Annotated in this window: 54 protein-coding genes (2 of these 54 cut by a window edge); 16 read left to right on the top strand and 38 right to left on the bottom strand. The window is 42.1% G+C overall.

Translation table 11 applies throughout. The annotated features are described in order from the left end of the window. From ACQCT8_RS10990 to ACQCT8_RS10975, 4 genes are all read right to left on the bottom strand, one after another. On the bottom strand, positions 1-386 hold the 5' portion of the coding sequence (locus ACQCT8_RS10990) for a DUF4003 family protein (protein ID WP_426871048.1). Its footprint begins 592 nt before the window's first position; only the first 386 of its 978 coding nucleotides appear in the window; the start codon lies at positions 384-386; its stop codon lies beyond the left edge, outside the window. A gap of 52 nt (positions 387-438) precedes the next feature. After that, positions 439-1,083, bottom strand: a complete 645-nt coding sequence (locus tag ACQCT8_RS10985; protein WP_426871046.1) for a FusB/FusC family EF-G-binding protein — start codon at positions 1,081-1,083, stop codon at positions 439-441. A 5-nt stretch (positions 1,084-1,088) separates the two neighbouring features. Continuing rightward, the gene (locus tag ACQCT8_RS10980) at positions 1,089-1,520 is read right to left on the bottom strand and encodes a GNAT family N-acetyltransferase (RefSeq protein WP_426871044.1); all 432 of its coding nucleotides are present in this window, start codon (positions 1,518-1,520) and stop codon (positions 1,089-1,091) included. Positions 1,521-1,596: 76 nt separating this feature from the next. After that, positions 1,597-2,517: a bile acid:sodium symporter family protein gene (locus ACQCT8_RS10975; protein WP_426871237.1), complete on the bottom strand. Its 921-nt coding sequence runs from the start codon at positions 2,515-2,517 to the stop codon at positions 1,597-1,599. A 168-nt stretch (positions 2,518-2,685) separates the two neighbouring features. On the opposite strand from ACQCT8_RS10975, the gene ACQCT8_RS10970 reads away from it, so the two are divergent. The 3 genes from ACQCT8_RS10970 to ACQCT8_RS10960 all read left to right on the top strand — a co-directional run bounded on the left by ACQCT8_RS10970 (position 2,686) and on the right by ACQCT8_RS10960 (position 6,011). After that, positions 2,686-3,669: a Gfo/Idh/MocA family protein gene (locus ACQCT8_RS10970; protein ID WP_426871041.1), complete on the top strand. Its 984-nt coding sequence runs from the start codon at positions 2,686-2,688 to the stop codon at positions 3,667-3,669. Positions 3,670-4,487: 818 nt separating this feature from the next. Then, positions 4,488-5,291 carry a transporter substrate-binding domain-containing protein gene (locus ACQCT8_RS10965; protein ID WP_426871235.1) on the top strand — a complete coding sequence of 268 codons (804 nt, stop codon included), beginning with the start codon at positions 4,488-4,490 and terminating at the stop codon, positions 5,289-5,291. A gap of 42 nt (positions 5,292-5,333) precedes the next feature. Beyond that, entirely contained in the window at positions 5,334-6,011 is a 678-nt protein-coding gene (locus tag ACQCT8_RS10960) for an amino acid ABC transporter permease (protein ID WP_426871039.1), read from the top strand. 298 nt (positions 6,012-6,309) lie between these two features. Here the strand turns inward: ACQCT8_RS10960 and ACQCT8_RS10955 are convergent, their stop codons facing one another. Together ACQCT8_RS10955 and ACQCT8_RS10950 are read right to left on the bottom strand one after the other, a co-directional pair. After that, complete coding sequence (locus tag ACQCT8_RS10955) at positions 6,310-7,308, bottom strand: sodium:calcium antiporter (protein WP_426871037.1); 999 nt, start codon at positions 7,306-7,308, stop codon at positions 6,310-6,312. Positions 7,309-7,618: 310 nt separating this feature from the next. Beyond that, entirely contained in the window at positions 7,619-8,326 is a 708-nt protein-coding gene (locus ACQCT8_RS10950) for a DNA alkylation repair protein (RefSeq protein ID WP_426871035.1), read from the bottom strand. Between the two features lie 176 nt (positions 8,327-8,502). On the opposite strand from ACQCT8_RS10950, the gene ACQCT8_RS10945 reads away from it, so the two are divergent. From ACQCT8_RS10945 to ACQCT8_RS10935, 3 genes are read left to right on the top strand one after another with little or no spacing between them, the layout of a single operon-like run. After that, positions 8,503-9,048 carry an RNA polymerase sigma factor gene (locus ACQCT8_RS10945; RefSeq protein WP_426871033.1) on the top strand — a complete coding sequence of 182 codons (546 nt, stop codon included), beginning with the start codon at positions 8,503-8,505 and terminating at the stop codon, positions 9,046-9,048. After that, entirely contained in the window at positions 9,045-9,488 is a 444-nt protein-coding gene (locus ACQCT8_RS10940) for a hypothetical protein (protein WP_426871031.1), read from the top strand. Before ACQCT8_RS10945 ends, ACQCT8_RS10940 begins: the two co-directional genes overlap by 4 nt. Then, positions 9,485-10,561, top strand: a complete 1,077-nt coding sequence (locus ACQCT8_RS10935; RefSeq protein WP_426871029.1) for a hypothetical protein — start codon at positions 9,485-9,487, stop codon at positions 10,559-10,561. Before ACQCT8_RS10940 ends, ACQCT8_RS10935 begins: the two co-directional genes overlap by 4 nt. Before the next feature lie 41 nt (positions 10,562-10,602). Here ACQCT8_RS10935 and ACQCT8_RS10930 read toward each other — a convergent pair whose 3' ends face one another. Continuing rightward, positions 10,603-10,743, bottom strand: a complete 141-nt coding sequence (locus ACQCT8_RS10930; protein WP_426871027.1) for a hypothetical protein — start codon at positions 10,741-10,743, stop codon at positions 10,603-10,605. A 290-nt stretch (positions 10,744-11,033) separates the two neighbouring features. On the opposite strand from ACQCT8_RS10930, the gene ACQCT8_RS10925 reads away from it, so the two are divergent. Continuing rightward, complete coding sequence (locus ACQCT8_RS10925; RefSeq protein WP_426871025.1) at positions 11,034-12,227, top strand: CapA family protein; 1,194 nt, start codon at positions 11,034-11,036, stop codon at positions 12,225-12,227. A 65-nt stretch (positions 12,228-12,292) separates the two neighbouring features. Here ACQCT8_RS10925 and ACQCT8_RS10920 read toward each other — a convergent pair whose 3' ends face one another. Together ACQCT8_RS10920 and ACQCT8_RS10915 are read right to left on the bottom strand one after the other, a co-directional pair. After that, the gene (locus ACQCT8_RS10920; protein ID WP_426871023.1) at positions 12,293-12,937 is read right to left on the bottom strand and encodes a uracil-DNA glycosylase; all 645 of its coding nucleotides are present in this window, start codon (positions 12,935-12,937) and stop codon (positions 12,293-12,295) included. Positions 12,938-13,244: 307 nt separating this feature from the next. Beyond that, complete coding sequence (locus ACQCT8_RS10915; protein WP_426871021.1) at positions 13,245-14,177, bottom strand: manganese-dependent inorganic pyrophosphatase; 933 nt, start codon at positions 14,175-14,177, stop codon at positions 13,245-13,247. A gap of 242 nt (positions 14,178-14,419) precedes the next feature. Between ACQCT8_RS10915 and ACQCT8_RS10910 the strand changes: the two genes are divergently transcribed. Beyond that, entirely contained in the window at positions 14,420-15,808 is a 1,389-nt protein-coding gene (locus ACQCT8_RS10910; RefSeq protein ID WP_426871019.1) for an L-cystine transporter, read from the top strand. Positions 15,809-15,953: 145 nt separating this feature from the next. Here the strand turns inward: ACQCT8_RS10910 and ACQCT8_RS10905 are convergent, their stop codons facing one another. After that, positions 15,954-16,334 (bottom strand): hypothetical protein, encoded by a 381-nt coding sequence (locus ACQCT8_RS10905; protein ID WP_278240548.1) that lies wholly within the window; start codon positions 16,332-16,334, stop codon positions 15,954-15,956. A gap of 459 nt (positions 16,335-16,793) precedes the next feature. On the opposite strand from ACQCT8_RS10905, the gene ACQCT8_RS10900 reads away from it, so the two are divergent. Further along, on the top strand, positions 16,794-17,996 hold the full coding sequence (locus ACQCT8_RS10900; protein WP_426871017.1) for an MFS transporter: 1,203 nt from the start codon (positions 16,794-16,796) through the stop codon (positions 17,994-17,996). Positions 17,997-18,109: 113 nt separating this feature from the next. Here the strand turns inward: ACQCT8_RS10900 and ACQCT8_RS10895 are convergent, their stop codons facing one another. Further along, positions 18,110-19,150 (bottom strand): lactonase family protein, encoded by a 1,041-nt coding sequence (locus ACQCT8_RS10895; RefSeq protein WP_426871015.1) that lies wholly within the window; start codon positions 19,148-19,150, stop codon positions 18,110-18,112. 69 nt (positions 19,151-19,219) lie between these two features. Then, positions 19,220-20,146 carry an AEC family transporter gene (locus tag ACQCT8_RS10890; protein ID WP_426871013.1) on the bottom strand — a complete coding sequence of 309 codons (927 nt, stop codon included), beginning with the start codon at positions 20,144-20,146 and terminating at the stop codon, positions 19,220-19,222. Positions 20,147-20,375: 229 nt separating this feature from the next. Between ACQCT8_RS10890 and ACQCT8_RS10885 the strand changes: the two genes are divergently transcribed. Continuing rightward, a complete protein-coding gene (locus ACQCT8_RS10885) occupies positions 20,376-20,855 on the top strand; it encodes a hypothetical protein (protein WP_426871012.1) in 480 nt (159 codons plus the stop codon). Between the two features lie 293 nt (positions 20,856-21,148). Continuing rightward, positions 21,149-21,667, top strand: a complete 519-nt coding sequence (locus tag ACQCT8_RS10880) for a M15 family metallopeptidase (RefSeq protein ID WP_426871011.1) — start codon at positions 21,149-21,151, stop codon at positions 21,665-21,667. Between the two features lie 129 nt (positions 21,668-21,796). Here ACQCT8_RS10880 and ACQCT8_RS10875 read toward each other — a convergent pair whose 3' ends face one another. The 5 genes from ACQCT8_RS10875 to ACQCT8_RS10855 form a co-directional block, all read right to left on the bottom strand. Then, the gene (locus ACQCT8_RS10875) at positions 21,797-22,453 is read right to left on the bottom strand and encodes a diphthine--ammonia ligase (RefSeq protein WP_426871009.1); all 657 of its coding nucleotides are present in this window, start codon (positions 22,451-22,453) and stop codon (positions 21,797-21,799) included. A gap of 20 nt (positions 22,454-22,473) precedes the next feature. Then, positions 22,474-23,106, bottom strand: a complete 633-nt coding sequence (locus tag ACQCT8_RS10870; protein ID WP_426871007.1) for an HAD family hydrolase — start codon at positions 23,104-23,106, stop codon at positions 22,474-22,476. 228 nt (positions 23,107-23,334) lie between these two features. Further along, positions 23,335-24,849, bottom strand: coding sequence for a xylulokinase (xylB, locus tag ACQCT8_RS10865; protein ID WP_426871005.1), 1,515 nt, complete (start codon positions 24,847-24,849; stop codon positions 23,335-23,337). A 29-nt stretch (positions 24,850-24,878) separates the two neighbouring features. Continuing rightward, positions 24,879-26,204 (bottom strand): xylose isomerase, encoded by a 1,326-nt coding sequence (xylA, locus tag ACQCT8_RS10860; protein ID WP_426871003.1) that lies wholly within the window; start codon positions 26,202-26,204, stop codon positions 24,879-24,881. 55 nt (positions 26,205-26,259) lie between these two features. After that, positions 26,260-28,413: a glycoside hydrolase family 52 protein gene (locus tag ACQCT8_RS10855; RefSeq protein WP_426871001.1), complete on the bottom strand. Its 2,154-nt coding sequence runs from the start codon at positions 28,411-28,413 to the stop codon at positions 26,260-26,262. A gap of 169 nt (positions 28,414-28,582) precedes the next feature. On the opposite strand from ACQCT8_RS10855, the gene ACQCT8_RS10850 reads away from it, so the two are divergent. Further along, positions 28,583-29,749: an ROK family transcriptional regulator gene (locus ACQCT8_RS10850; protein ID WP_426870999.1), complete on the top strand. Its 1,167-nt coding sequence runs from the start codon at positions 28,583-28,585 to the stop codon at positions 29,747-29,749. Positions 29,750-29,838: 89 nt separating this feature from the next. On the opposite strand, the gene uxuA is transcribed toward ACQCT8_RS10850, so the two are convergent. From uxuA to ACQCT8_RS10820, 6 genes are all read right to left on the bottom strand, one after another. Next, positions 29,839-30,978, bottom strand: coding sequence for a mannonate dehydratase (gene uxuA, locus ACQCT8_RS10845; RefSeq protein ID WP_426870997.1), 1,140 nt, complete (start codon positions 30,976-30,978; stop codon positions 29,839-29,841). A 301-nt stretch (positions 30,979-31,279) separates the two neighbouring features. Continuing rightward, on the bottom strand, positions 31,280-32,794 hold the full coding sequence (locus ACQCT8_RS10840; RefSeq protein WP_426870995.1) for a GH39 family glycosyl hydrolase: 1,515 nt from the start codon (positions 32,792-32,794) through the stop codon (positions 31,280-31,282). Positions 32,795-32,891: 97 nt separating this feature from the next. Continuing rightward, entirely contained in the window at positions 32,892-33,746 is an 855-nt protein-coding gene (locus tag ACQCT8_RS10835; RefSeq protein WP_426870993.1) for an SDR family oxidoreductase, read from the bottom strand. 17 nt (positions 33,747-33,763) lie between these two features. Continuing rightward, entirely contained in the window at positions 33,764-35,188 is a 1,425-nt protein-coding gene (gene uxaC, locus ACQCT8_RS10830; RefSeq protein ID WP_426870991.1) for a glucuronate isomerase, read from the bottom strand. Positions 35,189-35,330: 142 nt separating this feature from the next. After that, entirely contained in the window at positions 35,331-36,440 is a 1,110-nt protein-coding gene (locus tag ACQCT8_RS10825; RefSeq protein ID WP_426870989.1) for a Gfo/Idh/MocA family protein, read from the bottom strand. Positions 36,441-36,467: 27 nt separating this feature from the next. Next, the gene (locus tag ACQCT8_RS10820; RefSeq protein ID WP_426870987.1) at positions 36,468-37,625 is read right to left on the bottom strand and encodes a Gfo/Idh/MocA family protein; all 1,158 of its coding nucleotides are present in this window, start codon (positions 37,623-37,625) and stop codon (positions 36,468-36,470) included. 436 nt (positions 37,626-38,061) lie between these two features. Between ACQCT8_RS10820 and ACQCT8_RS10815 the strand changes: the two genes are divergently transcribed. Next, the gene (locus tag ACQCT8_RS10815) at positions 38,062-39,048 is read left to right on the top strand and encodes an LLM class flavin-dependent oxidoreductase (RefSeq protein ID WP_426870985.1); all 987 of its coding nucleotides are present in this window, start codon (positions 38,062-38,064) and stop codon (positions 39,046-39,048) included. A 107-nt stretch (positions 39,049-39,155) separates the two neighbouring features. On the opposite strand, the gene ACQCT8_RS10810 is transcribed toward ACQCT8_RS10815, so the two are convergent. Further along, positions 39,156-40,676 carry a UDP-N-acetylmuramoyl-L-alanyl-D-glutamate--2,6-diaminopimelate ligase gene (locus ACQCT8_RS10810; protein ID WP_426870983.1) on the bottom strand — a complete coding sequence of 507 codons (1,521 nt, stop codon included), beginning with the start codon at positions 40,674-40,676 and terminating at the stop codon, positions 39,156-39,158. 296 nt (positions 40,677-40,972) lie between these two features. Between ACQCT8_RS10810 and ACQCT8_RS10805 the strand changes: the two genes are divergently transcribed. Beyond that, positions 40,973-41,467, top strand: coding sequence for an N-acetyltransferase family protein (locus ACQCT8_RS10805; protein WP_426870981.1), 495 nt, complete (start codon positions 40,973-40,975; stop codon positions 41,465-41,467). A 59-nt stretch (positions 41,468-41,526) separates the two neighbouring features. On the opposite strand, the gene ACQCT8_RS10800 is transcribed toward ACQCT8_RS10805, so the two are convergent. From ACQCT8_RS10800 to ACQCT8_RS10745, 12 genes are all read right to left on the bottom strand, one after another. Then, positions 41,527-41,985 carry a GNAT family N-acetyltransferase gene (locus tag ACQCT8_RS10800; protein WP_426870979.1) on the bottom strand — a complete coding sequence of 153 codons (459 nt, stop codon included), beginning with the start codon at positions 41,983-41,985 and terminating at the stop codon, positions 41,527-41,529. A gap of 146 nt (positions 41,986-42,131) precedes the next feature. Beyond that, complete coding sequence (gene asnB / locus ACQCT8_RS10795; protein WP_426870977.1) at positions 42,132-43,976, bottom strand: asparagine synthase (glutamine-hydrolyzing); 1,845 nt, start codon at positions 43,974-43,976, stop codon at positions 42,132-42,134. A 202-nt stretch (positions 43,977-44,178) separates the two neighbouring features. Then, positions 44,179-44,565 (bottom strand): DUF302 domain-containing protein, encoded by a 387-nt coding sequence (locus ACQCT8_RS10790; RefSeq protein WP_426870975.1) that lies wholly within the window; start codon positions 44,563-44,565, stop codon positions 44,179-44,181. A gap of 72 nt (positions 44,566-44,637) precedes the next feature. After that, the gene (locus ACQCT8_RS10785) at positions 44,638-45,081 is read right to left on the bottom strand and encodes a GNAT family N-acetyltransferase (protein WP_426870973.1); all 444 of its coding nucleotides are present in this window, start codon (positions 45,079-45,081) and stop codon (positions 44,638-44,640) included. Between the two features lie 49 nt (positions 45,082-45,130). Continuing rightward, positions 45,131-46,693: a ribosomal protection-like ABC-F family protein gene (gene abc-f / locus ACQCT8_RS10780; protein WP_426870971.1), complete on the bottom strand. Its 1,563-nt coding sequence runs from the start codon at positions 46,691-46,693 to the stop codon at positions 45,131-45,133. A 376-nt stretch (positions 46,694-47,069) separates the two neighbouring features. Next, positions 47,070-47,696: a GGDEF domain-containing protein gene (locus tag ACQCT8_RS10775; RefSeq protein WP_426870969.1), complete on the bottom strand. Its 627-nt coding sequence runs from the start codon at positions 47,694-47,696 to the stop codon at positions 47,070-47,072. 43 nt (positions 47,697-47,739) lie between these two features. Then, entirely contained in the window at positions 47,740-50,043 is a 2,304-nt protein-coding gene (locus tag ACQCT8_RS10770; RefSeq protein WP_426870967.1) for an EAL domain-containing protein, read from the bottom strand. Between the two features lie 416 nt (positions 50,044-50,459). Next, entirely contained in the window at positions 50,460-51,476 is a 1,017-nt protein-coding gene (locus ACQCT8_RS10765) for a GTPase (RefSeq protein ID WP_426870965.1), read from the bottom strand. Positions 51,477-51,503: 27 nt separating this feature from the next. Then, a complete protein-coding gene (locus tag ACQCT8_RS10760) occupies positions 51,504-51,980 on the bottom strand; it encodes a GyrI-like domain-containing protein (RefSeq protein ID WP_426870963.1) in 477 nt (158 codons plus the stop codon). Continuing rightward, positions 51,973-52,545 carry a GNAT family N-acetyltransferase gene (locus ACQCT8_RS10755; RefSeq protein WP_426870961.1) on the bottom strand — a complete coding sequence of 191 codons (573 nt, stop codon included), beginning with the start codon at positions 52,543-52,545 and terminating at the stop codon, positions 51,973-51,975. Before ACQCT8_RS10755 ends, ACQCT8_RS10760 begins: the two co-directional genes overlap by 8 nt. Positions 52,546-52,714: 169 nt before the next feature. Continuing rightward, positions 52,715-53,551 (bottom strand): STAS domain-containing protein, encoded by an 837-nt coding sequence (locus tag ACQCT8_RS10750; protein ID WP_426870959.1) that lies wholly within the window; start codon positions 53,549-53,551, stop codon positions 52,715-52,717. 133 nt (positions 53,552-53,684) lie between these two features. Beyond that, positions 53,685-54,527: an STAS domain-containing protein gene (locus ACQCT8_RS10745; RefSeq protein WP_426870957.1), complete on the bottom strand. Its 843-nt coding sequence runs from the start codon at positions 54,525-54,527 to the stop codon at positions 53,685-53,687. 211 nt (positions 54,528-54,738) lie between these two features. On the opposite strand from ACQCT8_RS10745, the gene ACQCT8_RS10740 reads away from it, so the two are divergent. Together ACQCT8_RS10740 and ACQCT8_RS10735 are read left to right on the top strand one after the other, a co-directional pair. Beyond that, complete coding sequence (locus ACQCT8_RS10740) at positions 54,739-55,959, top strand: MFS transporter (RefSeq protein WP_426870955.1); 1,221 nt, start codon at positions 54,739-54,741, stop codon at positions 55,957-55,959. Between the two features lie 90 nt (positions 55,960-56,049). Then, positions 56,050-56,451: a sporulation protein gene (locus ACQCT8_RS10735; protein WP_426870953.1), complete on the top strand. Its 402-nt coding sequence runs from the start codon at positions 56,050-56,052 to the stop codon at positions 56,449-56,451. 120 nt (positions 56,452-56,571) lie between these two features. Here ACQCT8_RS10735 and fdhD read toward each other — a convergent pair whose 3' ends face one another. Together fdhD and ACQCT8_RS10725 are read right to left on the bottom strand one after the other, a co-directional pair. Beyond that, a complete protein-coding gene (fdhD, locus tag ACQCT8_RS10730; RefSeq protein ID WP_426870951.1) occupies positions 56,572-57,369 on the bottom strand; it encodes a formate dehydrogenase accessory sulfurtransferase FdhD in 798 nt (265 codons plus the stop codon). 242 nt (positions 57,370-57,611) lie between these two features. Beyond that, on the bottom strand, positions 57,612-57,671 hold the 3' end of the coding sequence (locus ACQCT8_RS10725; RefSeq protein ID WP_426870949.1) for an L-lactate MFS transporter. The gene runs 1,206 nt beyond the window's last position; only the last 60 of its 1,266 coding nucleotides appear in the window; its start codon lies off the right edge, out of view; the stop codon is at positions 57,612-57,614.

The raw sequence follows: 57,671 nt of genomic DNA, 5'->3' as shown, positions 1-57,671 counted from the left end.
TCCGAAAGCTCTTCCCCCTCTTTCACTGATAAAGAAAGAACATAGGCTGCAATGTAACTATGGGCACTTCGCTGGAAGCCCGCTTCAATCAGCAGATCATAACACTGCTGAACTTGTTTGTAGTCTTCTTCAGGGTGATCAGACCGACTCAATAGAAGCCCCGCCAGTGAATATCTCAGCGTGGATTGAATGTAGGAAATCGGACTGGACTCCTGCTTGATAAAGTCAACTAATTCAATATAGCGGTTTAAATTAAAGGGCTTGCTGCTGCTGGTAAAAAGAGAAGCAATCATCATGAGTGCCCCATTATCCACACGCCACTTATACTTTTTCCGGAGTGACTCGTAAATGGTTATATACTCTTTCAGCTCTTCGCTCTGTTTCATCCATATCCTCCGCTCTGATTTTTAATACCGGACTCCCTGCTGCCAAAATTATTTAGTTTTCCTTAACGGCCAGCTTGATAAAAGAAGTGAGATTGGCCGGATCCTGAATAAATTGATTACAGTCTTTACTGTCGTAGCATATGTATTTCCCAAATGCCTTGTCATTTTCCCCTGCATACCCCCGTTTAGCAATAGAGGTAAACGCCATATCCCCGTACCTGCTGCACAGCTCGCAAATCCCCTTCTTCGACGATATCACGTACCTGCCTTCTACTCCTGTCAGGCGCTGATCAATTAAAGAAATGATATACTGTCTGCTTGCTGCTATATCCTTCCACCCAACATAGGTAACGCTGGACCAATCAACCTCGCTTAAGACAGGCAGCTTCAATTTTTTTGTTTTTGGAAATAAATCCTTCACCTCTTTTTGCGTGAGGCTCGGAAAAGAAATCCGAAAAGGCTGAAGATCCTTTAAAAAAGCCGTTCTTTCTTCTTCCGTTTTAAGATGAGGAAGTTTTTCAAGCACCGCTCTTTGTCCGTCAGATAACTGATCAAAGGCTTCATATATCTTGGTTTCCGCTTGTAAGCGGACAGCCATCTCCACTTCCCTGTCAATTGTGCCGTGCACCTGTTTTTGCATCAGAGCTGCCTGATGTTTGATCACATTAAATTGATGGTTTTGGATAAATGGTTCCATCACGATCACCTTTCCTGTGTCAGATCTTTTTTAAATACGCAGCTTACTTTATCGTACATTCCTTTTTCTTCATAAAACCGATGTGCGTCCTGCCGCTGCAGTCCTGATGATAAAGCAACCTTTTGAAAATCGTGGTCTTTTGCATATTGTTCCACAAAGTCGAGAAGAATTATCCCATATCCCCTGGATCTTTCCCGGTGGTCCGTCACAAGGTCGCATATCCAAATAAACCTTCCATAATAGAGCGTCGTCATGGGCATAAAACCAACTAATGCTTTTAACTCATTGTTTTTCCATACCCCAAATAACCGGTAGTGATTCTCTTTTACTGCTTCTTCCATAATGGAAAGATACTCTTCTTCAGATACGTGTGTTCGAAGCTGACTCATCAAAGGATAGGCTTCCACCCATTGATGCCTTGTGATTTCTGCAATCATCCTCTTCTCTCCTATCATTCTATCAATTCAGTCTTTCCTTTAGCTGCTTGAAAGATTCCTTATACTTTTAACCCGTTCATTTCCGATTCCAAAGGGTAGCTGCAAGCGGTCCTGATACATTGTGCCAGAGGCTGAATAATGCACTTGGTACAGCTGCTGCCGGATTAAAATGAGCAATAGCAAGGGCAGCTCCAAGACCTGAGTTCTGCATACCCACCTCTATAGATATGGCTTTTTGACTTGAAAAATCAAGCTTCAATGCTTTAGCGAGACCAAAGCCAATGACTAAACCAAGGCCATTATGCAACACAACGATTGTAAAAATAAGGACACCAGAGGTTATGATTGCCTCTTTATTACCTCCTACTACCGCACCAACAATGACAACAATTGCTATAACTGACACAAGAGGCATAGCGGGAACCGCTTTTTTCACCTTTTCCTTAAAAATCGACCGGGCGGCAATCCCCAGAATGACAGGTACAAGCACTACCTGAACAACGGAAAGAAATAAACTGGAAAAAGAAACGTCGAGCCACTCGCTGGCAAACAGATAAATTAGAGCGGGAGTTAAAATAGGTGCCAATAAAGTCGATACGGACGTAATAGCGACAGAAAGGGCCGTATTCCCTTTTGCCAAATATGTAATAACGTTTGAAGCAGTTCCGCCAGGACAGCAGCCCACCAGAATGACACCTACGGCGATTTCAGGTGAAAGCTGAAATGCTTTAGCCAATCCAAACGCAAGCAAGGGCATAATAGTAAATTGAGCTGCAACGCCGACTGCTACACTTTTTGGCTGTTTTGCTACCCGTTTAAAATCCTCTACGGTAAGTGTCATCCCCATACCAAACATGATCACGCCGAGCAGTAAGCTGATATACGGAGTAACCCATACAAAGCCTGAAGGGACAAAAAAAGCAATGACACCAATTAATACGACCCACAAGGCAAATGTTTTTCCTGCAAAATGACTGACCTTCGCAATTGAATTCAATGACCTCACCTCTTCTGCTAGAATTTCCCCATTATAGATCGAACTATCTGTAAATTCAATCATCTTTAAAGATCGTCTTCAATTAAATTTTTTTCTCACGGCTCTTTCCTATTTGAATCATTAGCGATACACTTTCTGTAGAAGAACAGTTGAGAGGATGTACATACAATGAAAATCGGTGTGCTAGGAACAAACTGGATTACAGATTCACTGATTGAAGCTTCAAAGGACGTTGAAAATATCTCTATTGAAGCAGTATGCTCCCGCAGTCAGGAAAAGGGAACAGCCTTTGCTGCTAAACACGGCATAAACCATGTTTTCACTTCCGTTGAAGAAATGTGCTCAAGCGGAAAGATTGAAGGCGTATATATCGCGACTCCAAATGCGGTGCATCACGAACAAACCATCCAATGCTTAGAAGCGGGAATCGCAGTTTTATGCGAGAAGCCGCTGACGGCCACTTATACAATGGCTGAAAAAATGGTACAGACTTCGAGAAAAAATGGCGTATTGCTGATGGAAGCAATGAAATCAACTGTCATGCCTAATTTTGAGAGAATACAAGAGCTGCTTCCTTCACTCGGTCCGATCCGCCAGTACAGCGCCCATTACGGCCAATACTCGTCCCGCTACGATAAGTTTAAAGAGGGAATCATTGAAAATGCATTTAAGCCTGAATATGCAAATGGATCTTTAATGGATCTCGGCGTATACACCCTATACCCTCTGGTCGCCCTTTTTGGAATGCCGGAAGAGGTGAAAGCCATCAGCACCAACCTCCATACAGGTGTAGACGGACAAGGAATGGTTCTCTTAAGCTACGGAGAAATGGACGCGGTCATTACATTTTCCAAAATCACCAACAGCTACCTGCCAAGTGAAATCGCAGGTGAAAAAGCCGCACTTCATATTTCTCAAATCAGTTCTCCCGACTCGGTTAAGCGCATAACAAAAGGAGGCGGGCAAGAAGATGTTTCCGTCTCACAGACAAAGGCTCCTATGGCTTACGAACTCGAAGAATTTGCACGAGCGTTTGAGAATGGGCAAATTGAATCAACAGTGAACACACATGAGCTTTCATTAAATGTAGTGGCACTTATGCAGACTATTCGCCAGCAGCTCGGAATCGTGTATCCGATCGATCAAAAATAATCCCAGTGTATTCTTATAAGGCGATTGAGGCTGAGACAAAATTGTGTCTCAGCCTCTTTGACGTTTCGCTGCGACGGCGCTGAGTCTTTATGTGTGCTGCCATCCGAAGACTCTATCAACTGTTATATCCTGGCAGCCCCAGCCTTCCACTCCGTTCACCTCTTCTTACAATTCAAACACCATTTACAGGTATGCTCCAAACTCATTCCTTCGTTTTATCTTTGCTGCCTTCCATTTCTATTGCATGGAATCCCTCTAAAGAATAGGTTTATTGGAGCGGAAGCCGGGGACTCCTGCGTGATGCAGCGGGAAGGGTGAGACACTGCAGATGCGTAACCATCAAAGAAGCTCACCTCCCGCCACGCGGAAAGCCTCCGGGCGAAGCGGAAATGAACCGGTCCCCCTTCCCTTTTTCAAAAATGAGTTCTTGCGAAAAGATGACCAATAGTTGATCCGTACTTCTATTTTACGAGTGAACTTTTAAAGAATAGGTTTATTGGAGCGGAGGCCGGGGACTCCTGCGTGATGCAGCGGGAAGGGTGAGACTCTGCAGATGCGTAAGCATCAAAGAGGCTCACCTCCCGCCACGCGGAAAGCCTCCGGGCGGAGCGGAAATAAACCGGTCCCCTTTTAGCAAAATAATGAAATATTCTATCTTTTTCGACTGCTTTCAACAATTCCAACTGCCAAAATTAAGTGCTTGCCCTAAGCCCGAGCGAAATGCTATGTTTTAAAAGTATCTAAATATAGAGGGGGATTTTTTTGTGAAATTATTCGTTGCCAAAAAGTACCGGGCATTGACTGCTGGCGTATTGTCAATGGCTCTTTTAGCTGCGTGCGGAAGCGGCAGTTCAGATAATAGCGGGGAAGAAAGTAATTCAGTTTGGGATAAAATTCAAGAGGAAGGCGTTATAACTGTCGCCACTTCCGGAACTCTTTATCCGACTTCCTATTACGACTCAGAAACAGAAGAACTGACAGGATTCGAGGTCGAGGTTGTGCTTGAAATGGCAGAACGTTTGGACTTGGAGGTTGATTTTGAAGAAATCGGCTTTGACGGAATGCTCACAGCCGTTAATTCAGGTCAGGTTGATCTTGCCGCCAATGACATTGAAATAACGGACGAACGTAAAGATAAATTTGCTTTTTCTACTCCTATAAAACACTCATACGGCACAGCGATTGTTCGGGAAGATGATTTATCCGGCATCGAGACCTTCGAGGATTTGGAAGGAAAACAGGCTGCAGGTGCAGCGACATCTGTTTATATGGAGCTGGCAAGAAAATATGGAGCGATAGAGAAAATCTATGATAACGCAACGAACGAAGAATACCTTCGTGATGTACATGTTGGAAACTCAGATGTCATTTTAAATGACTACTATCTGCAGACACTTGCGCTCGAAGCTTTTCCTGAGCTGGACATTACCATTCATCCCGATTTAAAATACAGCCCTTCTGAAGCTGGGATGGTGATGAATCGAGAAAATACAGAGTTAATCGAAAATGTTAACCAGACGTTGGACGAAATGCTTGAAGACGGAACGATTGCTGAAATCTCTGCCGAATTTTTCGCAGGAGCAGACGTAACACAGAAGCCGGATATCGATTTTGAAGAATAAGAATAAACCTTTCGTCCAAGTTTGGGGAAGAAGGTGACGTGATTGACGGACATTAAATGGGAATATCTTTTTGACCCTCAACTGGCTATTGATTCTTTCCCTTATGTTATAGAAGGAATCGGCTATACCATCCTGATTTCACTTGCAAGCATGGCTGCCGGTCTTATCATCGGCTTTTTTCTGGCGCTTGCCAGAACGTCAAAATATGCAGTTCTCAGATGGCCGACCCGAACCTATATTTCTTTTATGCGCGGTGTACCTATTCTGGTTATCTTGTTTATGCTTTATTTTGGATTGCCGATCATTGGTTTGCAGCTTTCTCCACTTCAGGCTGCTTTAATTGCGTTTAGCGTAAACAGTGCGGCCTATATTGCTGAAATCATCCGTTCTGCCCTTTCTTCTGTCGATAAGGGACAGTGGGAGTCAGCTAAAGCACTGGGTTTAACCTATTGGCAGACGATGTACGGCATTATTTTGCCGCAGTCCATCCGCATTGCAACTCCGCCCCTTGCGAATGTTCAGCTTGATATAATCAAAGCCTCTTCTCTTGCTGCGATGATTACAGTACCTGAAATTTTTCAAAAAGCCAGAATTGTTGGCGGCAGAGAGTTTGATTTTATGACGATGTACATTGTAGTGGCACTAATTTATTGGGCGCTCTGTTCTGCTATGACGGTTCTGCAAAACTACTTGGAAAAGCGATATGAAGAGTACCTTTGAAAAAAAGCTGCAAATGAGTCTGCATACTTTTTATAAGAGAAAAGAGCTTGGGACAAGGGTGTCCCAAGCTCTTTAATCGGTTCGATTCGCTTCAGGCGACGCTATCCGCAGAAACCCGGGCTTGAGCCTTTGGGTGCCCTGCAAAGGCTTAGTTTGCCGTCATCACCTGCTGGAGCCGCCACCTTCCGCTTCGCTCTCCTCTTACTATTGATAAGCACTTCCTCACTTTAAAAGCTGTTTCTAGATTTGTCCCGCCCTTTTTTCATTTAAATGTATAGACAGACCTTACAGGCTCTGCTTATCCAATAAAAATTAAATAGCTAGACACGAAATAACCTAGAACAATGATCAAAGATGGCCAGATATAACGAAAAGTGGAGGCAGCCTGTTTTTGTTTTATGGACAAAATGATCACTACCGACAAAATTGAAACCGCTATACTGGTCACAATGTGAGAATCAGATACATCTGCCAGAATAGACCCTTCACGATAGAAAACATCAGAGCCTGCAATGATCAGCATATTAAAGATATTGCTCCCGAGAATAGAGCCGAGTGCAAGATTTACATTTTTTAGCTGCAAGGCAACAAAGACTGCCACAGCCTCTGGCAAAGAGGTCGTTGCAGCAATCAGAAAGCTTCCAACAAAACTGGAGCCAAGTCCTGTTACAACCGCGATTTCGTCCCCCATAATAGATAGCACCGTACCTGCCCCCATAATGACTAAAGCCGCAAATGCAAAACGAACGCTTGCCTGTTTAACTGTAAGAGAAGATGCAGCAGCTGTTTCTGCCGTTCCATCATCCGGCTCCTGCACTTCCGCTTCAATTCCGGATTTAGGCAGACGCCCAATAACAAACATACCCACACCATAGAGAAGAGCGATAATAAACGCATCTATTCCTATGCCAAGGATCGTGTAGTCTACTTTAATCAAAAGAGCGACCAAGGTTAAAAGAGTTAATAGAAGTCCGAGTCCTGCAGTGTAGATATGATCGTTGCCCGCCCATTGAAATAACTTTTTTCGTCTGTAATACAAATCAAAAGCAGCGATAATGAATAGATTAAATAGATTTGAACCAAGCATGTTTCCAATTGCAATATCCGGATTGCCGATTATAACTGCCGAAAGACTGGTCGTCACTTCCGGAAGCGAGGTAGCGCCTGCCAGAAGAAGTGTTCCTACTAGAAGACCCCCCATAGCTGATTTTGCAGAGATAACATCTGCATAACGCGATAGCTTGATAGCGGCAAAAACCGTGACAGCTGCTGCTAAAATAAACCACACAAATACCATTTTCATTTCCTCCTGTTCTACTTCTGTTTGCTCAAATCTTGTGTCCATTAATATACACTCTGCAGTTGTTAGAGCCAAACAAAAAAGACCCTTTTATGAGTCCTTACATGTAATGTAAGTGCTCATAAAAAGGTCTTGCGGACTTTAGCAATTACTAAAGCTTAATGAACCGAGTGGATAACCACTGTAATGACGACTCATTAACCGGTGACGGTCGCTACTCCCCTTTTTAGGGATATCTATTTGTTTTTTACCTTTACCACACATCTTCTTCATTTAAACAGTTAAAACATGGTAATGTTATACCTTGCTAGCAGCGTGCTGTTTTTTTCTTCACACCGATTTTTCCACGCGATTCTATGTTTTCAATATACGTCGGAGCAAATGGAACTTTACACGCCGTATTTCCTACATCCACTTGAACTTTCCCTATGGAAACAGCGATCTCTTTTGCTTCCTCTGTTAGGGATGGGAGGTACGCTGCTGCCGCTATGACAAATCCATTCATCGTATAGCGGACACGGTTTGGTGCAGAATGGATTGTGTCCCTTACTTGATGAAGAAATCTTCTCACTTCTTTTGCATCAATTTTTCCGTCTGGCGCGATAGAAAGGTAGCTGCTGTATGTGCTCCAGCCTGCTGCTGCAATCATTTCTTCATCAGACGTCATCCACTCTTTGGCAAGCTCAACTGCATAGGGACTTTCAGCTGCCACCCACGCAACCGTACACTCAGCAATCATATGCCAATAAGCTCCTTTGACCCATTTTTCAAGCGTCTCTTTTGACATCACCTTCGGATCAGCAGCAAGACCCGCCAAATACATGGCATCGGAGTTTCCCGTATCGTAGAGAGCCTCCACAAGCTCCTGATCTTTCTTTACGTGTTTGACCCACTTTTTTAAGTCCCCCACCTTTACCCCGTAAAAAGGCTCTTTTGCTCCATGACGCATAAACGTCTTTTTTGTCTGCTCCGTGCCAAGTGCTTCAAGCTCGCCCATTACCGTGTTTACATTCATTGGCTGCTCTCTCCTCCACCGTTTCTTACCATTATACCACCCTATTTCAATTTAAATTGTGGTTCCTTCATTAAATGTTTATACTGACTTGAGAAGGCTGCGTGTAAAAACATGTAGTACTTTTTTTAATTCCTGCGTCTATTAAAATGAATTCTTTTGCATGGGAGGTGGAACGGGTGCAGGAGATTGATGTACAAAAGCTGGTCCAGCAGGATTCTTCAGTTTTCAGACTGTTTATCCGTTCCTACCAGCACTATATTTATCAACTCGCATATGGCGTACTTCGTCATGAAAAAGATGCCGAGGATGCTGTTCAGGAAATACTGCTGAAAATCTATCATGCTCTTCCCGGATATCGGCAGGAAGGGCTTAAAACATGGGTGCGGCAGATAGCTGTACGTCATGCGATCGATATGAAACGCAAAAGAACCCGGCGCACAGACCGGGATGATGATTTGGAAAAAGTGAGCCCGTATCTGCATGATGGAAAAGAGTCACTGGATGCAAAGCTCTTGGAACAAATGAGAAATGACTATCTGCATAAACGCCTGCAAGAACTTCCTGAAAATTACAGGGTCGTCATTCACGCTTTTTACATAGACGAAAAATCCTATGAAGAAATCGCACAGGCATATAATCTTGAGTTATCTGCAGTAAAAATGAGGCTTTACCGCGGCAGGCAGTGGATGAAAAAAAATTGGCGGGAGGATGAATTCCGATGACACATTTTAAAAAAGATCAGTGGGAACAATTTATCCAAGGGGAAATTGACTCAGTGACAGAAAGAAGAATGGAGAGCCATCTTCAACATTGTGAATACTGTTTATCAGCGTATGAAGATGAAGCTATCTCATTCTCTCCTCCCCGAGAATTTTCAGTCGAGGACGAGGTCATGAAGCTTATCCTGTCCAATGAAACACATCCTACCGTCAAAAAATCTCCAATCCGCTTCTGGCATAAAACGGTCACTCATTTTGTCATTTCTGCAGCGGCTGCTATTATGCTGGCTGGCTCTGGAGTTTTCACAGCTTTTATTGATGAAACACCTGATCGCCAGGGAGAAGGTTTGAACGAATCACATTCCTTTACTACCTCCCTGCTTGAACAAACGGATCGCTTTTTCAGTCAGATGGATCCATCACCTAAGGAGGAATTAGAATGACAAAGTCACCGGTCATCGCATTTGTACTTTCGATCATGCCGGGTTGGGGGCATGTTTATATAGGAAATGTGATCAGAGGATTTTTGTACTTTTTTCTAATTATCGCACTGATTGTCGGCGGGCTCGCCACTGCACTGTTATCAAGCAATTTATTATATCTTGCACCTGTCATTGCCGGGCTGTTGATTTATGCCATCAGTTTTTTAGATATTATTATCAGCTTAAACACCCTAAGGTCACAGAGTGCAGAAGGTGAAACCACATCGCGCACCCGGAGATATCTGCCAAGCTATCAGGGAGATGCGGAACGCTTTTTCACCATTATCCTGTCCTTTTTCCCTGGGCTTGGCCACTTCCAGCTGGGCTTAATGAACCGTGGATTGACCTTCATGGTTGCTTTTTTTGGAATGGCTTCGATGATTTTCTTTGTAACAATTCTACTGCAATTAAATGCATTTCTGCTGTTCACTATCCTGCTTCCGGTCGTTTGGATTTATTCTTTTGTTGATGCCATGCAGATGTTATCAAAGAAACAAAAAGGCGAAACACTGGTAGACCAGTCGGTTCTTGAGGATCTGGAAACGCGGCGAAAAGGCGGAAAAAAAAGTACAGCTATTGCTACAATCCTATCGATTTTCCCTGGAGCAGGCCATCTATATCTTGGTTTGCAGCACCGCGGCATTCAGCTGATGGCAGCATTTCTTTTTACCATCTATATATTAGATGCACTGCGCCTTGGATTATTTTTATTTTTGATTCCCCTTATTTGGTTCTACAGCTTTTTCGATGGTATGCAAAAAGCATCCCGCTATGGAAAAGAAGAGCTATATGATGAGCCGGTTTTTGGCTTTTTTGATCAATACAAGCGCTGGCTCGGCATTGGACTGATTTTCATCGGCATTTACTATCTATTATTTAACGGCCTCGTGCCTGCCCTTGCTCCTGCGTTTAGAGAATGGATTGAAATTGACCTCTGGTACTGGTTTGACCGCTATTTCCAAACCATACTGCTGAGTGTAGTTCTAGTTATTATTGGGATTAGGCTTTTAAAAAAGAAAGAAGCTGTCCGCTGATTTTATAAATAATTTTAAACACAAGAGTCTGGGGCCATGCCTCAGGCTCTTTGATCGGTTCGCTCCCCTTCATTCGGACGCTGTCCATAGGGGCTCAGCATGCCGTCACATCCTGCAAGAGTTGCCGTCTTCCCCGCTCCCCTCATACGAATGATAGGTATTGCTTTAATTTCATGTTCCAAATGATTCCCTCCCTCATTCAACTAAATTCACCCAATAAATCATATACATCTAGTCTTTAGACTTTTTTAAAAAAGGAAGTTTCAAAGAAAAACATAGTTCTTCCAATGGTAAAAAGAAACCCGCCATCGTCCAGCTTTCCATCCCTGTATCTAACTTCTGCTGATTGTTATGTAATTATTTTCTATATAGTTGTGTCTTTTTAACCCTTTAAATGGTAGAATAGAGTGGCATTTGCACTTGAAGTCATTATTTACATAATCTAAGTTTAATAGAAATGGAGATTTGCATATTGAAATTTAAATTAGGCATCTTTGTATCTGCTCTTGTTCTGCTTAGTTCGTGTGCCTCAGAACCGACCTATTTAAATCCTCCGGAAGAATTCGCTGAAAGCAGCGACACGATTGAAGTCGTAGAAGCAGTTGAAGAAGAGGTGATTGAAACCGATACCGCTCATTTTACAGCGGTTGGGGATCTGCTAGTTGAACGCCCCATTCTTTATGATGCCGAGCAGAAAGACGGCTCCTTTTTGTTTGATCCTTTGCTCTCAAATGTAGAACATTACATCAGCAGAGGAGATTTTGCCTACGCCAATCAGGAAACACCGATTACTGGAGCCGACTTTGGACTTGGCGACGGTGATTTTGTATTTAACAACCCCTATGAATTGGGCCACTATTATTATGATGTTGGCTTTAATATGCTGCAGCTGGCAAACAATCATACACTTGATATGGAGTTTTCAGGACTTGAGAGAAATATAGATTTTTGGCGTACAGAGTATCCAGATGTATTAGTAAGCGGAGCACATCTTACAACTGAAGAACGTCATGTCATCCCAATTATTGAGAGAAACGGTATTTCTATTGCACTGATTTCTTCAACCTATAGTTCAAATAAGCCTGTGGAATTTCCTCATTCCGTGAATATTTTTACTGAAAATGAAGAACAGCTGCTTGATGACGTTGCACGCGCCAATGAAATGGCTGACCTCGTTGCAGTCGGCATTCACTGGGGAAGAGAGTATCAGCAGCCAACCGCTGAGCAAACAGAATTAGCCCACAGGCTGGCTCAAAGCGGGGCCGACCTTATTTTCGGTCACCATCCTCATGTCCTCCAGCCAATTGAATGGATAGAGGGTCAAAACGATCAGCAAACACTTGTGGCCTATTCACTTGGGAATTTTATCTCAGGGCCTTTTGATGACCGGGTTCCGGAGCTTGATTGCGATCGTCTGACTGGGGCGCTGATGGGGTTTGATATCAAAAAGCAAAATGATGTGATCAGCATCGATTCTGTCTACACAGTTCCTACTTTCACTTCTTTCTCAGAGGAATTTAATGAGTTTCGCGTGCTTCCACTGGATGAAATGGATCAGGATGAATTCAGGTGGTGTGATTTGGATCAGCATAAACAACATGTCCATGAGACACTGACACGCAGTTCAGATGAAATCGAAGTTGTAATGGATATGGAACCGAAATAAAAATCGGATAACGCCTCTCAGAAATCTAATCGTTTAGGACGGCAGAGCTCCCAGGCTCTGCCTTTTCAGGAATCATGCATTTCCTTAATATACTTCGCCAGCTGATCAAAATCACGGTGAATCGTCTCCAGTAAACTGCGATTGTAAAAGATCGATGCAGGATGATAGGTTGGAAATAGCAAATAGTCTTTTTCAGTCCAGCTATAAGTGCCATCCTTTTGGCAGCATCGAACCGGCTGTTTCAGCAATTGACCATGAATGTCTGCTATTTTCTTATCCTTGCCTGCCAGCCTTCTTAACCCGATATTCCCCAGCGTCATAATAATCTTTGGATTCACATGCTCTATCTCCCAATCAAGGATGGGAGCATGTGCCATAATCTCTTTTTCATTAGGTGTCCGGTTGTATTTGCGCTGAATTATTTCTCCGGATCTTTCTGTTTTTTCTCTCCATTTATATGGCCTGCTTCTTACTGCACTTGTAATATAGACTTCTTCCCTCTTCAGTCCTGCACGTTCCAGAAACTTCATTAATTCTTTTCCTGCTCTCCCGCTGAAAGGAATACCGTTGTGAATCTCTGTTTCACCAGGTGCTTCTCCTACAAGCATAAGTGCCGGATTTTCGGGACCTCCTCCGTACACAAAACCCTCCACAGAATATGGTTCGATTCTTTTTTTTCCCCACTCAGCAAGTTCTTCCGGAATTCTCATGTGCAATCTTCCCTCCCTTTGTCGATAAAAGTACATTTCCCAGGAAATGTGTCAGTAAAACAAGTCACTTTGTGATCTTGTATCTGCATAAAAAGAATGAGGCTTCAGTAAGCGGAGCAGAAGGTGGAGACTCCAGCAGGAGATGACGGCAAGCAGAGAACCCAAAGGGCGAAGCCTGTAGAGGGCTCAGCGTCGTTCCAATGAAAGCGTCTACCTGAAGTGCAGAAGAAATGGTCAAAAAGCCTGAGACATTTTGTCCCAGGCTTTTTGATCATTTCATTTCGCATTTTATTCTAATTAAATCAGATTATTGATTTTTGAACGTGTCTGTTAACACTGGTACGATTTGCTTTTTGCGGGACACAACGCCTTTTAATAGCGCAGTGTTATTATCAAGTGACAAATCAAAGGCCTTTTCAACGATGCTTGCATGGGCTCCTCGAACGATGACGGTTGAGTCATTATTTAAAATGTCTGTTACAGCCAAAACAAAAAGGGATAAATTCTTCTCTACAATTGCGAGATCCAGCATTTCTTCAATATCACTCTTTAAGCTGAGGACTTCAGCAGGATCGATAGCATTTACCTGAGCAATCTCTACCCTATGGTCACCCATTTCAAATACTTTTGCATCAAGGGAAATAAGCTGTTCAACCGTTTTTTCGCTGATATCTGCTCCTGCTTTCAGCATGTCAAGGCCATACGCTTGAGCATCTACTTCAGCAATCTTAGCTAATTCTTCCGCTGCTGCAATATCTTCCTCTGTACAGGTAGGTGATTTAAACAGCAGAGAATCAGAGATAATAGCAGAAAGCATTAATCCTGCTATGTCCTTTGGAACTTCCACTTGATTTTCCTTAAATAATTTGAGCAAAATCGTGGCCGTACATCCAACAGGTTCAGCTCTGAAATAGAGGGGCTCACTTGTTTCGAAATTTGAAATCCTGTGATGATCGATAACCTCCGCAATCCGCACGTCCTCTATATCATCTGCACTTTGCTGACGCTCGTTGTGATCTACGAGAATGACATTGTCTGCTTCTGGAGCCACTTTTTCCACTAAACGTGGTACATCTGTTTTAAAATAATTTAATGCAAATTGAGTTTCTTCGTTTATCTCTCCCAATCTTACAGGCTCTGCATTGCTGCCAATCTGATTTTTTAAATAAGCATAGACAACAGCAGATGTAATTGTGTCTGTGTCTGGGTTTTTATGACCAAATATCAATGTTTTTTCCATGGGCTCTGCTCCTTAATGAAAAGAATTTAATAAACGTCCTCAATCTTTGACGATATATTGTCTCTATCTTACCAATAATCCAGGTTTTCTTGTACCCAAAACTTTTAATCCCCGGTCTAATCGATAATGTTAAAAATATAGTTAAAGTACGAAATTCAATCCTGCACAGGAGGTCTGCTTCCTTCCGATTGATCAACGCTCTGCTGCCTTGTTGACAATGAACTTGAATGGGGGCTTTTTTAATGGCGATTGTGCTGATCTTATTAAATCTGCTTATTTTTCTTGGTCTTCTTGGTGTTTTATTCATTCTTAGAAGAAAAGGCGTTTCTTTTTCCAAGCGGGTGCTCCTTGGTTTGAGCTTTGGAATCGTTCTTGGTTTTGTTCTCCAGTTTATTTATTCTTCCGATTCCCATGTACTTCAGACATCGGCTGATTGGTTTCAATTAATCGGCGGCTCCTATATTAAGCTTCTTCAAATGATTGCGGTTCCGCTCATTTTTATATCTATTTTATCTGCTTTTACCAGAATGACATTAACCAAAAACCTTGGAAAAATAAGTGTACTGGTGATTGGTCTGTTAGTTGGGACTACGGCTGTCGCAGCTCTTATTGGCATTACATCTGCTGCAGGATTTGGTCTCGAATCCATTCAAATCGATCAGGGAGAAGAAGAAACGGCTCGTGGTGCTTCGCTGGAAGAAACGTATGGAACTGTAGAAAATGTTACATTCCCTCAGCATCTGCTTTCCCTTGTCCCGGCAAATCCATTTTTAGATATGACCGGCGCAAGGCCTTCATCGGTTATTGCTGTAGTTATATTCACCGTTTTTCTGGGCATTGCCTATCTTGGTATAAGAGAAAAGCAGTCTGTTCAAGCTTCGTTTTTCGCTGCTGGTGTTGAATCACTTTATGCAATTATTATGAAGGTTGTCAGTCTTATTTTGCAATTAACTCCATATGGGGTGCTGGCGGTTATGACGAAAACTGTTGCATTAACGAATCTCAATGCCATAGCCACATTGGCTGAGTTTGTTGCTGCTTCTTATGTCGCTTTGGGAGCTGTTTTTCTATTACATCTTCTGCTGCTTGCTTTTTCCGGTTTAAATCCATTCGTTTATCTTAAAAAAGCAATCCCGGTTCTTATCTTTGCTTTCACTACAAGAACAAGCGCAGGAGCACTCCCACTGAATATTCGAACGCAGCAGCAGCTCGGTGTTCAGGATGGAACAGCCAACTTTGCAGGTTCCTTTGGCTTATCCATTGGTCAAAACGGCTGTGCAGGGGTATATCCCGCGATGCTTGCCATTATGATTGCACCTACTGTGGGGATTAATCCATTGACTCCATCTTTTATTTTAACGGTTGTGGCCATAACTGCGATCAGCTCGTTTGGCGTCGCAGGGGTGGGCGGCGGAGCTACTTTTGCTGCAATACTTGTATTATCCGCTTTAAACCTGCCGATTGGCCTGGCAGGAATATTAATTTCCATAGAGCCTTTAATTGATATGGGCAGAACAGCGGTAAATGTGAGCGGCAGTATGACAGCAGGAATCCTGACAAGTAAATTAACAGGTGAACTGGATACATCCGCTTATTACGATCCCGATCGTGTCGTCGAAACAAAGTCTTAATTATTGAGTAAGCAAAAAAGAATGCTTTCACGATTTTCTGTGAAGGCATTCTCTCGTTTGCTGGTAAATCTCCAAAAATGAGCTTGAGACAAAAGTGTCTAAATGTATCCTCATTTTCTAAACTTTTTTGAGTTTGGTCCCAGCCTCATTTTTTCTTTAAAAGAGACAGGGTTTTTTCAATATCATTTAGCAATTCGTCGTCTGGAACCATGCGTTTTACTTTCTTTTCTCCAGGGCGGTCCATGATACTGAACGGTTTTTCCGTATACGTGGATTCCCGGAGTGCATCTATGTGATTCAAGATTGCGACATGGCTGATTCGAACGTATTTTCCATCTTCGTCATATAGTTCTTCGTTAACACTGATTTGTGCTTCCACTTTTTGTCCGGCTTCCAGGTTTTTTTCAACAGCCGTTGTCCAGATAAACCTGTTCTCTTTTGAATCTGTAAAATGAATGACATTGGACAAATGTGACTTTACCCGGGGTTTCACGTGAACTACAGCTAAGTCTATGGTTATTCTCACTTCATCTTTCCCCTTTCTTGCAGTGGTACCTACATATGTACTTTCATCAATAAAACGTTTAACAATCTCATTTTATTACCAGTAAAATGAGTAAATGCAAAGGACCTAATTTAGTATAAAGTATCTAACTGTGCTTTTGTCAATTAGAATTTTTAACCAATAAGTGTAATACTATATAAAACCTTGATATACATGCTTTTTAAAATATGGACTTTTTTTGAACATTTAGTTTGCTCTATAAAACATGGAACTTGAACAAGTTTGAATGCACCATTTTTTTGTATTTATCTATAAGAAACAATACATAACTGTATATTTATAGAATACCATATTTCGACTCACTAATAGTTTATCCATCAGAAAACTGTTCAATTATTTTCAAGTCATTTTTCTGTTTGTCCACTGCAAATTGTTGTATGATTATCTGGTTAATGTTAAACCATGAAAGAAGGAATGAACGTGTCATCTGAACAACGTAAAAAAATGATCATTTTAATGATTAATATGTTTATTGCAATCGGAAGCTTTGGAATCATTATTCCGATCCTTCCTGCTTATTTAAATTCCATCGGAGAAGCAGGAACCGCTGCAGGACTGATGATTGCCATTTTTGCCGGAGCACAGCTTATTATGTCTCCGATAACAGGAAAATGGGCGGATCAGTATGGCAGAAGAAAGATGATCATAGCGGGTCTTAGCGGACTGACTCTTTCTATGTTTGTCTTTTACTGGTCTGATTCAATATGGGTTCTATATGCTTCACGCGTGATTGGCGGAGTTGGTGCTGCGCTTCTGATCCCTGCGATTTTTGCTTATGTGGCAGATATTACATCCCTGGAGCAAAGAGCAAAAGGAAACAGTTATATTTCAGCTGCTATGTCACTTGGTATTGTAATTGGACCCGGTGTTGGGGGATTCTTAGCTGAATTCGGTCTAAAAATGCCGCTGTTAATTTCAGCACTGGTTTCCCTGGTGGCCGTTATTTTTTCTGTTATTATGCTGAAGGAAAGCCAGGAAACGGCACCTGCCGCTGAGACAGAATTGAAGCCTGATCCTTTATTGAAGAAACTTGGGGTTTCTGTTCAAAAGCCTTATTTTATACCACTTGTGATCACGCTAATTATGAGTTTTGGACTCATGGCTTACGAATCCGTTATCGGACTTTATGTGGATAACCAATTTGGTGCATCTCCATCTGAAATCGCACTGATGATCACAGCAACAGGGATTATTAGTGTAGTTGTTCAATTATTTGTAGTAGAGAGAATTGTGCGGAAATTAGGAGAAGGCAGTGTACTTACCATGTTCCTTGGGGTTGCAGCAGCCGGATTTTTCCTGTCCTTGTTCGCATCAAGCTATGTATTGTTTTTTGGCGTCACGCTGCTTATTTTTCTTGCTACATCCATCCTGCGACCTGTTTTAACCACTCTCGTTTCAAAGCTAGCCGGTAATGAACAGGGATTTGCGATGGGAATGAATAATGCGTATATGAGCATTGGAAATGTGCTTGGCCCCACACTTGCCGGAATTCTTTACGATGTAAATATTATCTATCCGTTTATTCTAGGATTAGTGGTGCTTTTCGTAACTATTTTCGTTTCCACGGGCTGGCAGCGGAAGGAATCGAGGAGACTGCTTCAGATTGAAGGAGATCAGATGTAAGCGATAGATATCTCTCTTGAATGATAGAAGCGGATGCTCTCTTAGCTCAATAAAGATAAAACCGGATGAAAATGATTCATTTTCATCCGGTTTTTTTATAATTTAATGACCTTTTACTTTAAAAACTTAACACAAACAGGTGTAGGTACGTGTAAGGTGGAGCCTGCAGCAGAGAGCTTTCCGGTTTCCGGATCTCTTTTATAAAGAACTGCATTACTGCTCTCTTCATTAGTCGTCACTACGAATCTTTCAGATGGATCCAACACAAAATCTCTCGGCCAATGTCCTCCGCATTCTGCGTACTCCACCAGACTGATTTGATAGGTTTCAGGATCAATTTCGAACACAGCAATGGAGTCGTGTCCTCTATTCCCTGCATACACAAATCTGCCATCTGAAGAAACATGGATTGCGCTGCCCTGGCTGTTTTCCGTGAAATCCTCGGGAATAGCCTTGACCGTTTGAATCAGCTCAAAAGATCCATCCGTTTGGTCAAAAGCGAGGACCAGTACTTCATTGCTAAGCTCAGTCATCACATAAGCAATTTTGCTGTTGGGATGAAAAGCAAGATGTCTGGGGCCTGCACCTGGTGACGCAGTAAAACGCTGAACGTCTCTCAGGCTGCCACCTGAGTACTCATAGGTAACAACTTCGTCTGTTCCAAGGTCAACACCAATTAAATACTTTCCGTCTTTTGTAAACCCGCTGTAATGCATATGAGGTGCATCCTGTCTTTCATGCGGTCCTCCACCCTCCTGTTGGGCTACATCCAGCTGCTCAATCAGTTCTCCGGTTTCCGGATTCACCTTATAAAGTACAGCTGTACCATCGTGATAATTTGCAGCAGCAGCAAATTCGTTTGCAGGATTGGGTTCCACATGACACGGGGTGCCTTCTCTTGGATCTACTTTATTAATTGGAGTCAGACCTCCACCTTCTGCATCGATCTCATAAGCAGCTAGTCCGCCGGGTGCAACTGCGTAGAGATACTTCTGATTTTCACTGATCGAAACATAGGTGGGACTTTGAAGTTCAGCAGCTACCTCAAGTGAAGTAAGCTCTTCTTTTTCTGTGTCAAGTGCAAAGGAATAAACTCCCTTGCTTTCTCCTTTTGTGTATGTACCAAAGTAACCTCTGAAAACTGTTTTGCTCATTTTCCCACACCTTCCCGTTATTTATCTATTTTCCTTTACCACTACAGTGTAAATCAAAACCTCTTCCTGCTACAGCATTAAATAGGAAATAAGAGGAATGGTCGCAAGGCTGAGCAGCGTCGAACCGAAGATGGCTACAACGGCTGTATCTTCTTCTGCCGTATATCTTGAAAATAAAACGGCGATTACCATTGCTGTAGGCATGGCTGCCTGAAGAACAATTAAGTTTGCCACCCAGCCCTCAAAGGAAACCAGGGTAAAAATCAGCATAACGATTAACGGAAGAATCAATAGCCGAAAACTGAGAGGAAACCACAGTTCAGGATATAGCGCTTTTCCTCTTTTCTTGAGCAAAGGCGGCAGCAGCATCCCTACATAAAGCATGGCCATAGGTGCAGCAAGCCCTGCGAGCATGGTCGTTAATTGAATAATCATTTGAGGAGGTTCAAACCCTGTAACTGCCGCTAAAATACCGAAAATAATGGCCATAACAGGGATATTGATGACCGCTTTTAATTGCCTGATATGAAATCTGCCCTCAGCCTGGAGCAGATAGATGACAACAGTATAGACTGTTACACTGAGACCCGCATCAAAAATAGCGGCCAAAAATCCTCCAGGTGCGCCAAAAATCGTTGCCGCAAGCGGAATACCTATGAACCCGGTATTTCCCAATGCCCCGAGGATCGTCATTTTCAAAGCAAAAATGGACTTAAATCTAAACAGTTTGGCGAAAATATAAACTAATCCTAAAGCGCCGATATGATAAACCAGCGAAATACCAAACACCATTGCAGCCAGGGACAGAGTCTCACCTGTCATTTCCACACTGAATATGCCATTTAATATAACTGCCGGGACAGCAACATTTAAGATAAGCAAAATCAAAACGGATTTTACTTCTTTTGTTACATTAACCTTCAGTGCAAAAAAAGAACCTATGGCGATCATGATTCCCATTACACAAATAGTTGAGATAACAACTTGTATATCCATAGCAGCAGGATTCCTCTCTTGCAATAATTTTTTCAATCGTACTTCAAAAAATTAGGGATGTCCAGTTGCAGGATAATCCTCTCAAATAATCCAAAGATAAATTTATCAATATATGTTTTCACTTCCTGCTAGTGGGAATACACCTGTGTAAGATTCTTTCTAAATTTGTATATACATTCAAGGTAAATGCTCCGTAGAAAAATAAATCTGATTAAAGATGGTGATTAGTATGTTTCAATTGTCTGATATGTGGACATTTTTGTGGTCATTTTTGATCGTTTTTCCAACTGTATCGCTCGTTCATCAACTCGGTCATTCTTTTTTTGCCATTATTTTCGGAGGAAGTGCAAGTTTCTCTTTAGGCAGAGGGCGAAAGCTTTTCAGTATTGGACCGGTAGATGTTCATTCTATATATTTTCTGGATTCCTTTTGTGAGTATACACCGCTAAAGTGGAACAACCGCTTTACGCATACAATGGTTCATCTGGGCGGGGTCATTTTCAATATCGGCTCAATCCTGCTGATTAATCTGCTGATTATAAATAATGTGATTGACCCGGATATTTTCTTTTATCAATATGCTTACTTTTCCGTTTATTTTGCAGCTTTTTCACTGCTTCCTGTAAGCTTTGGCGAGAAAAAATACAGTGATGGTCTGGCTGTAGTCCGAATCTTAAAATATGGAGAACGCGTTCAATTATTAAATTAAATGATTTAAAAAGAGCTTGGGACCAAAAGTGTCTCAAGCTCTTTGACCGGTTTGCTGCGCACTCAGGCAGAGACGGTTGATTAAGCCTTCCTGGACCTTGCCCTGCAAAGCCTCATGCTGCCGTCATCTCCTGTTAAAGCCGACGCCTTCCGATCCGCTCACCTCATACGATTAAAAAATACTGCCTTACTTTTGAACTTGCTTTGGTTATATTCCAGCCTCTTTTATATGCATATTCTGCATGAACAGCCATGCACCATGCTACACTATTCATAGATTAATAAAGTAAGGAGATGCGAATGAAAAAAGGTCTGAACCTGCTGTTCCTGGCTTCCGTTCTTGGCGTGATTATCTGGCTGTTGGCAGAAGAACATCAACGCCGAGAGCAATTAGCGAATGTACCCATGCCCACAGCACTGCACCCTATCGTTGAAGAAAAGAAAAATGAACTAGTTGAACAGTCTGCCCTGCAGGAGATTGACATTGTCATCACTGACGGCTTTCGTTCCGTTGAAGAACAAGACGAACTATACGAAAGGGGCAGATCCCTGGAAGGAAATATCGTTACTAATGCAAGAGGCGGAGAATCCTACCATAATTATGGTCTGGCGATTGATTTTGCTATACGCACGAGTGAAGAGACCGTTGTATGGGACATGGAGTATGACGGAAACGACAATGGACGCTCCGATTGGATGGAAGTGGTTGAAATTGCAAAAGATCTGGGGTTTTCCTGGGGAGGCGACTGGCATGGCTTTAAAGACTATCCTCATTTTGAAATGAGGTTTGGCCTTTCAATTCGCGAGCTGTAGCGGGGAGAACGGCCTGATTAAAAACCGGGCCGAATCCTCCACGCTCTACGCTCTCCTGGATTTTTCACAACTAAAAAAATTCATAAAACCTATCACTGAATGCCGCGAAAGATAGAAATATCTGCAGCGTTATGGCAAAGATACATCTGCAAACGAATAGCCGGCTTCATCATGTATCCCGTTAATTCGCAAATGCACAGGGCGTGAAAATATCGGACCGTCTACAACGACCGTATGGAATTCTCCCTCTTCACCGCATGCATCAATTCCCCAGCTCTCCAGCTCCTGAATCACTTCCCGTGTTATCTTTTTACCCAGAAACGAATCCGGAAGCTTCTCCTTTTTCACGACAATAATGAGACACTCAAACCCTTCATCTATAAGCTCATTTAATACCGACCGCCGATCCATTTTCCATAATGGATGATAGGAAGTGATCCCCGCTTTGCTGCAGGTATTTTCAACCCATGTCAGATGATCCTCAAGATCGATGTCACCAAAAACACCGTGCGTAATCCCCTCTGCCTTCATTTCGTCCGCAGCTTTTAAAAATTGGCTTTGATAGGTTTCCCAGGACGCACCCTTGATAAGAAGCGGGACTCCAATAGAATCCGCCTGAGCCTTAAGTACATCAAGTGGAAGTCCGTGGGATCTTGAACGTTCTGCATTTTCTTCAAACATGGTAAGCAGCTTTTCAGGCTGAAATCCTTCTCTGCACGCTTTGAGATACGCTAAAGCAGAATCCTTCCCTCCGCTCCACGAACTGAAAAATAGCTTTGAACTCACGTTGCCATCATCCTTTCAGATTAGTTTGCAAACATAGGCACCAGCTCTTGAATTGCGCTGATTCTCCCGTCTGCAGCCTGCCATTCCTCTTCGTTGCCAAATCCATATGTACATATCAAAACGGGGATATGATGAGCGTGTGCAGCTTCTATATCCGACGAACGGTCGCCTATCAAATACGCGTCTTTTTTGGGGAAAACGTTAAAATGCTCGCTTAAGATATCTGCTTTTTTCTCCCCTCCAATAGATCCTAAACAAATAGGATTGGTAAAGTACTGACGGATCTCCTGTGTGTCAAGCACCATGTCCAGATAGCGCTCCCCGCAGTTTGATGCAGTCGACAGGGTATGTCCCGCTTCTTTTAAAGCAGCGAGGGTTTCACGCACACCAGGGAATAAAATATCGTTCCCTTTTACAAGCTGTTCCAAAAAGATTCTTCTTCTTTCCCGAATCATAATTACTTCCTGAGCACTAGCCTGTGGGATTACTTTTGCCCAGAAATCTCCTCCGGTCAACCCGAATGCAGATTGAATCCGTTCTCTTGATGGTTCCTCTATATGAGGCATATCCTCAATGGATAAATGGATGGCTCTTGTTAAATAATCAGTAGAATCCACGATGGTGCCGTCTAAATCAAAAATTAGTAAAGCCATGGATGTTCCTCCTTCTTCATTGAACATTCTGAATCTCTTCCTTCCTCATTATGACACAAGTCCTCGCGTTTCGAACGATTAAACGACCGGTTTTCACTTCCACTTCAGCCGAATGCTTGATGCTGTAAGAACGGCAAAAAAATTCAAGAGAATAGAAGGAGGCTGGAACAAATTTGTCCCAGCCTTCATTTTTCTTAAATTTGATTGCTGCATGACCCAATTAATCTTTTAAGAACTAGTGCCTGCTGAGCGCAGACTGGCTAAAGCTTTATTTAGATCCCTCGTCTGATCATAGACCTTTTGATAGATGCTAAAGATTTCTTTATACTGCGCTGCATGCTCTGTCACCGGCTGGTATACTGCCGATTCCTGTAAAAATTCTTCTGCGCAGTCTTCCAGTGATTGGAACCAGCCGCATCCTAAAGCAGCAAGCATAGCCGCTCCCATACCGGGCCCCTGTTCAGAAGACAGACGGATCACCTCTGCATCAAAGATATCTGCCTGCATCTGCAGCCAAACCGGGCTTTTGGCAGCTCCGCCTATAGAAATGATTTTATCAATTTTCTTGCCTTCACTCCTGAAAATTTCAATCGATTCATTCAGTGAAAATGTAATGCCTTCGAGCACAGACCTGGTAAAGTCCTTCTGCTGATGTGAAGTGCTCATGCCAATAAAACTTGCACGAATATCAGCATCCGCATGCGGGGTCCGTTCTCCCGACAGATACGGCGTAAAAAGCAGTCCATTGGCGCCTGGAGGAACCGTCTTTGCTTCCTCAAGCAGTTCATCAAAACTATGATCTACAGCAAAGGTTTCCCGAAACCAGGTCAGACTGTGTCCGGCAGATAGCGTCACGCCCATTGTATAATAGCTGTTTTCTTTTCCATGATTAAAATAGTGGACCTTGCCGTCAAACTCTTTATCAGAAGAGGCTTCGTAGGAGAGAACCACACCTGACGTTCCAATGCTGCACATTGTAAGGCCATCCTTTAAAATACCAGCTCCAATGGCGCCGCAGGCATTGTCAGCACCGCCTGCAAATACTTTGGTCGAGCCTGCAAGTCCTGTGAGCTTTGCAGTTTCCTCTGTAATGGTCCCCACTAGAGCTTCAGATTCCACCAGATCCGGACAAAGCGACAAATCGATTTCCATAATTTGAGCTATTTCACTGCTCCATTCCTTCTTTGCGATATCGAGCAGCAAGGTGCCTGCAGCATCGGAATATTCAGCATGAAGCTGATTTGTAAGACGATAGCGCAGATAGTCCTTCGGCAAAACAAATTTATGTGCTTGTTCATAAAGTTCTGTTTCGTTTTCTTTGACCCATAAAAGCTTGGGAAGAGTAAACCCTTCAAGTGCAGGGTTTTTTGTAATATCGAGCAGTTTCTCTTTCCCCACTTTTTCTTCAATTTTTCTGCATTGAGAAGTAGTCCTGACATCATTCCACAAAATCGCGTTGCGGAGAACTTCATTATTTTCCCCAAGCAGAACCAGACCGTGCATTTGACCGGAAAAACTCATTCCCTTAATTTCGCTCACTTGCCCTTTAAAGTCGGCTGTGATCTCCGAAATCCCTTCGAGCGTTTTTTGAACCCACTCCTCAGGGTCCTGTTCACTCCAGCCTGGTTTTGAATGCAGGAGCGGGTAAGATTTTGAAACTTCCCTGACCACTTCTCCTGTTTGATTGATTAATAGGATCTTTACCGCACTCGTTCCCAAGTCAATTCCCAGTACGCAGTTCATTGCAATCACTCCTGAATATGACAAATTAATTATCTTTCAGCATAAGCCTGAAGCAAATATTGGTTCAGCACTGACTTGATAGACTCCAACCGTCCGGATTGATGCTTAATTTCAGTCAGTCCAAGTGCATAATCCTCAAGCCTCTTGAAATCCGTATTTCCATTTACAATATCAAGTCCAATTCCTTCTGTGTAGCTTCCGTACCGGTTCTCAAGAATATCTTCAAATACTTTATCTTCAATTAATTTCTGCGCTACTTTAAAGCCGACTGCAAAGCTGTCCATTCCCGCGATATGCGCATGGAATAAATCTTCCGGTTCAAACGATCCTCTTCTGACCTTTGCATCAAAATTCAAACCGCCCTTGCCGAGACCTCCATTTTTAATAATTTCGTACATAGCAAGAGTAGTAGAATAAAGATCTGTCGGAAATTCATCCGTGTCCCACCCTAATAGTGGATCTCCCTGATTGGCATCCACAGATCCAAGCAGTCCATTGATACGCGCATAGCGCAGTTCATGCTCAAATGTATGACCGGCAAGTGTCGCATGGTTGGCTTCAATATTAAATTTAAAGTAGTCATGCAGATTATACGATTGAAGGAATGCATAGCCGGTGGCCACATCAAAATCGTATTGGTGCGTAGTCGGCTCTTTCGGTTTTGGTTCAATTAAGAATTGAGCATCAAAGTCTATTTGCTTCGCATAGTCGACTGCCATGTGTAAAAAGCGTCCGAGGTTATCCATTTCAAGCTTCATATCTGTATTAAGCAGTGTTTCATATCCTTCACGGCCGCCCCAGAACACATAATTCTCCGCTCCGAGCTCTTTCCCAATTTCCATGCTCTTTTTCACTTTGGCTGCTGAGTACGCGAAAATATCAGCATTGCTTGACGTCGCAGCTCCATGAACAAAACGGGGGTGAGTAAACATATTTGATGTATTCCAAAGTAGTTTTGTTTTACTGTCCTTCATGTAATCCTTGATCATTCCGACAATTTGATCGAGATTTTGATTTGTTTCTTTCAGATTGCTTCCTTCCGGTGCGATATCAAGGTCGTGGAAACAGAAATATGGAACACCCAGCAAATCGTAGAATTCGAATGAAGCGTCAACGCGTGCTTTAGCCAGATCCATTCCTGTATAACGGTCCCATTGGCGGCTCATGGTTCCCGCTCCAAATGGATCACTTCCATCCATTGTGAATGTATGCCAATAAGCTACACCAAATCGAAGGTATTCCTCCATCGTTTTCCCTTGAAATGTTTCTTCAGGATTATAAAATTTAAAAGCAAATGGATTTTTTGATTGAGCACCTTCAAAGTTGATTTTTTTAACGTTTGAAAAATAAGCCATTTTCTATTCCTCCTATAAATTTAAACTTTTTTCCGTCGTGTAACTGCTTACATTTTTACGTTGCTTGAGACATTTCTGATTCCTTTTTCACAGGGGATTGATGAGTTGTTTCATCCAACCACAAAATGCTCGTCACGCCTCGCGGATAATATTTGCTGCCGATAATTTCACCGGAGATAATTTGGTCGCTCCAGCTCCAAACCGATAATTCAGGATGAGTAAGCCAGCTGACATGAGCTGCATCTGCCTTCCCACCGTCTTCATCTTTATGCTGCAAAATTTCTCTCGCAATAAATTGGCATAGATACACTTTGCTTAACCAGGAATTATTGCTGGTGGAAGAGATTTTCCATCCGCCGTCCTCAAACTTACAAACGCCTTCTTTTAGAACAGTCTCCAGATGCTTTTTCAAGGCAGCAATATACTCTTTAAACCGGCCATTCGGATCCAGCGCTTCGTGCAGATTCATGTAGTACGGGAAAATCAGTCCTTCAATAGCAGGGATAATTTGCGAGTCATTATTTTCACCCATCACAGCCGGGATAAAACCTTCTTCAGTCATATGGGACGAGATGGTGCCTGCCGTTTTTAATGCCTGACTGCCAGCTTCCTGAGCGAGTTTTTCCTCCCCATTCCTTGTGAACAGATGCTCGAGTGCTATATAAGCAGCCCAGATCTTCCCGCCAAGGTAGAGATTGTTCCGAGCCTGGCCGAGCGATACATCAAGACTGTCATACGTCGTGATTTCAGCCCCTCCCATCACACGGCTTGAATCCAGACCCATTAGGCCATTTCGTTTTTCCGGGTCCGGATGATCACGGTTGATCATGCTTTCAAAACATTGTTTGAAAATCGTCATGTTCTTTTCCAGCCATTGGTTATCTGCCGTATTCTCCGCATACACAGCTGCCGTCAGCACCCAGTTTACAAGCTGCTCATGCGTCATGTGAGAGAAGCAGCCGTCAATGCCATATACCTCATACGATGAATAGTGCGGTCTGCTGATGGTATTGGCTACCCCCATATCATGCGTAAAGCTCAGCCCGCCTTTATAGAGCTTTTCATCATTCGGAAAACGGACCTCATCTTCATAGCTGAAGCGTTTTACAAACATATCGAGTTCATTTTTTACCGTCCACGGGTTCATTTTCATTTCGAAAAATAACTGATCCACTGTGAGGTCAAAGGTGTTCATCATGCGGTATTCACCTTCATTCACTACCCAGAAAGGCTTTCCCTCATCAAGCAATAGCTGTGTGTTGCCGTAATAGCTGCGGATTGAATGAGCTAACATGAACTTTTGATCCTCAGATAATGCAGAATTGCTGATCCACTCATTGCTCTTTACTGCTCTTTCCTTAATGAGATCGAAATTCTCCAAGGCATAAGCAGCCACATCTTCAATGCAGTTAAAATAATTTGTATAATAATAGGAAGTATCCAAGCCTGCAGTAGCAATTCCTCCTCTGTAAAAGCAGATCGCAAACTGACAGGTCGCTTTTTCCCCGGCAGGAACATCCACAATGAGCGTCCCCATTGGTCCAAGACCAAATGTCCAATTTTCTTCATGCGGGGTAGTCAGTATATTTTCCATGCTGAAGTGCATCGCTGATTTTGCTTTTCCCTGCTGAGCTGCAATAGCCGTAAGGCGTCCTTCCGCTATGCCTGTTATGGGCTGATGAAGATCATCAAGCCTTCTCATGGAGCTGTAAGGATCACTTCCTTCATAGCCGAAAAACGCTCTTCTTGTTTTCTTTCCTTTTGTATTATCCACCGTTAATTCAGCCAGCACAGCCGGCACTAATGTCCGCTTTACTTCCTCTTCTGCTGCTTGTTCAGGATCTTCAACAGGATGAACCTGAGAATAGATAGTGAATGTCAGGTCGCCCGCTTTCCATGTATCCGTGCCCAGTTGAAAATCTCTTTCCACTTCATGTTTTTGAAAGGGATGAATGATATCCGGTTTATCAGGATCCGGATCAGGGTTCTCAATATCGTAGCGCTTACTTTCATCCTCATTCGTGCCGAAAAAAGGAAGAGCCTGATAGATGCCTTCCTGCTCAGAAGACTCCAGTCCTATGTACACGTTTTTTCTGGGAGATCGCCCCAATTCCAAATCCAGTCCGCCGCCATTACCCGGAAAACCGAGAGTGAAGCTTGAAAAAGCGCCAATTGGTGAATGATGAGCATTAAAAAACATATTGTTCATTGTTTTTCTCCTTTCGACCCTATAGTCTGCCTATGCCGTTTTTTCATTATGGAAAAATAAAAAGTCTTTACCCTTTAAGATTATCAGACAACTTAAAGTTTGTCTATCAAACAAACTAAGTATATGATAAAATATTTTTACGATACGTTTTATAAAGGAGACCGGATAAATGACGAATCATACTTGGAATCAGCATGTAGTAAAAAAGGGAAATAAATCATTGGTCCTTCAACATATAAAGAAGAATACACCGATCTCCCGGGCAGACATCGCAAAAGCAACCGGATTGAATAAAAGTACCGTGTCCTCTCTCGTGAGTGAATTGCTTGAAGAAAATTTAATTTACGAATCAGGTCCCGGAGAGTCAAGCGGCGGCAGACGTCCTGTCATGCTCTACTTTAATGGACAAGCCGGCTTTTCCATTGGCATTGATCTCGGAGTGAATTATCTTCTGGGCATCTTAACGGACTTAAATGGGAAGATTATTTATGAAGAAAAAAGCTATTTTTCTCAGCTTACATTTATAGAGATCGAAGGCAGACTATTTGAGTTGATCAATAGTTTGCTTCAAAGCACCCCTTCCTGTACTTACGGGGTAATTGGAATTGGAATTGGTGTTCCGGGTGCTGTTAATAAAGAAGGAGAAATTCTTCATGCGCCTAACTTAAAATGGGAAAACATCAAGTTGAAAGAGATTGTAGAAAATCAATTTTCTCTTCCGGTAACGATCGAAAATGAAGCTAACGCAGGAGCCTATGGTGAAAAAAGATTTGGAACAGGCAAAGAAGCAGAAAATCTTGTGTATGTCAGTGCAGGAACTGGCATTGGAGTCGGGATCATTTTAAACGAAAGTCTTTATCAGGGGAATAATGGATTTTCAGGAGAAATGGGTCATATGACCATTGATATCAATGGACCGGACTGTACATGTGGAAATCACGGCTGCTGGGAACTGTACGCATCAGAGAAAGCCTTGCTGGCTAAGGCAGGCAAGCTTGAAATCAGCAGGGATTTGGATCTTGAGGGATTGATCACACTTGCAGGAAGGCACCCGGAAGCTGCGGATCTATTTAAAGAGATTGGAATGTACCTAGGCGTAGGGATAAACTCGATTATCCATACCTTCAACCCGGATCATGTCATCATTGGAAACCGATTGGGATCGGCAAAAGCATTTCTTGAAGCTCCTATCCTTCAATATATCAAGGATCATTCGCACTGGTTTCACCAAAAAGACCTGCAAATCAGCTTTTCTAAAAATTCCACGTATGCAGCTGCTCTTGGTGTAACGGCGTTTGCTGTGGAAAATTTCCTTCAGATTGATTTAGTGAATTAATTCTACATGCTTCAAAACGCTTTAATCATATAGAGCATAAAAAAGCTGTCAAAGATCAGACTTTACTGACTTTTGAACAGCTTTTTTATTTACCCCTGTATCGTCCTGCCCACATCTTGTCCATGAAGGATGTTGTTAAAAATTCCTTTCTCCGCTTCTCCACGTTTCTTGTCGAGGCTGTCCCATATCCCAAGAATATACATGATGCCAAGCGCTCTGTCGTACAGTCCATATCCTGGACGGGCTTCTTCATTCCAAATCATTCTGCCGTGATCTGGTCTTAAATACCCTGTAAAATTCAAGTCGTGAAGAACATGCAGCAGATCATATAAATCAATCGATCCATCCTTGCTGCGGTGAGAGGTTTCATGAAAATCCCCATTGTCACTTCTTTTTATATTTCTTAAATGAACAAAAGGAACGCGGTCTTGTTCACAGAAGTATTGAAGAATCTCCGGAAGATTGTTTTCAGCATTCGCTCCTAAAGATCCCGAACAAAATGTAATCCCATTATACGGACTGTCTACCATAGCTGTTATGAGTTCCAGATCTTTTCGATTTTTCACAATACGAGGCAGCCCGAACACAGACCATGGCGGATCATCGGGATGGATGGCCATTCTGACATCAAACTCTTCTGCTACCGGGATCACTTTCTCGAGAAAGTACTTTAAATTATTACGTAAATCTTCTTCAGTTATGTTTTTGTATTGCTCAAGCAGGCTCTTGATTAATTTTAGCCGTTCCGGTTCCCAGCCAGGCATGGTGAACCCTTTTGATGAAGCCCCCACGGCATCAATTAAGACAGCCGGATCAAGCTGTTCTATTTTCGCTTTTTCATAAGCCAGAACAGTCGAACCATCTTTTAATTCTTTCACTAAATCAGAACGGGTCCAATCGAAAACAGGCATGAAATTATAACAAATCACTTTAATACCCGCCTGTGCAAGGCTGCGAATCGTCTCTTGATAGTGTTCGATATATCGATCCCTTGTCGGAAGCCCGAGCTTGATATCTTCATGAATATTGACACTTTCAATTACGTTAAGTTCAAGGCCCTTTTGCTCTACCTCTTTTTTTAGTGCCATAATCTTATCCAGAGGCCACATATCTCCTGCAGGAATGTCTCCAAGTGCCGATACAACACCGCTCAAACCGGGAATCTGCCTTATCTGATCGAGCGTCACACTGTCGTCTGTCTGCCCAAACCACCGAAAAACAATTTTCATATTGAAGGTCTCCTCACTATTGTAAATAATCCTGATTTTATTGCGCCATTGTTAAATCGTAATCTTCTGAGTAAAGGCGGCAGTCGCGTGATGGTCTGCTTAAGCTTTACTCAGAGAATTACGGGTCAGCCTGGTTGACAGTTCCTTTCTATTGCGTAAAACATTTTAAAACCGTTACATTCCTCACCAAGTCTCAACCGGACCCTAAGAAAACATTTGTCAGTTAACCATCACATTGTTCCGGCAGTTTGAAATTCTAGAATACTAGAATGGTAGTTTCGACAGCAAAAAAATATGATAACTACATTTTACTATTCGAGGTGATTAACCGGTCGTCCAGTTCAGGATATGCTGCTGTCTCATCTTTCACGGGCTGCAGTTCAATTAAAGTGACTTCATTCTTTAAAAGCTCGACACCCAGTTCGAGATGGCTTTTGGTTTTATTCACCCTTGAAGTGATCAATTCCGGAACAGATGCTTCACGCAGAGTCTGAATCATTTTTTTGTCAGGGAACCTTGGTCTTCCAAGCTCTTTCCAGGTTTTCCATGGATTCGCTTTTTCTTCGTGTACTCGTTGACGTTTAATAAAAACATCAGAAAAATCAAGCTGCATTTCCAGTGATAACGTTCTTTTCCCATTGCCTTCTATTTCATTGTACAAGTTCCAGGCAACGATTGCCAGACCTCCATTCCTTTTTTTTGTTACAATTACATGCTCATCACGGAAAACCAGTTCTTCGCCCAGCTGATTGAAGAAATGGAACAAATGAAAGGTTGGTTTTGGAATTTCGTTCAGTGCAATTAGTCCAAAGCCGCCATGAAACTGTGATTTGGGCACATCGGCTTCTTCAAATACATCGCTGAATGTCCAGTATGAGAAGGAATCCACATAATCTCCTCCTTCACTTAAAATTCTAGCTAAGTAAGCTGCGTTAAAGGCTGTATCATGCACAGGGTTAATAGGACTGTAAGATGTATTATACTCGGTTATATGAAACGGAAGATCTGGAAATGGCGACTCCTTAATCCTATTTCTAACCGCTTTAAACTGATCCAGCATATCGGTGTTTTCCGCTAATTCCTGATAATAATAGTCAGGTGTTACTTTATGAGGGGGGTGAGAGGTGTAAGCATGCCTGCTGACGAAATCTACCGGCACCTCTTTTTCTTTGCAAAAAAGAAGAAAATCAGTAATCCATTCGTCCGCCCCTCCACAAATAGCAGGACCTCCTACTTGCAGATCAGGATGCACCTTTTTAACGGCAAGTGCTGTCGATTCATATAGCTTGAAATATTCATCTTTATCTGCATTTTCCCAGAAGTTAGTCAGATTAGGTTCATTCCATACTTCAAATGGCCATGTTAAAACCTCATCGATTCCGTAGCGCTCTGTGAAATGAGAGACAACTGCATAAATCAGATTTTCCCACTTTTCGTAGTCTTTTGGAGGGGTTACGTTGCCCTTCCAATAAAAAACCGTCTGATCACCTGAAGCCAGTAAATCAGGCATAAAGCCAAACTCGATAAAAGGGCGGATCCCCATTTCAAGAAAGGAGTCAAAAATCCGGTCTATATAAGTGAAATTATAAAAAGGCTCTGATTTTCCATCAATGACCATTTCCCTGTAAATTCCTATGTCGTCGGATAGGAGGCCATGACCGCGTATATATTGAAAATTGATTTTTTCTTTCACCAGCTTTAAATGGTCCAAGTACTCCTTTTGCAAGGCAAGTCCAAGTCGCCCGGTGCCAATACAATACTGCCAGTTTTTATTCATTTTTGTGGTATTTGTAAATGTAATAATTTTCTTTTCCATACTTCCTCTCCTTTCTCTACCTTTCACCTTAGGATTTTCTTCGATGCGTGGGCCTCCTTAGCACGCAATGCTGGGTGTAGCGAAGGAGAACGTTCAGCTACACACCCGAATAGGACATAAAGCCGCCGTCAACCGGAACACTGATCCCCGTTACAAACCCGCTTGCCTGATTATCAATCAGCCAGACCAGCGTGCCAAGCAAATCTTCCGGTTTTCCCAGTCTTCTCATCGGTGTATGGGCAAGAATTTTCTCAGTTCTGGCTGTGTAAGTGCCATCCTCATTTTGAAGCAGTGCCTGGTTTTGTGCGGTCAGGAAAAAACCCGGTGCGATCGCATTGACCCTGATTCCCGCTTCAGCCATATGTACAGCACTCCACTTTGTAAAGTTTTCGATTCCGGCTTTTGCCGCACTATAGGCCGGCACCTTTGTCATCGGGCTTGGAGCGCTCATGGAAGAGATATTAATGATGACGCCACCCTCTTTCATCATCTGTCTCGAGAAAACTTGTGTAGGAATGAGCGTGCCTACAATGTTTAGATTGAAAACATATTCAAACCCCTCTTTAGTCAGATCAAACAAAGTGGTAATGGCCTCGTCATCCAGGTCCTCCTGATTTAGCGTCTCTTTCGAAGTGCTGCCGTCGGGATGATTTCCTCCCGCTCCATTAATCAGCACGTCGCATCCTCCATATGATTCGAGGACCATTTTAGCGGCTTCTCTTACACTTTCGGGATTCACTACATCACACTGTATCGCAAGAGCTTCTCCACCAGCCTGTTGAATCTCATTAGCCACTTTTTCTGCTTTTTCAATCGTTCGGTTGAGAATGACGATTTTCATTCCCTGTCTGGCCAGTTCCCGCGCCATACAGCTGCATAAAACACCGCCGCCCCCTGTAATTACTGCAACTTTTCCGTTGAGATTTTCGCTTATGGCAAGCAACTTTTTCATCCTTTCTCTTCTTCTGTTTAAAATACGGTTGGTGATGATTGTGTGACGTTAAAATACTGTCTTGCATTAAAATAACTGATGTCTTCGACCAATTTTCCAAGCAGCTGCTGATCGCGTGGAAGTTCTCCTTTTTCAACCCATTCACCGATCATATTGCATAAAATTCTTCTGAAATATTCATGGCGCGGGAAAGACAAAAAGCTTCTGGAATCGGTCAGCATTCCAATAAAATTGCTTAAGAGCCCTACATTTGAAAGGTCTGTCATTTGAGCAAGAATTCCATCTTTGGTGTCATTAAACCACCAGCCGGCTCCCATCTGTACTTTCCCTTTAACGTTTTCATCCTGAAAATTACCGGCAGCAGAAGCCACTATATAATTATGAATTGGATTTAATGAATAAATAATGGTTTTAGGCAGTTGATTGTGTTTATCCAACTCGTTAAGGAAAGCATTAAGCGGTTTAGCCAATTGATAATCATTAATCGAGTCGAACCCAGTGTTTGAACCTAATGAGTCGAACTTTCTTGCATTGGTATTTCGCAATGCGCCAATATGAAGCTGCATCACCCAATCCAGAGAATGATAATGTTCTCCTAAAAACAGCAATGTGTAGGTTTTATATTTTTGTATTTCAAGATCGGTAAGAGGTATGCCCTCTTTTGCTTTTTCAAAAACTGCAGCGGCTTCAGCGTGCGTGCAGACTTTAAACGGAAGAAATTCGAATCCATGGTCAGACACTCTGCAGCCATGTTCATGAAAGAAGCCGATCCGCGTTTTTACCGCTGACAAAAAGTCATCAAATTGACTGATCGTGATTTGCGTTGCTGCTTGCAGCTCATTCACATATTGCTGAAACGCCGGCTGGCTGATGTCAAGTAAAGGATCCGGTCGAAACGAGGGCAGAACCTCGGTTTTAAAACCATCCTGTTTTTTCAGCTTTTTGTGAAAAACAAGCTCGTCCAGCGGATCATCTGTAGTTCCTATCATTTCAACGTTAAATCTCGTAATTAATTGCTGTGGCGTAAAGTCCTGTTGAGATAACATATCATTGCATCTGTTCCATATCTCATCGCTCGTCTCATCACTCAAAAGCAAATCAATATCAAAATATCTTTTCAGCTCCATATGAGTCCAGTGATACAGTGGATTTCCAACACACGCTGGGACTGTTCTGGCCCAGGCCTTAAATTTCTCGTAATCGCTTACATTTCCGGTTATCGCCATTTCTTTTTCGCCTGTACTTCTCATCGCTCTCCATTTATAGTGGTCCCCGTTCAGCCATATTTGCGTCAGGTTCGAATACGGCTTATTTTCAGCAATCTCCTCCGCCGGTAAATGACAGTGGTAATCAATAATAGGAAGGGGTTTTGCATGATCATGGTAAAGAGTTTTAGCAAACGACCCGGATAGTAAAAAATCTTCGTGAATAAAAGAAGTCAATAGGATCCCCCTTTATCTAAATAGTTTCTTAAATTTTCAATAGTATAATAGTTAAACAAAGGTTAACGATGTTCTTTTCTCCTATCAATTTCATATTCCCAAAATATATTTATATGCAGAAAAGGAGGTTTACATCCGAGATTTACTCTGACCCGACTTGGGATGCGGTTTGGGAAGACTCGACTACTACTGCCTTTTCCTGCGCCTCAATGCACAACGCCGCCGCTTTAAAAGCGTGTTCCTGAGACATAGCATTTTCCGTTCCATTTAAACAGTCAAGAATAAACTCACCAAAATACGGAAAACCGACTTTACCAGAAAGTGCAAAGTGCTTTTCACCCTGCTGATTCACTAAATATAAATGATTCGAAGAAGGGCTTCTTGCAATATCAATGTATTTTCTAATTTCGATATAGCCTTCTGTACCAAGAATAATGGCCCTGCCGTCCCCCCATGTTCCCAGACCATCAGGTGTCAGCCAGTCTACCCGGAAATAAAAGGTGGCTCCGTTATCCGCTACAAGTGTGGCATCTCCAAAGTCTTGAAATTTCGGGTATTCCTTATGTGAATAGTTTGCCACTTTACTATGCAGAACTTCTGCATCCTTAGCGCCTGTGTAAAATAAAAATTGTTCAATCTGGTGGCTTCCGATATCGCACAGAATCCCTCCAAAGTATTCCGGGTCAAAAAACCATTCCGGTCTGTTTTTCGTGTTCGAACGATGCGGTCCTGTCCCAATGACCTGGACGACTCTGCCGATCGCTCCCTGGTCGATCAGCTGACCTGCAAACACAGCACTTTCAACATGCAGGCGCTCACTATAATAAATCCCCCACTTCAAGCCGGTTTCTTTCGTTTTCTTTTTTGCATCTTCGACCTGTTCACTTGTAGTAAAAGCTGGTTTATCTACAAAATAATTTTTTCCATGATCGAGCACTTTCAGGCCTAACGGACCCCGTAAAGATGGAATACTGGCACTGGCAATCAATTTAATTTCCTGATTTTCCAGCACTTCCTCTTCGGACGCTGCTGCTCTGGCATGAGGAAATGCTTTGATGAATTGTTGAATCTTTTCTTGATCCTCATCATAAACGATGACTGCCTGTCCCCCTGCTTCGGTGAGCCCATAGCACATTCCATAAATATGACCGTGGTCTAGGCCGATAATGCCAAATGAAAATTCTCCCTCTTCGACTACCTTATTTGGTTTTCCTTTCGGTGCATAATTCATTCCATCTGCTTGATTAGACATTCATCATTCCTCCTCTTAAAATAGCAGCTAATACTGACCGCCGGTTGTAATTTCATTATCTTCAAAGCCTTTAACCGTTTTTGTTTTCTCGTAAAAATGAATGGCATTTTCAAGAACACCGGCACGGTCATAAAATAGATTAGATTCAGTTATTGGCAATTGGATGGTTCGCCCTGTACTTGCTGATTCATAGACTGCCATAATAATTTCCAGTGTTTGACGCCCCTGTACTCCATCAACCAGCACGTTTTCTCCGTTCTCAATCGCCGTCAGAAAATCATTGATTTGCCCGGTGTGCCCTTCAAATTCCAGCGCAGGATAGTTTTCGTACACCTCATGGATTGTTTTTTCAAGATCAGTGTTCTTCTTTTCAAGCGGAAATCCATTTTCTCTTCCAGCTTCAGCTCTCACCTTCCACGGAACAGATACACGGCCTTTTTCACCCTGGAAAATAAGCTGCTGCTCCTCTCCATGATGAACGACAGAGCTCGTCACCTGAGCAAGAGATCCATTCTCATAGCTTAAAATAGCGATCGATAGATCTTCCACCTCGGCATTATCATGCAGGGTGTTCGTCGTGACAGCTGTAACGGATTTCGGCTGCCCCATCATCCACTGAAGCATGTCAATGTGGTGAACTGCATGATTTAACGTACAGCCGCCTCCTTCTTTTTCCCACGTCCCCCGCCACCATAGATCGTAATAGCTGTGGCCTCTCCACCAAAAGGAATCTACTTGGGCATGCGCAATTTTTCCGACCAATTTTTGCTCTAGTACATGTTTGAGCCTCATAATGGGAGTTAAAAAACGGTTTTGTGCAACAACTGAAAGAATTTTATTGTTTTCCTCTGCTGCTTTTATCATTTCGTCGCATTCCTTTAAAGAAGAGGCCATTGGTTTTTCGACAAGTACATGCTTGCCTGCCTTCAAACAGGCAATTGCGATTTCACTATGTGTAAAAGGGGGGGTGCAAATGGATACTGCATGAATATCTGGATCTCGAAGAAGTTCCCGGTAGTCCTCTACAATTTTCACATTTAATTGATGCTCTTCAGCTATTTTTTTTGCATTCTCCGGATAGATGTCCGCCAGTCCAGTAATAGTGCTGTTTTTCTTTAATATTTTATATCCATTCACATGAGAAGAAGCAATGGAACCTGTACCGATAATCGCAATATTTATCATTTGACCTTTCCTTTCTCTACTAAAATAGATGTTAAGTTTGATATTTACCCCTTAGCTGCAGTCCATGCTGTTTTCGGTTACCTCTCCTTTCAATAGTCTTCAAAAGATAGACTTAGATTTCGCAGAAGATGTTCGAAACCAAAAGCTGCTTTTTGAAAAGTAAGTGCTTTCAAAAACCAGTATAGCAACGGCAACTTAATTTATCCAGCAAACAAACTAACTTTTTAGAAAATTATAAAAATAGGTTACAAATACCTATTCTCATGCTTATACAGTGAAGACACGTCTTCCTGTACACTATTTATTTTAAAGAAACACGAGCAAACATTATGCATGAGATTTGTTGTTAAACGTGGCATACTAATAGTATTTCATTGATGAATATCTGTTGAACACATTCGAGATTTTACTTATATAAAAGCAAGGAGTTATGCTGATGAAACTTGGAATATTGGACCAGGTCCCTCTTTCGAAAGGTCAAACCGTTCAGAAGACCATCGAACAAACGATCGAGCTGGCTATAGAAGCAGAAAAACTGGGCTATATCCGCTACTGGTTTGCCGAACACCATAATACAAATGGGCTGTTAAGCGCTTCACCAGAGCTTTGGATCACCCGTATTGCATCGGAAACGTCAAAAATAAAGGTTGGTTCCGGTGGAGTTCTCCTGCCTCAATACAGCCCTTTAAAGGTAGCAGAAACGTTCAAATCTTTAGAGGCATTTTTTCCTGATCGGATAGACTTGGGGATCGGGCGCTCACCGGGAGGGACAGAACGGACAAGAAGCGCATTAACCGATGGAGCGGACAATAATCTTGACGAGTTCCCCAGACAGGTGGATGACCTGATTGGCTTCTTGCACAATCATCTCCCTAAACAGCACCCTTATCGAATGGTCAAGGCAACTCCACGTGCAGGAGATGCCCCTCCTGTCTGGATTCTTGGTTTATCCCCCTCGAGCGGAAAACTCGCCGCCGAAAAAGGGGCAGGCCTGACATTTGGTCATTTTATTAATCCCGATAAGTGGGAAGCCACTCTTGCAGCTTATCGTGAAAACCTTAAGAAAGAGACTGAAAAGGAACTGGTGAATGCCTGTGTGTTTGTCGCATGCGGGGAAACGGAAGAGGAAGCAGAAGAAATAGCGTTAAGCCAGGATATGTGGCTGTTGGGATTAGAAAAAGGAGATACACAAGTACCATCGCTTGAAGAAATTAAATCAAAGGCTGTATCCCAAGAGGACCGCAAAAAAATAACCCACAATCGAAGAAGAGCAATTGTGGGCACACCTGAACAGGTTAAAGCAGAATTAGAAGCACTTAGCGCAAAATACGGGATTGATGAATTCCTGATTATTACGAATACCTATCTTCATGCGGATCGACTTAAATCTTACCGTCTCATTGCAAACGTGATGAATATCTGACGCAGTGCTCCGTAAAATTAATAATTAAAAAGAAGAATGTCTTCAGCTGGGCTTGGAAGACATTCTTCTTTATTAGTTGGTGACTTAAATTTTTTGTGATCTGTTTATTACAATGTGCCAACAGTATCTTCACCTATATAACTGATTTCGCTAAAATAATCTTGAATAATTTCTTCATCCGAGTGAGGAATTTCTTTTCCTTTTACAATCTGAGCACCGTTGATGCATCCGCTTGTTAAAATGACAATGTCATCATTACCTGAAAGCTCAAGGGACGTGATGACGCCTTCTTCTCTTGTTAATGAAGTATAGATATTTGAAGCTGTTTGATCCGAAAATCCTGTCATAACCTGGTTTACAATTTTTTTGGGATCATAAAACCCCGGGTGATCAACCGTCACGACAATTTTATCCGCTTTTCCTTCAATGGTTTTTGCCATCAGAGGCATTTTATTAAAATCCCGTATTCCTATACCAGCGATCATGACAATCAGCTTTCGGTGATCAAGTTTTTTTGCTTCTTCAATTAAATTTTCCAATGCAACCGGGGTGTGGGCATAATCCAGTATAATTTTTCTTTCTCCATATTGATCAATAACCTGAAAGCGTCCTGCCGGATTTTCAATTCGAGCAAGTGCGGGGAGCATCGTTTCAATATTAAACCCATTAAAGATTCCAACCCCAATTGCCGTCAGTAAATTCGCTACATTATAATCACCAAAAACAGGTGAATGAACTATATATGAACGGTTCTGGTATACGAGTTCAAAAGAAGTCCCTTCCTCAGTCACGTGGATTTTGTCCGCAATTAAATCTGCTCCAGAGGTTGTCTTTAAGCTGTAAGTCAGCACTTCACCCTGTGCCTCATTAATTAGATCTCTGCCCATGCCTTCATCGTCATAGTTTATGATGGACCGGCTCGCCTGTTTAAATAGCTTCATTTTTGCTTCCTTATAATGCTCAAAAGTTTTATGATACTCCAGATGCTCTGAAGACAAATTCGTATGAATCGCGATGTCAAAATGAATTCCTTCCACTCGCTTCTGGTCTACTGCTATTGAGGAAACCTCCATTACTGCAGCCTGATCCTGCTCTTCACTCAGGAGCTGAAAGATATGGTGCAAGTCAGGGGCTTCAGGAGTTGTCGGGGTGCTTTTCTTAAACGTAATCTGTCCTTTAGAAGAGCAGATGCCATTTGTTCCAATCGACCCGGCCGGCACATCCAGCTGGTTTAATAATGAACGGACAAAGGTTGCCACCGTTGTTTTTCCATTCGTTCCAGTTACACCTATTGTTTGCAGACTTTCATGTACGTGATTGTAAAAGAAAATAGAAAAATGGGCCATTGCATAACGAACATCCTGAACAAGGATGAAGGTACAGCCAGGATACTCTTTGCTAAGCACTTCAAATTGACCAGCATCTGTTCCTGCGATTAGAATTGCGCCATTTTCGATCGCTTCAACAATATAATCATGTCCGTCTGCATTTTCTCCTTTTATACAGAAGAATGCAGAGCCATTTATAATAGCACGGGAATCGAATGCAATTGAGGTAATGGGTCCCTCCAATGTACCGTATTGCCTGAGAAGTCCTATTTTATCTTGTAGTAAGTTTTGTATGTTCATCGGTTATCTCCGTTCATCCATCGATTTTCCGTGATTAGGAAAGGATAAGTATGATACTTGTCAGTAGTTCCTATTCCTATACCCCGTTTTCGACAAGTTATGCATTTGAATACTCTGCCCATCAAAAACAGGCCAAATGGCATCGTTCTTCTAAATGCGTACATCATTAGAGTAGGCAGATTTATGATTTTTATGAGTTCCTTTATGTAGAAGAAAGTATCTGAATCAAAACCTTTGTCCCTTAACGCTGCTTTAGAGTAGAATAAGAAAGGAAATCTGTTTAATGGGGGATTCATATGGTCAGCATTCGAGAAGCATTACAGCGGGATCTTACAGAAATGGCAGCAATTTATAACCAGGCCATTGAAGAAACGGTTGCGACATTTGATTTGCGCAGACAATCAATTGAAGAAAGACAGACGTGGTTTGACAAATACGGGGGCCGGCATCCCTTGATTGTCGCTGAGCTTGATGGCAGGATTGCCGGTTACAGCAGCCTAAGCCCTTTTAGAGATAAAGAAGCGTATTCAAATACAGTAGAGCTGTCTATTTATATTTCTCCTGACTTTCAGGGAAAAGGGATTGGCAATTTATTAATGAAGGAAATTTTACAGCGGGCAGCATCGCTGGACCACCATGTAGTCATTGGAGGAATTACGGGCGGCAATGCGGCAAGCGTAAGACTTCATGAAAAGTTCGGATTTGAATTTGCAGGGTGTTTTAAAGAGGTGGGCTTTAAGTTTAACCAGTGGCAGGATGTCCACTTTTATCAGTTGATCATAAGATCTTAGCCTGTTTTTTGCAGCAGAGTAAAGGTAAACTCTGCTGCAGGAAATTTAAAAAAGATTATTTACAGGCGGTCTCCAGCATTTTTTGCTTGTATATAGCCATAATAAGCACATGTTCCATGCTCATTTAGATCCTTCACTTCAAAGCCGCATTGTTTGTAAAAATCATAATTATCGGCTGAAGTATGCGCAAACCAGTCACCATGAGGAAGTTTTGCCACGCAAAGTGAAACAAGTTTTCGCCCCACTCCCTTCCCCTGCCACTGTTTTTGAACGACAAGATCCATAATATTTCCTGCCATAATTTTATCTGAAATGACCCGTACCATTCCGACCATTTCTTCTCCGCTCCAGACAGTAAATGCCCACGCAGAGTTTTGAAATATCAAAGAAAATTTTTCCATCTGCCAATTTGGTACATTTCTTACCCAGCCTGCTTCTTCAAAAAGCTTCTTTACTTGTTCTGCAGGCACACCGGATGTGCCTTCTCTGATAATCAGCCCTTTGTAATATTGGTACATTCTATCCCTCCTCTTTAACTAACCCTACCTGTTTAATCTTTCCTTTTCCATCCTTAATTTTACTAATCGTACGGCGTGCAGCATAATCACACAAAAAAGCCGGAACGCATGGGTCCCGGCTTTTCCAGCAATTGAACTATTCTGCTTTATACAATCTTGACATCATACTTTTCAAACCAGCTGTTCATTTGTACTAAATGCGCGATCAATTGCGGACCAGACATCAGCTGGCCAAACCATGGTGCTTGAAAAGAAGATCCTTGCGTATCAATCAATTCCTGCAGTTTATTGTGAGAAAAAAAGGCCAAGATTGGAGCGGACGGTCGATTTATTACGCCTTGCAGCATAGCGGTAACTGCTTTTGTGTAGACAGGGTGATGCGTTTTTGGATAAGGGCTTTTCTTACGGTAAAGAATTTGCAGCGGCAGAGTGCCTTCCAGCGCTTTACGCAAAATTCCTTTTTCCTGACCATTAAGCATTTTCATATTCCATGGAATATTCCACGCATACTCGACCAGCCGATGATCAGCAAACGGAACCCGGACTTCAAGACTTGCCCCCATGCTCATGCGGTCTTTCCGATCCAGCAGCGTTGTCATGAACGAAATCATATTAATATAGGACATTTCTCTCCTGCGCATTTCGGTGTCTGTTTCCCCGTCCAGATAAGGGGTTTCCGCGATCATTTCCTTGTACCTGCTTTCTGCATATTCTGACAGATGCAGTTTGTTTTTCCACTCCGGCACTAAAAGTCCTTCTCTTTCTTTCTGCGATCTCATCCACGGGAACTGTCCTGCATGCAGCAGTTCTTCCTTATAAAACCATGGGTAGCCCCCAAAGATTTCGTCTGCACACTCTCCTGACAGTCCAACTGTGAAATTAGATTTTATTTCTTCACAGAACCACAATAGAGACGAATCGACATCCGCCATTCCCGGAAGGTCCCGCATGGTCATCGCGTCTTCAAGCCGCTGTGCCAGCAGTTCGTTGCTCATGACAGAGGTACGATGGGCAGAACCTAAAAAATGCTGCATTAGCTGAATCGCAGGTCCATCTTCATTTGGCTGAAAAGCACTGGCTTTAAAGTAATGACTGTTTTGCTCATAGTCGATTGAATAGGTGCTGAGTGCACCCCTTCCTTCTTTTTGCATAAAGCTCGAGGCAAATGCGCTGATTGCGCTTGAATCTACTCCGCCTGACAAAAATGTACATACCGGTACATCTGCCACTAATTGCCGCTCCACCGCATCCTTCAGTAAGTCGTGTACATGTTTTGCTGTTTCTTCAACAGAGTGAGGATGCTCTGTGCTTTTTACATTCCAGTACCGCCATTTTTTTAAACCATTTCGACTGAACACCATTGCATGTGCAGGACGAAGTTCACTGACCCCTTTAAATACGCCTTTGCCTGGTGTACGCGCCGGCCCTAAACCAAACAGTTCCTGAAGTCCTTCTTCATTCACTTCTGCTTTAACATCCGGATGGGCAAGTATCGCTTTCAGCTCCGAGCCAAAAAGGAAAGACGATCCTTCATGCCTGTAAAATAAAGGCTTGACTCCTAAACGGTCACGGGCCAGAAATAACTCTTCTGTTGAATGATTCCAAATTGCGAATGCAAAAATGCCATTAAAATAGCTTAAACACTCTTCCTTCCATTCTATATACGCAGTGAGCAGCACTTCTGTATCAGAATGAGACTGAAAACGATACCCTTTTTTAATCAGCTCTGCCCTGACTTCTTCTGTATTATAAAGCTCGCCATTGTAAACGAGAGTAAATTCCGTATCCCCTTTTTTTCTGCTCATAGGCTGAGCACCGCCCGCCGGATCCACGACAACAAGACGGGTATGCCCTAAAAGTGCACGGGGAGTTTTCTTTACAGCTGATGCATCAGGTCCCCTTTTTCCCAGCGTCTGCACCATTTTTTTCATCACTGCTTCTTCCTTTATGAGATCCCTGTTCCAATCCACCCACCCAGTAATACCGCACATTGCCGGATCCCCCTTTCTCTATCATCATCCTCCATATGTATGTTCGAATTCCCTTTCTATGCCATAAGTTCAGCAGCTTCGAATATCCGTTTTTTAAAAAAAGGGCTTCTTCTATAAAATATGTAGACCAACAAAAAAATCCGGCACGCTGAGCGCCGGATTTTTTATTTATTGATTGTTTTCACTTTTTCCTCAACCGTTACTACACCGCTGCCTGATCCATACACTTTATTAATCGCTGCTCTATATCGGCTGCCATTTTTTTAACTTCTTCATCCTCGAGCATTCCAACTAATGCGCTTGGTTTTGGCATTCCGATTTTCGTGCTGCCATTTTCTTCGTACACAACAATCTTACATGGCAAAAAGTAACCGGCTAAACTGTTTTGCTCTAACACATTTTTTGCTTCTTTCGGGTTGCATACTTCAAGCACATGATACGGCTGATTAAAATCGAGTCCTTTCTCCTGCAGCTTCCCCTGAAGATCAAACTGCCATAAAACTCCGAACTGCTCTTCGCTTAATTGTTTTTCCAGTGAATGAATGGCTTCCTGGCTGCTCTGTTTGGTTTCTACAGTGTAATGAAACATGCAATCTCTCCTTTTATTTTGCCTTTACACTCTCAATACCCTGCGTGGTATTTTTTAACCATTTTTCATTCATCATTTTGATGCGTATTTAGCAACCTGTTCTCCATCCACAAATACATCGGTCTCAATGAAACCGCAGCGCTGGTACGTAAAACGTGCACCATCATTATCCGGTTCATACGAGATGTAAATATACTGGTGATGTCCTGCTTTGATTGTCTCGAACTCATCAATTAGTAAATGAACCGCTTGCTTTCCATATCCTTTACCCTGATAATCTCTGTCTATCATCAGCCGGTAGATCCAGCATTCACCATCGTCCTCATCAATACCGTACATAGCAAACCCAATCATTTTGTTATCAAGATAGATGCCTTTGGCAACAGCCATGTCGAGAAATTGAACTTGTGCGAGCGAATACACATTGGGTGCAATCGATTTTTTCTGTTCTTCGTGCAGGGTTAAATTCAACGTATCTTCCCAATTATGTTTAGTGATAGGTTTTAACTGCAGCATTTTATTATCCTCTTTTCTTATTATTCAACATTCACGAGTAGACATCGGTCTACTTTAACTGTTTTTTTAATTCAAGAAGCTTTTTAAATTCCTGATCCAGCTCCTCACTGGGATTCAGGCTAAGCCTGCTGAGAACTTCTGATAATCTCATTTCCAGCTTCATCCGGTCATCCTCGCTCAAATCACGCTCGACAGCGGCTTTTGGACGCGCATTTTGGTATTCATCGTAGCGGCCATCGAACAGTGAAAGTTCATGATCTCTTATTACTATTACTTTGTCCGCCACCTTTTCAATCAGACGCCGGTCATGAGAAACGAACAATACGGTGCCGCTAAAGTCGATCAAAAGCTGCTCCAGCGCCTCTACCGCTTCTATATCCAGATAATTAGTCGGTTCATCTAAAATCAGCAAATTCAAGTCACTTAAAAAAACTTTGGCGAAAGCTGCTTTTACACGTTCCCCTCCGCTCAATACATGAATCGGCTTAAAGACATCATCTTTGTAAAAATGAAGACGGGCGAGTACCGTACGGATTAAATCCTGAGGATGGACAGACGATTCCATTACATTCTCAAGGATGGTTTGGTCCCTCTTTAAAATATCAAGGTTTTGGCTAAAATAACCTGCTTTTACTGAGGGTGAAAACGATGCCCCAGGCTCTGAGCCCATTAAACTGCGAAGAAAAGTTGTTTTTCCGCTGCCATTTTCTCCAATGATCGCGATCTTTTCCCCTCCCCTGATTCGGAAAGGTGCTGTTCGGTATAGAAACCTGCTTCCTGCCGATTGTTCATAAAAGTCGACATTCACAACATTTCTGTTGGTAATGGCTTCTTCATTCGGCAAATTCATTTTTATAGGAGCATGGTGCCGGGGTTTTTCCACCTCTTCCATCTGTTCGATTTTCGTCTCGAGCGTACTTGCTGTTTTTTGCAGCTTTTTTTGTTTCTTGGCAAAGTAAGGCTTGGAGTTTGTAGCCTGCACCCCTCCATCCTTTGGTTTTACCGTTGCCCTTTCAGCTCTCAATTCTTTTTTCCGAATCGCCTCTTCAAGCTGCCTTTTCTTTTTAACATATTGATCATATGCTTCTTCGTGCTGCCTTTTTTCCTGCTCTTTCAAAACGGCGTATGCTGTGTAGTTCCCTTTATATTCTTTGATTTTCTGATCATCAATTTCCCAAATCTTCGTGCAGAGTGCATCGAGGAACATCCGGTCATGAGAGACCAGCACTAAAGCTCCCTGAAATCGATTCAGCTGCTGTTCAAGATGTGCAAGCCTTGTCATATCAAGATTAGTGGTCGGTTCATCTGCGAAAAGGATATCCGTCTTTACAGACAAGGCATAATTAATATATTCCTGTGTAATTTCTCCGCCGCTTTTTGTGGTATCGGTTCGCTTTAATTGTGGAAGGAGATGACAGGAAGCGTCGCTTATCAGGCTGCCGCTTTCTGCTTTTCCCTGTCCTGATAAAATTGACAAAAGACTTGTTTTTCCGCTTCCATTCCGTCCTGTCAATCCAATACGGTCTCCACGATAAATCCGCAGCTGTTCCGCCTCAAATAATAAAACATCTTTCACTGATTTTCTAAGTTTATTTGCTTCTAATAGCAACATGATATCATCCCCATTTTAGTGTTAAGGGGACAAAAAAGCCCCCTGTTCGAATTCCGAACAGGAGGCATGGGTGAACAAGGGCAAAAAGAAAGAAACCTCTCCCTTTTTCCACGGGTTCTGTGCATGGACCATTCCTATTCAGAAAACGAACGATAAAAAATTGTCAGATTAAGAGAACACACTTCTCCCTTTACCCTGACGCATGTTTTATCCGATTGTTTTTCTAAAAATAGGATTAGTTCCACATCGACCCGCTTCACCCTTTCGTTTTATATTAATTTCATACTATTCCAAAGATCATGAAAAAGTCAAGGAAATATTCCGAATTAGTAAAACGCTTTATTCCACTTCAACCGCTTGCCGTTCAAGACAAAACTTATTTTTTCCGTTCATTTTTCTTCTCATACATGACCCGATCTGCAGAAATCACGGTTTTTTCAAACGAATCCCCCGGTTCCCCTATGGCTGACCCTATCGAAAAAACAGGCAGATCACGGCTGCTCGACGGCTTCGAGAGATTATGTATGTATTCTTCCGCCTTGTTACGGCACTCTCCGTACCCTGAAGCTTCTCCAAAAATAATAAATTCATCGCCTCCCCATCTTCCCGCCAAGTCTTTTGTCTCCAGCGCCTGAGTGATTTTATTCGCTGTCCGTTTAAGCATTCGGTCTCCCGCTGCATGCCCAAGACTGTCATTGACTTGTTTAAAATTATCACAGTCGATCATCAGTACAAAATAAGGAAAAGAACTGTTTTTTCTTCTTTTCTCAATCTTTTTCAACATAGCACGACGGTTATATAAATTAGTCAGTGGGTCTTTTTCAGCATAGTAGACCGCCTTATCATGCTGGAGACCTGTTAAATAGGCTACAGCCCCAAGAATGGGATAACCCACCCACCCAATTGGATCAACAGCACCCGTTTTAATAAAGTAATAAAGTACATAGACAGTTTGTATCACAACGGTCAGCAGAATCGTCGCAATTCTTCCTTTTATTTTCATCCAATCACCTATTTGAAATTGACATTGCCGCTTCAGGTTCAAATTATGAAACCGCACGGCCGGGCTGAATTAATCGTTCAAACTCGTCAGTTGGAACTGGTCTGCAAAAGTAAAAACCCTGTGCCTCTTCACAGCCTAATAACTTCAGCAGGTCGAGCTGCTCTTTTGTTTCGACCCCTTCAGCAATTACTTTCAAGTCAAGACTTTTCGCCATAGAAAGAACAGCAGATATAATCGCTTTATTTGTGGAGATATGATGAATGAATGACTGATCAATTTTAAGAACATCCACATGCATCCTGTGCAAATAGCTGAGAGAGCTGTATCCTGTTCCAAAATCATCAATGCTGATCTCAATCCCGAGACTTCTCATTTCCTGCAAGGTGTTGTTAACATACTCCTCATTTTTCATCACGATTCTTTCTGTTATCTCAAATTCAAGTGAAGATCCTTCAATTTCATATTCCTTTAGCGTCTTTAAAATGAAATCTATAAAGTCTTCCTGAAAAATACTTTCAATGGACAGATTGATCGATACTCTTTCCAGGTTTATAGCCTGGTTCTTCCATTGGGATAACTGTCTGCATACTTTGCCAATCACATATCGTTCAAGAGAAACAATCAGCTTCGTCTCTTCAGCAATGGGGATAAACACGCCAGGCGATATAAAGCCGCGGTCGGGATGGTTCCATCTTAAAAGTGCCTCAGCTCCTGTAATGGCGGAATCCTTAAGCTTATACTTAGGCTGATAGTAAACAACTAAATCTTGCTGTTCAATCGCCTTTCTTAGATCGTGCTCCAGGCTTAGTTTACTTTCAGAAACTTCAGCAAAATCGGTTTGATATTCTGTCCAGCAATTTCCTCCTCTTGCTTTTGATTCACGCATGGCCAAATCTGCATAGATATGAATATCTTCTCCGTTTTCCGTGTGCAGAGGGTAAGAAGCAATTCCTATACTTGCACTTAGCACGATTTCGATCCCATTAATCGTCATTGGTTGTTTAAAACCTTCTACGACTAAGTTCGACAGTTCTTTGCCATTTTTTTCTTTTGTCACGATCAAAAACTCGTCTCCACTAAGTCTCGCCAGTAAAGAACTTTCTCCCTTGCTGGTTTGCATAAGCTTTTCACTGATTTCAACGAGCAATTGGTCTCCAAATGAATGGCCAAAGGTGTCGTTAATTCGTTTAAATCGATCAAAATCAATGACCAGTATGTCGTAGGAGGACTTTAAACCAAAATGTGTTTTTATCTTGTGTTTAACCATTCTTCTGTTTGGCAGCCCTGTTAATTCATCGTGATATGCCAGGTATTCAATTGTCTTTTCTGAATTTTTACTGTCTGTAATATCCTCGACAATTCCAAATACACCGATTAATTTCCCATTCATAATCGTACGTGTGGCCGTGATTCTCACATACGCTTTTTCTCCGTTTTTTTTATTGATCTGTGTTTCAATATTTGTCGTTTTGCCGTTTACAATAGAACTTACATTTGGTCTGATCTTTTCCTTTTGAGGACTGCTGAAAAAGTCCCGCACCGTCATGCGCAGCAGCTCTTGCTTTGAAAATCCTGATAAAGCCGCTGCCTGTTCATTAACATCGATTATTTTCCCTGTCAGATCAATTGAAAACACCGCCAGAGGATTATGATTAAATAAAGACTGAACCGAATTTGTATTTCTCAGCAGGATTTGATCCCCGTATATATCCGGAACCAGCATAAGAAGAAGGTTTGCACCAATCACAAAAATAAATGGGGCTAAGAATAAATAAGGTTCTGAGGCCGTTTCATTCAACTTCTCAAAATTCACTAAACTCACCAAAATGATGTAAGGAATGCCCGCAAGAGCTATACCCGCTAAACAGCATCCGAAGAACTTCCATTTATAAGCTACTTGCGAGAATTGTTCATTTGTAATTTGAATGAGAAAACGAAAAATGGATAGAGACGTACCCAGGGTCAATAGAATGGTGACAACTAAAAAAATCGGTGTCACCTCAATTAGATCGTTAAACAAAATGTAAAAACCTAAAGAATCTGCCCCAACGATACAAAGGGTAATAATGATACTGACAGCGATATAATGAATCTTTTTTCTTATCTGAAATTGTGCCATTGATAAGGCAATATAAGATGCCGCAGTTACAAGTACATAATACATGACCATATACATAGGATAATTGGAAACGGAAAAGGGAAGATCCACTGAGGCTGCCATGAACAAATAGGTGAGCCAAAATGTCAGTCCCAGAAAAAGAGAGCCTGAAATTAATCGCCTCTGCTTGCTGACTGCTTCTTCTTTCACTCTTCTGCTTATCTCAATACCAGCAATACAGCTTCCCATTGAAAACAAAATCGTTAATAGGATATAAAGTAAATTAAAATGGTGATATTCCAGCGATGAAAAAATAGCTGTTCCCCCCAGAAAAATCTAATGACTTATTAAGGCTAATTATAACAAATAAATAGGAAAATAGTATATATTAAATAATAGTATTTTAAACCCATTATTTATTAAATATCTGAAATATAGACTAACTTTCTATCCGCTATTTGCGCGGAGGTGAAGGGAGCCGATAGTTCGTAGATGGAGGCAGGAGATTTCTATGAGGGTGCAGGCAGCGGCTTACTTCAGGACAGCAGGGAAAATGAAATCTATCATGGCAAATCAGCGTGTCCACGCAAGCGCAGTGAACCCATAAAAAAGCCTGAGACATATTGGTCCCAGGCCTGTGCAAAAGCAGTTAAATTTCGGGCATATTACTCTTTACTCTCTTTTTTATTAACCAGCATTTCATAGATGGATTTTAGGGCAGCTGCGTCCAGGTCAATATTATTTTCGTAAGCGTATTTCATTGCATGACCAAGTGAAAATGTCATCGTGCCGGCTACGCTCGCCGCTGCAGCAGACCCTACTCCAGGGAAGGTCTTTACAATTTGTCTAAATACACTTTTTCCTAGATTTCCTGCCGCAGTAGCTAAAGCCAGCTCCTTGGCGCGTTCTTTAGACAGGGGCTTTTCATAGAGTGCAGCAAGCTTCACCATCATTCCAACCTGTATGGCAGTTATGGGGATTATATCAGCGCCCGGCAGCGGTGAGGCTCCAATGGCAGCAGCCGAGCCGCTTGCGCCAAGAATCCATTTATTTGCGGTTGAAGATTTTGCTTTTATACTTTTTGCGAATAGAATGTCTTTTTTTTTCTTTTTAAGCAAGTCCAGCATTTTATTTCTCAAACCGTCTATATTTTCACCTGTTTTTGATGAGACGGGAATCACAGAATGCTTTTTGTTGGTGTGTTTCTTTATATAGCTCACTATTTCAGGAATTTCATCGGCAGCATCAATCTTATTTAGTACGATTAGGACGTTTGAGTTCATTTTCTCTACTTCTGCCAGGGACTTTCTTTCTCCTTCAGACAGCACAGTTCCGGCAGCATTAAGAAAGAACAAAACAATGTCTGCTTCTTTATAAAATTTTATCGTTGTCTCTGAATGCTCACGTACGATGTCATCCAGGCCGGGGGTATCCACGAAAAAAATCCGGTCTCGATATTGATAGCGTTTGACATTCTTCGTCTCCCCCGGCTTTGCACCAACCTCTGCAACGTCATCTCCAATCAATTTATTTATCGCAGAAGACTTCCCTGCATTAACATCGCCAACCATGGCAATTAACACTTCCTGGTCCAGCTGTTCGTTCACCTTTTCCATTTCTTCTTCAAAATATTGATCAAACGAAGCGAACTCTTCTTTATTGTAGGTATTTTCTGAAACCATGTCTGCCTGCCCCCTATTACTGCTTTTTTATTTTATTCCGGGATCTTCAATCGTATTTAAAAGTTCCACTTCCAATTGCCCGCCGTTTTGGGCTTCGTGGTATTTTTCAATATGCCAATTTTGGACCAGACGCCTTAAGCCTTGTTCTTCGATCCATTGATGAGCGGTTTCGTATGTCTTCCGTATATTTTGAGAAGTGCCTCTATGCAGAATCGAAACGTACGTCTGAGGCGGTATTTCTTTTGTGACCATCCCGTCTGGAATCTCCGAAAACTCTGAGACTCTTATGCCGATCCAGTACCCATCCTCTTCTATTGATTGTTCATTCACCACAAAAGCTCCAATCTGCTGCTGTCCTGCTATCTTATTCCGAATTTCATTAGCTCTCTTCTTTAATACAGCTGCAGCTTTTGAGATTTCTTCTGGATACTTTTCACCCTCACAAAAAACACGAAACCCGACTAATTTTATTTCCTCTTCTTTTAAAATCCTTAGTTTATCCATTTTCTGACCGCTTTTTTTCCATTAACCAGCAATCTCGGTATTCCCCTTCATGCCATTCATGCTTTTCCAACAGCTTCACTTTTTGAAAGCCGCATTTTTCATATACATGAATGGCGCGCAAGTTGCTGACACGGGGGTCCATTACCACTCGAGCAGCACGCTTATGTAAAAATAGATAGTCAGAGACTGCCTCTATGATTTGAGTGCCGATCCCCTTATTCCAGTACTGCGTTTCTCCAATAAACTGATCCATGCCTACGACCACTTCTTCATTAAAATATCCATAAGAATACATTGTTCTGCTATCAAGCTCATAAAACTGCAGATAGCCTACCCTGCAATCGTCATAGGTTATGATGCATTTCGTTTCCTTTTCAAGTTCTCTGAAAAACTTCTGCAAAATGTTCTCTTCATTAAATAAACGATCACGTCCTTCATAAAAGCGCAATACATCAGGATTTGACAGCCACTTCTTTAAAAGAGGAACGTCCATTTTTAAGATAGGTCTCAAGGTGATGGATTGAGACCTTAGCAGCGGCCGGCATTCTTCTGTCTGTTCGTTCACCCATTTTCCTCCTCACAACCTAAAGGATGTATATAGTAAGTATAACGAGTATTCAGATAATAGGAAAGAATCGCTCACGTTAACTTAGGACGCTACTGTCAGTCATCAAGCGGTCCGCTGAAATTAAAAAAACTCCTCCTTCCCATTTGAAGGGAAGTCAGGAGTCTGTTTAGAAGCTATGCTTATTTTGCAGTTCCTCAATCGCACTTTTCAGGTTTTTCTTTATGGTCATTCCTTCAAATTTGATGCCAATCTCAACGACAGCTTGCGCGATTTCCGGGCGAAGGCCTGTTAGAACAGTTTTGACCCCAATAAGTTTTAATGAGTCAATGACCTGGGAAAGTTCATTGGCAACCATAGTATCGACCATTGGGACCCCAGACAAATCAAGAATTAAAGTAGAATTACGCAGTTCAAGGCATTTATGAAGTGCGACCTCCTTTAAAATTTTTGCCCGTTCATCGTCTAGTTCTCCGATCAATGGCAAAATCGCTACGTCATTGGACAAGCCCACAACAGGAACCGAATACTCAAGTACCGTGCTTTGAGATTTTTTAATACTGTCCTGATAGTTTTTCACATAAGCCAGACTAAAAACCTGACCTGCGTGATCAATAATAGGATTCATAATCAAGCCGATATCTATCACCTGCTCAGGTGAGAGGACAATCTCTTCCAGGTTTTCCTTGATGGCAGTCCAAATCACCGTCCGCCATGAAGTCAATGTAGTCATCGCATCATCCAAAGGAACTCCACGGGAAACAGCCGCTTCGCCTGAAAGTCTTGCCCATTCTTCTGCTTTGTCCCAAACGGATTGAGACGTATTTGTCCGAACGGCTTCACCAAGATGCTTAATAAATTCGGCCCGCCATTGGTTCAATTCAATGATTTCTTCTTCTTTGACACTAGAGCGGACAAAATTCTTATCTAAATCCTCATTCATTTTCTCAGCTAAATGATAGCTTTCCTCTATAATAAAAGTTCCGACTTTATTGATGGCATCCATGGAAATTCCTCCTGCTGCTCGATTTAAAAAAGTATAACATACTTGAATAAGGTTTTTTTAACGGCCCCAAACTCGTTTAAGACTTCATGGAGAAGGAGGGGCCGCTGATATCAATTAAATACTGTCCTTTTTATTACAGGCTTGAGATCGTATCTGAAATGGCATGGGCAAGTGTTGACTTGATCGTCCCCTCTTCAAACCTTATACCCAATTGAACGGAGGTTTGTGCAATTTCAGGGCGGATACCTGAAATTGTCGTTTCCACGCCAATCAGCTTAAGACCGGTCATTAAATGGGATAGCTGCTGGGCAACCATTGTATCAATAATTAAAACACCGGATAAATCAAGGAATAAATGCGTCACTTGTTTTTCCATACATTGAAATAGTGTGCTGTCCATAATAATCCGGGCTCTCTCTGTATCAATATCACCTATTAATGGAAGCAGAGCCGCTCCTTTATGGAGTACTATAACAGGTGAACTTAATTCATTGATCATCTCTTTTTGAGACCTGATTTGCCGTTCGGATAACAAAAACGTTTCTTCAACAAACAATGTGATGGCATGATCAACCGCTCTTGTCAACCGATCGCGCCATTCCTCCATTCGTTCCAAAGACACCTGATCGTTGCTTTTACAGGTATAATCTCTAATATAAGCCAAATATAAATTTCTTACCCTCATAAACTCTCTGATAATTTTATGTATAGGCGTTTTTTGATGCTCTCTATCCTCGGCAATTGACTTTGCCCATTTTTGTATTTCTGTATAATAGTATTCTTCTTCATTATTAAAGATCCGGTTGACCAGATAGTTAAATTCAAGGTTTTGTTTCTTAAGCCCCTTTATTACGGCAGGGTTTTTCGAAGCATATACCGCATCAGGATCTTCTTCTTCTATTGTTTCGTACCATTCTTCTGATATCTTTTCAGAATGATCTTTTAAATAGGCGTATAATGACTTATCTCTATCCATGTGGTTCTCTCCTTTAAAAGCTGGGTGTGCTGCTTATAGAAGTTTTATTGATAGTTAGATTTTATCACGAAATTCAATATATGGAGAATTTAAACTTTTTTATTTTCTAATCTCTCTGCTGCTTCTACCGGAGTGAGTGACAGAATTCATAGACAATGAACCTAAATTGAATCATACTAATGGGTAGCTAAACGAATGAGAGGGTAAAGTGATGATACGTAATCGTAATGTCTGGATTCTGCTGACGGGTGAATTTATTGCCGGTGTAGGTCTTTGGCTTGGAATAATAGGTAATTTAGAATTTATGCAGGAAAAAATTCCTTCTGACTTTTTAAAAGCAGTCATTTTAGCAGCCGGGCTTCTAGCAGGTGTTGCCATCGGTCCGCTCGCTGGAAGAATTACCGATCAAATGAAGAAAAAAACCGTAATGCTTGCGTCAGGATTAGTTCGGTCCGTAAGTGTTGTTTTTATGCTTATTGCCATTGAAACAGGTTCAGTATGGTGGATGGTCGTATTTCTTGTCTTTATCCAAATGTCCGCTGCTTTTTATTTTCCAGCTCTTCAGGCAGCGATCCCTCTTGTTGTAAAAGAACAGCAGCTTCTTCAGCTAAATGGGATTCATATGAACGTGTCGACGCTGTCACGTGTCTTGGGAACAGCAATCGCAGGAATTTTTCTTACAATCATGTCACTTTCCATGATTTATGTGCTGTCCCTCGCTGCTTATGCCTTGCTTTTCGGTGTAACCTGGCTCTTGAAAATTGACGAAGAACAAACCAAGCCATTACCGGAAGAAGCAAAAAAATTAAACACCGGTTTTAAAGACGTTTTCCCTATCATTAAAGGACTGCCTATCGTCCTTATGACATTGGTGCTTACGTTGATTCCACTGCTGTTTATCGGTGGTTTCAACTTAATGGTGATTAATATAAGTGAAATTCAGGACAGTGCTTCAATTAAAGGATGGATTTATACAGCAGAAGGATTATCGTTTATGGCCGGCGCCTTCTATATTAAAAAGCTCGGAGACAAATTTTCTCCTTACGCCATTTTGTTTACATTTTCATTTATTATAGGGATTTCTCAATTCCTTCTATATTTTGCGGATATTCCATTCATGACGATTTTGGCTTTTATTGTTTTCGGCTTTTCAGTCGGATGCTTTTTCCCAACTGCCGCCACGATTTTTCAAACCCGTGTCCCAAAAGAATTTCACGGACGATTTTTTTCATTCAGAAATATGCTCGACCGCTTGATCTTTCAGGTAGTCTTGCTGCTGACAGGATTTTTGCTTGATATGATTGGTCTTCAGCTTATGGTTGTGGTTTTTGGTGTTTTATCCTTTGGCATGACGTATGTTTTCTATGTTAAATTCCGCCAGCTAAAAAGCGGCAATTCACTCAGCAACACTCCTGGTGGAGACATCGCTTAAACGTATGAAACTTTTTTCTATCTGACGCGTATCTAATACCAGAACTGCTTGTTTAAAATAAGTTTTATTATAAAGGATGGAGCTGCTTCCATGATTACTGCGTTAAAAAAATGGATTTACAGAGATAAAGGCAAAGTTGATTTAATCCTGAACCATGATGGTGATGCCATGATTCCCGGTGGAAAAATAACAGGGGAATTTCTTTTAAAAGGACCAAAGAGCAAGAAGAAGGTGTCACGCCTTGAGTGTGATTTGATGCTGCTAGATAAAGAGAGTGGTACAGAAAAAATGATTGAAGTGGCTACAACGATTTACATGTCTAAAGTCATTGATGATAAGGATTGGACAAAGATTCCTTTTTCTTATACTCTTCCCCCTACTCTGGCAAAATGTGAACATCATGCCTCCTATCGTTTCAGAACACGACTGATTTTTGCGAATAATGTTCAGTCGATCGACCACGATGAAATCAAGCTGTCTGAAACTCATTAGAGGCAGCTAGCCAACCATTTTCCCCTTATGCAAGAAGAGGTTGGGACAAGTAGAGCTTGAGACACTTTTGTCCCAGGCTCTTTTTTGTATCTGAATAGATTTGCTAAACGACTGACAGTCTCAATCAAGGATCATTCGTTCAGGATACGTATAGACATTCATAGACTGTCCGCGTATAAATCCCACCGCTGTAATTTGAAGCTCCTCTGCGAGTTCAAGTGCTCTTTGTGTAGGGGCTGACTTGGATAAAACTATTTCACAGCCGATCTTTGCTACTTTCAGTAAGATTTCAGAGGAAAGTCTGCCGCTGAAGACGATCACTTTATCCCTGACTGAGATATTATTTTTCATACAATACCCGTAGATTTTATCGAGCGCATTATGTCTGCCGATATCCATTCGGCTAAGGACCATTCCATTAGCATTACATAAAGCTGCATTATGAACGCCTCCTGTTTGTTTAAATACAGCTGCACTCTCCTGCATTTCATCCATCAGACTGCAGCAATCTTCAGGTGTTAACTTCACGTTTCGGTCCACCATCTTTTTTGCAGACATGGCATCACTTGCAAAGACAAAGCCCTGTCTGCTTCCGCCGCAGCAGGAGGTGAGGTATCTTTTGTTCTGCAGACCCTCATATAATGGGTTGATCCGGTCACTTTCGATATGCACAAACCCGTTCGTTTCATCCAGACGAAGGCTTTTAATGTCAGTAAAAGAGCGGATGATTCCTTCTGATGCCAGATAACCGACCGCCATATCTTCGATGTATTCCGGTGTGCATACCATGGTCACGAATTCTTCTCCATTTAGTTTAATGGTTACAGCCTGTTCAGTGGCTACATCATCTGCAACCCATTCTGCATTCCCATCCTTAATTTTCAACACCTTCCTGTTTCGCGTAACAGGCTCTTTCATATTCATTCTCCTTTACGGTATGCTTAAGAAAAAGCCTGGGACAAAGTGTCTCAGGCTCTATGACCGGTGCATTGCACTTTGGAGAGGGCAGTAGCTTGAGCCTTTTCAGGTCGTTACCCTTTAAAGGCTTAAGCAGCAAGCAGCCGTCATCTCCCGCTGTCGCCGCCGCCTTCCCCTCCACTCTCTTCTAACCATTGATCTATCCTTCATTCTAAAGTGGGTTAAGTTTGCCCCAAGATTGTTTAGCTTGCTGCAGCCGTTTTAGTATTGGATTCACGTATTTTTTTAATATTGATACGAAT

Source organism: Jeotgalibacillus proteolyticus, from assembly GCF_050107735.1.
Classification (GTDB): domain Bacteria; phylum Bacillota; class Bacilli; order Bacillales; family Jeotgalibacillaceae; genus Jeotgalibacillus; species Jeotgalibacillus proteolyticus_A.
This window is presented reverse-complemented; position numbering and strand designations above follow the sequence as displayed.

Coding starts and splice junctions, on each gene's coding strand:
- ACQCT8_RS10985 (WP_426871046.1), bottom strand. CDS start 1,083: ATGGAACCATTTATCCAAAACCATCAATTTAATGTGATCAAACATCAG.
- ACQCT8_RS10980 (WP_426871044.1), bottom strand. CDS start 1,520: ATGATTGCAGAAATCACAAGGCATCAATGGGTGGAAGCCTATCCTTTG.
- ACQCT8_RS10970 (WP_426871041.1), top strand. CDS start 2,686: ATGAAAATCGGTGTGCTAGGAACAAACTGGATTACAGATTCACTGATT.
- ACQCT8_RS10965 (WP_426871235.1), top strand. CDS start 4,488: ATGGCTCTTTTAGCTGCGTGCGGAAGCGGCAGTTCAGATAATAGCGGG.
- ACQCT8_RS10955 (WP_426871037.1), bottom strand. CDS start 7,308: ATGGTATTTGTGTGGTTTATTTTAGCAGCAGCTGTCACGGTTTTTGCC.
- ACQCT8_RS10950 (WP_426871035.1), bottom strand. CDS start 8,326: ATGAATGTAAACACGGTAATGGGCGAGCTTGAAGCACTTGGCACGGAG.
- ACQCT8_RS10940 (WP_426871031.1), top strand. CDS start 9,045: ATGACACATTTTAAAAAAGATCAGTGGGAACAATTTATCCAAGGGGAA.
- ACQCT8_RS10935 (WP_426871029.1), top strand. CDS start 9,485: ATGACAAAGTCACCGGTCATCGCATTTGTACTTTCGATCATGCCGGGT.
- ACQCT8_RS10920 (WP_426871023.1), bottom strand. CDS start 12,937: ATGAGAATTCCGGAAGAACTTGCTGAGTGGGGAAAAAAAAGAATCGAA.
- ACQCT8_RS10915 (WP_426871021.1), bottom strand. CDS start 14,177: ATGGAAAAAACATTGATATTTGGTCATAAAAACCCAGACACAGACACA.
- ACQCT8_RS10910 (WP_426871019.1), top strand. CDS start 14,420: ATGGCGATTGTGCTGATCTTATTAAATCTGCTTATTTTTCTTGGTCTT.
- ACQCT8_RS10895 (WP_426871015.1), bottom strand. CDS start 19,150: ATGAGCAAAACAGTTTTCAGAGGTTACTTTGGTACATACACAAAAGGA.
- ACQCT8_RS10890 (WP_426871013.1), bottom strand. CDS start 20,146: ATGGATATACAAGTTGTTATCTCAACTATTTGTGTAATGGGAATCATG.
- ACQCT8_RS10885 (WP_426871012.1), top strand. CDS start 20,376: ATGTTTCAATTGTCTGATATGTGGACATTTTTGTGGTCATTTTTGATC.
- ACQCT8_RS10880 (WP_426871011.1), top strand. CDS start 21,149: ATGCGAATGAAAAAAGGTCTGAACCTGCTGTTCCTGGCTTCCGTTCTT.
- ACQCT8_RS10870 (WP_426871007.1), bottom strand. CDS start 23,106: ATGGCTTTACTAATTTTTGATTTAGACGGCACCATCGTGGATTCTACT.
- xylB (WP_426871005.1), bottom strand. CDS start 24,849: ATGAACTGCGTACTGGGAATTGACTTGGGAACGAGTGCGGTAAAGATC.
- xylA (WP_426871003.1), bottom strand. CDS start 26,204: ATGGCTTATTTTTCAAACGTTAAAAAAATCAACTTTGAAGGTGCTCAA.
- ACQCT8_RS10855 (WP_426871001.1), bottom strand. CDS start 28,413: ATGAACAATATGTTTTTTAATGCTCATCATTCACCAATTGGCGCTTTT.
- ACQCT8_RS10850 (WP_426870999.1), top strand. CDS start 28,583: ATGACGAATCATACTTGGAATCAGCATGTAGTAAAAAAGGGAAATAAA.
- uxuA (WP_426870997.1), bottom strand. CDS start 30,978: ATGAAAATTGTTTTTCGGTGGTTTGGGCAGACAGACGACAGTGTGACG.
- ACQCT8_RS10840 (WP_426870995.1), bottom strand. CDS start 32,794: ATGGAAAAGAAAATTATTACATTTACAAATACCACAAAAATGAATAAA.
- ACQCT8_RS10835 (WP_426870993.1), bottom strand. CDS start 33,746: ATGAAAAAGTTGCTTGCCATAAGCGAAAATCTCAACGGAAAAGTTGCA.
- ACQCT8_RS10825 (WP_426870989.1), bottom strand. CDS start 36,440: ATGTCTAATCAAGCAGATGGAATGAATTATGCACCGAAAGGAAAACCA.
- ACQCT8_RS10820 (WP_426870987.1), bottom strand. CDS start 37,625: ATGATAAATATTGCGATTATCGGTACAGGTTCCATTGCTTCTTCTCAT.
- ACQCT8_RS10815 (WP_426870985.1), top strand. CDS start 38,062: ATGAAACTTGGAATATTGGACCAGGTCCCTCTTTCGAAAGGTCAAACC.
- ACQCT8_RS10810 (WP_426870983.1), bottom strand. CDS start 40,676: ATGAACATACAAAACTTACTACAAGATAAAATAGGACTTCTCAGGCAA.
- ACQCT8_RS10805 (WP_426870981.1), top strand. CDS start 40,973: ATGGTCAGCATTCGAGAAGCATTACAGCGGGATCTTACAGAAATGGCA.
- ACQCT8_RS10800 (WP_426870979.1), bottom strand. CDS start 41,985: ATGTACCAATATTACAAAGGGCTGATTATCAGAGAAGGCACATCCGGT.
- asnB (WP_426870977.1), bottom strand. CDS start 43,976: ATGTGCGGTATTACTGGGTGGGTGGATTGGAACAGGGATCTCATAAAG.
- ACQCT8_RS10790 (WP_426870975.1), bottom strand. CDS start 44,565: ATGTTTCATTACACTGTAGAAACCAAACAGAGCAGCCAGGAAGCCATT.
- ACQCT8_RS10785 (WP_426870973.1), bottom strand. CDS start 45,081: ATGCTGCAGTTAAAACCTATCACTAAACATAATTGGGAAGATACGTTG.
- abc-f (WP_426870971.1), bottom strand. CDS start 46,693: ATGTTGCTATTAGAAGCAAATAAACTTAGAAAATCAGTGAAAGATGTT.
- ACQCT8_RS10775 (WP_426870969.1), bottom strand. CDS start 47,696: ATGAAAATAAAAGGAAGAATTGCGACGATTCTGCTGACCGTTGTGATA.
- ACQCT8_RS10770 (WP_426870967.1), bottom strand. CDS start 50,043: ATGGGAAGCTGTATTGCTGGTATTGAGATAAGCAGAAGAGTGAAAGAA.
- ACQCT8_RS10765 (WP_426870965.1), bottom strand. CDS start 51,476: ATGGTTTCAGAAAATACCTACAATAAAGAAGAGTTCGCTTCGTTTGAT.
- ACQCT8_RS10760 (WP_426870963.1), bottom strand. CDS start 51,980: ATGGATAAACTAAGGATTTTAAAAGAAGAGGAAATAAAATTAGTCGGG.
- ACQCT8_RS10750 (WP_426870959.1), bottom strand. CDS start 53,551: ATGGATGCCATCAATAAAGTCGGAACTTTTATTATAGAGGAAAGCTAT.
- ACQCT8_RS10745 (WP_426870957.1), bottom strand. CDS start 54,527: ATGGATAGAGATAAGTCATTATACGCCTATTTAAAAGATCATTCTGAA.
- ACQCT8_RS10740 (WP_426870955.1), top strand. CDS start 54,739: ATGATACGTAATCGTAATGTCTGGATTCTGCTGACGGGTGAATTTATT.
- ACQCT8_RS10735 (WP_426870953.1), top strand. CDS start 56,050: ATGATTACTGCGTTAAAAAAATGGATTTACAGAGATAAAGGCAAAGTT.
- fdhD (WP_426870951.1), bottom strand. CDS start 57,369: ATGAAAGAGCCTGTTACGCGAAACAGGAAGGTGTTGAAAATTAAGGAT.